At 54.1% G+C, this 57,671-nt stretch carries 53 protein-coding genes (2 of these 53 cut by a window edge); 34 read left to right on the forward strand and 19 right to left on the reverse strand.

Translation table 11 applies throughout. The features are described from left to right. Nucleotides 1-806, forward strand: the 3' portion of a protein-coding gene (locus OQ371_RS19225) for a spore photoproduct lyase family protein (RefSeq protein ID WP_265989907.1). It extends 292 nt beyond the left edge of the window; only the last 806 of its 1,098 coding nucleotides appear in the window; its start codon lies beyond the left edge, outside the window; its stop codon occupies nt 804-806. A 7-nt stretch (nt 807-813) separates the two neighbouring features. Here OQ371_RS19225 and OQ371_RS19230 read toward each other — a convergent pair whose 3' ends face one another. From OQ371_RS19230 to OQ371_RS19250, 5 genes are all read right to left on the reverse strand, one after another. Next, a complete protein-coding gene (locus OQ371_RS19230; protein WP_265989908.1) occupies nt 814-1,671 on the reverse strand; it encodes an FRG domain-containing protein in 858 nt (285 codons plus the stop codon). An 88-nt stretch (nt 1,672-1,759) separates the two neighbouring features. Then, entirely contained in the window at nt 1,760-2,443 is a 684-nt protein-coding gene (locus OQ371_RS19235) for an NUDIX hydrolase (protein ID WP_265989909.1), read from the reverse strand. 23 nt (nt 2,444-2,466) lie between these two features. Next, nucleotides 2,467-3,438: a TIGR03885 family FMN-dependent LLM class oxidoreductase gene (locus OQ371_RS19240; RefSeq protein ID WP_265989910.1), complete on the reverse strand. Its 972-nt coding sequence runs from the start codon at nt 3,436-3,438 to the stop codon at nt 2,467-2,469. 37 nt (nt 3,439-3,475) lie between these two features. Further along, a complete protein-coding gene (gene treZ / locus OQ371_RS19245; protein ID WP_265989911.1) occupies nt 3,476-5,371 on the reverse strand; it encodes a malto-oligosyltrehalose trehalohydrolase in 1,896 nt (631 codons plus the stop codon). Nucleotides 5,372-5,423: 52 nt separating this feature from the next. Next, nucleotides 5,424-6,143, reverse strand: coding sequence for a hypothetical protein (locus tag OQ371_RS19250; protein ID WP_265989912.1), 720 nt, complete (start codon nt 6,141-6,143; stop codon nt 5,424-5,426). 549 nt (nt 6,144-6,692) lie between these two features. Here OQ371_RS19250 and OQ371_RS19255 point away from each other — a divergent pair. The 22 genes from OQ371_RS19255 to OQ371_RS19360 all read left to right on the forward strand — a co-directional run bounded on the left by OQ371_RS19255 (nt 6,693) and on the right by OQ371_RS19360 (nt 33,561). Further along, the gene (locus tag OQ371_RS19255; RefSeq protein ID WP_265989914.1) at nt 6,693-7,319 is read left to right on the forward strand and encodes a TetR/AcrR family transcriptional regulator; all 627 of its coding nucleotides are present in this window, start codon (nt 6,693-6,695) and stop codon (nt 7,317-7,319) included. Between the two features lie 246 nt (nt 7,320-7,565). Beyond that, entirely contained in the window at nt 7,566-8,771 is a 1,206-nt protein-coding gene (gene spt, locus OQ371_RS19260; protein WP_265989916.1) for a serine palmitoyltransferase, read from the forward strand. Further along, entirely contained in the window at nt 8,768-9,889 is a 1,122-nt protein-coding gene (locus tag OQ371_RS19265) for a GNAT family N-acetyltransferase (RefSeq protein ID WP_265989918.1), read from the forward strand. Before spt ends, OQ371_RS19265 begins: the two co-directional genes overlap by 4 nt. After that, nucleotides 9,886-10,881 (forward strand): NAD-dependent epimerase/dehydratase family protein, encoded by a 996-nt coding sequence (locus tag OQ371_RS19270; RefSeq protein ID WP_265989920.1) that lies wholly within the window; start codon nt 9,886-9,888, stop codon nt 10,879-10,881. Before OQ371_RS19265 ends, OQ371_RS19270 begins: the two co-directional genes overlap by 4 nt. Nucleotides 10,882-10,942: 61 nt before the next feature. Then, a complete protein-coding gene (locus OQ371_RS19275) occupies nt 10,943-13,492 on the forward strand; it encodes a DUF5686 and carboxypeptidase-like regulatory domain-containing protein (protein ID WP_265989921.1) in 2,550 nt (849 codons plus the stop codon). Nucleotides 13,493-13,536: 44 nt separating this feature from the next. After that, a complete protein-coding gene (locus OQ371_RS19280) occupies nt 13,537-14,244 on the forward strand; it encodes an NTP transferase domain-containing protein (RefSeq protein WP_265989922.1) in 708 nt (235 codons plus the stop codon). A 26-nt stretch (nt 14,245-14,270) separates the two neighbouring features. Beyond that, a complete protein-coding gene (locus tag OQ371_RS19285) occupies nt 14,271-15,134 on the forward strand; it encodes an ATP-grasp domain-containing protein (RefSeq protein ID WP_265989923.1) in 864 nt (287 codons plus the stop codon). Further along, the gene (locus tag OQ371_RS19290) at nt 15,131-16,105 is read left to right on the forward strand and encodes a CDP-alcohol phosphatidyltransferase family protein (protein ID WP_265989924.1); all 975 of its coding nucleotides are present in this window, start codon (nt 15,131-15,133) and stop codon (nt 16,103-16,105) included. The genes OQ371_RS19285 and OQ371_RS19290 overlap by 4 nt, the downstream gene beginning before the upstream one ends. After that, entirely contained in the window at nt 16,086-17,111 is a 1,026-nt protein-coding gene (locus OQ371_RS19295) for a lysylphosphatidylglycerol synthase transmembrane domain-containing protein (protein WP_265989925.1), read from the forward strand. Before OQ371_RS19290 ends, OQ371_RS19295 begins: the two co-directional genes overlap by 20 nt. A 13-nt stretch (nt 17,112-17,124) precedes the next feature. Beyond that, nucleotides 17,125-17,871, forward strand: a complete 747-nt coding sequence (locus OQ371_RS19300) for an HAD family hydrolase (RefSeq protein ID WP_265989927.1) — start codon at nt 17,125-17,127, stop codon at nt 17,869-17,871. A gap of 34 nt (nt 17,872-17,905) precedes the next feature. Next, the gene (locus OQ371_RS19305) at nt 17,906-18,823 is read left to right on the forward strand and encodes a PfkB family carbohydrate kinase (RefSeq protein ID WP_265989928.1); all 918 of its coding nucleotides are present in this window, start codon (nt 17,906-17,908) and stop codon (nt 18,821-18,823) included. Between the two features lie 181 nt (nt 18,824-19,004). Next, a complete protein-coding gene (locus tag OQ371_RS19310) occupies nt 19,005-19,436 on the forward strand; it encodes a DUF4833 domain-containing protein (RefSeq protein ID WP_265989929.1) in 432 nt (143 codons plus the stop codon). A gap of 1 nt (nt 19,437) precedes the next feature. Beyond that, nucleotides 19,438-20,055, forward strand: coding sequence for a sterol desaturase family protein (locus tag OQ371_RS19315; RefSeq protein WP_265989931.1), 618 nt, complete (start codon nt 19,438-19,440; stop codon nt 20,053-20,055). A gap of 408 nt (nt 20,056-20,463) precedes the next feature. Further along, entirely contained in the window at nt 20,464-21,501 is a 1,038-nt protein-coding gene (locus OQ371_RS19320) for a LacI family DNA-binding transcriptional regulator (RefSeq protein ID WP_265989932.1), read from the forward strand. Between the two features lie 59 nt (nt 21,502-21,560). After that, entirely contained in the window at nt 21,561-22,802 is a 1,242-nt protein-coding gene (locus tag OQ371_RS19325; RefSeq protein WP_265989933.1) for a mandelate racemase/muconate lactonizing enzyme family protein, read from the forward strand. A 99-nt stretch (nt 22,803-22,901) separates the two neighbouring features. Next, nucleotides 22,902-26,039: a SusC/RagA family TonB-linked outer membrane protein gene (locus OQ371_RS19330; RefSeq protein WP_265989935.1), complete on the forward strand. Its 3,138-nt coding sequence runs from the start codon at nt 22,902-22,904 to the stop codon at nt 26,037-26,039. 28 nt (nt 26,040-26,067) lie between these two features. After that, nucleotides 26,068-27,615, forward strand: a complete 1,548-nt coding sequence (locus OQ371_RS19335; protein WP_265989936.1) for a SusD/RagB family nutrient-binding outer membrane lipoprotein — start codon at nt 26,068-26,070, stop codon at nt 27,613-27,615. 134 nt (nt 27,616-27,749) lie between these two features. Beyond that, nucleotides 27,750-28,982 (forward strand): galactonate dehydratase, encoded by a 1,233-nt coding sequence (dgoD, locus tag OQ371_RS19340; RefSeq protein WP_265989938.1) that lies wholly within the window; start codon nt 27,750-27,752, stop codon nt 28,980-28,982. 114 nt (nt 28,983-29,096) lie between these two features. Next, on the forward strand, nt 29,097-30,119 hold the full coding sequence (locus OQ371_RS19345; RefSeq protein WP_265989939.1) for a 2-dehydro-3-deoxygalactonokinase: 1,023 nt from the start codon (nt 29,097-29,099) through the stop codon (nt 30,117-30,119). Beyond that, the gene (locus OQ371_RS19350; RefSeq protein WP_265989940.1) at nt 30,106-30,750 is read left to right on the forward strand and encodes a bifunctional 4-hydroxy-2-oxoglutarate aldolase/2-dehydro-3-deoxy-phosphogluconate aldolase; all 645 of its coding nucleotides are present in this window, start codon (nt 30,106-30,108) and stop codon (nt 30,748-30,750) included. Before OQ371_RS19345 ends, OQ371_RS19350 begins: the two co-directional genes overlap by 14 nt. Before the next feature lie 40 nt (nt 30,751-30,790). After that, on the forward strand, nt 30,791-32,095 hold the full coding sequence (locus OQ371_RS19355; RefSeq protein WP_265989941.1) for an MFS transporter: 1,305 nt from the start codon (nt 30,791-30,793) through the stop codon (nt 32,093-32,095). 11 nt (nt 32,096-32,106) lie between these two features. Next, a complete protein-coding gene (locus OQ371_RS19360) occupies nt 32,107-33,561 on the forward strand; it encodes a sulfatase family protein (protein ID WP_265989943.1) in 1,455 nt (484 codons plus the stop codon). Nucleotides 33,562-33,613: 52 nt separating this feature from the next. Here OQ371_RS19360 and OQ371_RS19365 read toward each other — a convergent pair whose 3' ends face one another. The 3 genes from OQ371_RS19365 to OQ371_RS19375 all read right to left on the reverse strand — a co-directional run bounded on the left by OQ371_RS19365 (nt 33,614) and on the right by OQ371_RS19375 (nt 35,953). Continuing rightward, nucleotides 33,614-34,642: a M56 family metallopeptidase gene (locus OQ371_RS19365; RefSeq protein ID WP_265989945.1), complete on the reverse strand. Its 1,029-nt coding sequence runs from the start codon at nt 34,640-34,642 to the stop codon at nt 33,614-33,616. Nucleotides 34,643-34,953: 311 nt separating this feature from the next. Then, nucleotides 34,954-35,325 carry a BlaI/MecI/CopY family transcriptional regulator gene (locus tag OQ371_RS19370; protein ID WP_265994339.1) on the reverse strand — a complete coding sequence of 124 codons (372 nt, stop codon included), beginning with the start codon at nt 35,323-35,325 and terminating at the stop codon, nt 34,954-34,956. A gap of 160 nt (nt 35,326-35,485) precedes the next feature. Then, nucleotides 35,486-35,953, reverse strand: coding sequence for a nuclear transport factor 2 family protein (locus OQ371_RS19375; RefSeq protein ID WP_265989947.1), 468 nt, complete (start codon nt 35,951-35,953; stop codon nt 35,486-35,488). Between the two features lie 236 nt (nt 35,954-36,189). On the opposite strand from OQ371_RS19375, the gene OQ371_RS19380 reads away from it, so the two are divergent. Beyond that, entirely contained in the window at nt 36,190-36,471 is a 282-nt protein-coding gene (locus OQ371_RS19380; RefSeq protein ID WP_265989949.1) for a hypothetical protein, read from the forward strand. Nucleotides 36,472-36,551: 80 nt separating this feature from the next. Here the strand turns inward: OQ371_RS19380 and alaS are convergent, their stop codons facing one another. After that, nucleotides 36,552-39,206 (reverse strand): alanine--tRNA ligase, encoded by a 2,655-nt coding sequence (alaS, locus tag OQ371_RS19385; protein WP_265989951.1) that lies wholly within the window; start codon nt 39,204-39,206, stop codon nt 36,552-36,554. Nucleotides 39,207-39,311: 105 nt separating this feature from the next. Here alaS and OQ371_RS19390 point away from each other — a divergent pair, with 105 nt between their 5' ends. Further along, a complete protein-coding gene (locus OQ371_RS19390) occupies nt 39,312-39,641 on the forward strand; it encodes a MerR family transcriptional regulator (RefSeq protein WP_265989953.1) in 330 nt (109 codons plus the stop codon). Between the two features lie 159 nt (nt 39,642-39,800). Next, a complete protein-coding gene (gene dprA, locus OQ371_RS19395; RefSeq protein WP_265989954.1) occupies nt 39,801-40,907 on the forward strand; it encodes a DNA-processing protein DprA in 1,107 nt (368 codons plus the stop codon). A gap of 52 nt (nt 40,908-40,959) precedes the next feature. On the opposite strand, the gene OQ371_RS19400 is transcribed toward dprA, so the two are convergent. From OQ371_RS19400 to OQ371_RS19415, 4 genes are all read right to left on the reverse strand, one after another. Further along, nucleotides 40,960-42,540 carry a DUF4394 domain-containing protein gene (locus OQ371_RS19400; protein ID WP_265989955.1) on the reverse strand — a complete coding sequence of 527 codons (1,581 nt, stop codon included), beginning with the start codon at nt 42,538-42,540 and terminating at the stop codon, nt 40,960-40,962. Nucleotides 42,541-42,733: 193 nt separating this feature from the next. Then, nucleotides 42,734-44,209, reverse strand: coding sequence for a capsule assembly Wzi family protein (locus OQ371_RS19405; protein WP_265989957.1), 1,476 nt, complete (start codon nt 44,207-44,209; stop codon nt 42,734-42,736). 10 nt (nt 44,210-44,219) lie between these two features. After that, nucleotides 44,220-44,846, reverse strand: a complete 627-nt coding sequence (gene pyrE, locus OQ371_RS19410; protein WP_265989959.1) for an orotate phosphoribosyltransferase — start codon at nt 44,844-44,846, stop codon at nt 44,220-44,222. 92 nt (nt 44,847-44,938) lie between these two features. Further along, nucleotides 44,939-46,222 carry a hemolysin family protein gene (locus OQ371_RS19415; protein WP_265989961.1) on the reverse strand — a complete coding sequence of 428 codons (1,284 nt, stop codon included), beginning with the start codon at nt 46,220-46,222 and terminating at the stop codon, nt 44,939-44,941. 145 nt (nt 46,223-46,367) lie between these two features. On the opposite strand from OQ371_RS19415, the gene OQ371_RS19420 reads away from it, so the two are divergent. Continuing rightward, nucleotides 46,368-47,066, forward strand: coding sequence for an NUDIX hydrolase (locus tag OQ371_RS19420; protein WP_265989963.1), 699 nt, complete (start codon nt 46,368-46,370; stop codon nt 47,064-47,066). 59 nt (nt 47,067-47,125) lie between these two features. On the opposite strand, the gene coaD is transcribed toward OQ371_RS19420, so the two are convergent. From coaD to OQ371_RS19440, 4 genes are all read right to left on the reverse strand, one after another. After that, nucleotides 47,126-47,581: a pantetheine-phosphate adenylyltransferase gene (gene coaD, locus OQ371_RS19425; protein WP_265989964.1), complete on the reverse strand. Its 456-nt coding sequence runs from the start codon at nt 47,579-47,581 to the stop codon at nt 47,126-47,128. A 45-nt stretch (nt 47,582-47,626) separates the two neighbouring features. After that, nucleotides 47,627-48,499 (reverse strand): DUF3822 family protein, encoded by an 873-nt coding sequence (locus OQ371_RS19430; RefSeq protein ID WP_265989965.1) that lies wholly within the window; start codon nt 48,497-48,499, stop codon nt 47,627-47,629. 123 nt (nt 48,500-48,622) lie between these two features. Beyond that, nucleotides 48,623-49,111 (reverse strand): NUDIX domain-containing protein, encoded by a 489-nt coding sequence (locus tag OQ371_RS19435; protein WP_265989967.1) that lies wholly within the window; start codon nt 49,109-49,111, stop codon nt 48,623-48,625. Between the two features lie 126 nt (nt 49,112-49,237). Next, nucleotides 49,238-49,675: a CBS domain-containing protein gene (locus OQ371_RS19440; RefSeq protein ID WP_265989969.1), complete on the reverse strand. Its 438-nt coding sequence runs from the start codon at nt 49,673-49,675 to the stop codon at nt 49,238-49,240. Nucleotides 49,676-49,873: 198 nt separating this feature from the next. Between OQ371_RS19440 and OQ371_RS19445 the strand changes: the two genes are divergently transcribed. Genes OQ371_RS19445 through OQ371_RS19460 form a run of 4 tightly spaced genes read left to right on the forward strand, consistent with a single transcriptional unit; the run spans nt 49,874 to nt 52,283 of the window. Further along, nucleotides 49,874-50,263: a hypothetical protein gene (locus tag OQ371_RS19445; RefSeq protein WP_265989970.1), complete on the forward strand. Its 390-nt coding sequence runs from the start codon at nt 49,874-49,876 to the stop codon at nt 50,261-50,263. Nucleotides 50,264-50,303: 40 nt separating this feature from the next. Then, nucleotides 50,304-51,725: an ATP-dependent DNA helicase gene (locus tag OQ371_RS19450; protein ID WP_265989971.1), complete on the forward strand. Its 1,422-nt coding sequence runs from the start codon at nt 50,304-50,306 to the stop codon at nt 51,723-51,725. A gap of 4 nt (nt 51,726-51,729) precedes the next feature. After that, nucleotides 51,730-52,023: a hypothetical protein gene (locus OQ371_RS19455; protein WP_265989972.1), complete on the forward strand. Its 294-nt coding sequence runs from the start codon at nt 51,730-51,732 to the stop codon at nt 52,021-52,023. Continuing rightward, the gene (locus OQ371_RS19460; RefSeq protein WP_265989973.1) at nt 52,023-52,283 is read left to right on the forward strand and encodes a hypothetical protein; all 261 of its coding nucleotides are present in this window, start codon (nt 52,023-52,025) and stop codon (nt 52,281-52,283) included. The genes OQ371_RS19455 and OQ371_RS19460 overlap by 1 nt, the downstream gene beginning before the upstream one ends. Before the next feature lie 116 nt (nt 52,284-52,399). Here the strand turns inward: OQ371_RS19460 and ald are convergent, their stop codons facing one another. After that, nucleotides 52,400-53,536, reverse strand: coding sequence for an alanine dehydrogenase (ald, locus tag OQ371_RS19465; protein ID WP_265989974.1), 1,137 nt, complete (start codon nt 53,534-53,536; stop codon nt 52,400-52,402). Between the two features lie 170 nt (nt 53,537-53,706). Here ald and OQ371_RS19470 point away from each other — a divergent pair, with 170 nt between their 5' ends. Next, on the forward strand, nt 53,707-54,168 hold the full coding sequence (locus OQ371_RS19470) for an Lrp/AsnC family transcriptional regulator (RefSeq protein ID WP_265989975.1): 462 nt from the start codon (nt 53,707-53,709) through the stop codon (nt 54,166-54,168). Nucleotides 54,169-54,192: 24 nt separating this feature from the next. Here the strand turns inward: OQ371_RS19470 and OQ371_RS19475 are convergent, their stop codons facing one another. Beyond that, on the reverse strand, nt 54,193-55,197 hold the full coding sequence (locus OQ371_RS19475; protein ID WP_265989976.1) for a LacI family DNA-binding transcriptional regulator: 1,005 nt from the start codon (nt 55,195-55,197) through the stop codon (nt 54,193-54,195). A gap of 264 nt (nt 55,198-55,461) precedes the next feature. On the opposite strand from OQ371_RS19475, the gene OQ371_RS19480 reads away from it, so the two are divergent. Beyond that, nucleotides 55,462-56,586, forward strand: coding sequence for an amidohydrolase family protein (locus OQ371_RS19480; protein ID WP_265989977.1), 1,125 nt, complete (start codon nt 55,462-55,464; stop codon nt 56,584-56,586). Nucleotides 56,587-56,649: 63 nt separating this feature from the next. Further along, nucleotides 56,650-57,671 carry the 5' portion of an acyltransferase family protein gene (locus tag OQ371_RS19485; protein WP_265989978.1) on the forward strand. It continues 178 nt past the right edge of the window, so 1,022 of the gene's 1,200 nt are visible here — the first part of the coding sequence; its start codon is at nt 56,650-56,652; its stop codon lies beyond the right edge, outside the window.

Genomic DNA, 57,671 nt, shown 5'->3' on the forward strand with positions numbered 1-57,671 from the left:
TTCCGCCGTCCGCCGACTGGCAGATGAACCTCGCCGAGGGGTGTCCCGCCCATTGTCAGTACTGTTATCTGGCGGGCAGTTTGCAGGGGCCGCCGGTTACGCGCGTATTTGCCAACCTGCCCCAGTTGCTGGCCAATACCGCTTCGTACGAACAGCCCGGTAAAATCACCTCGTTTGAAGTGAGTTGCTATACGGATGTGATCGGGATTGAGCACCTGACGGGCAGTCTGGCCGAGTGCATTCGGTATTTTGGCAGTCGGCCCGACGCGCACCTGCGGTTTGTGAGCAAATACGATCAGGTGGAATCGCTGCTGGACCTGCCGCATAACCACCGGACGCGCGCCCGGATTAGTCTGAATGCCGACTTCATTGCCCGGCGGATGGAAGGGGGGACGGCTTCCGTGGATGCGCGGATGCAGGCGCTTCGGAAACTGGCCCTGCCGCGACCGCTGGGCGGGGGCGGTTACCCGGTTGGCGTGGTGCTGGCCCCGATCATGCCCATTACCAACTGGCGGGAACACTACACGGATTTGCTTGACCGGCTCGCGCAGGCGCTGGATTTCGACTGTGACCTGACCGTTGAGTTCATTACGCACCGCTTTACGCCGGGCAGCAAAACCGTTTTGCAGGAGTGGTACCCCAACACCAGCCTGGAAATGGAAGAGGCCGGGCGCGCCGAGAAACGCAACAAGTTTGGCGGCCTCAAGTACGTCTACCGGCCCGAAGACATGAAAGAACTCCGCTCGTTCTTCTACACCGAGTGGCGGAACCGGTTTCCCAACGCCCCCATTCTGTACTGGACATAAACCGTTCTTACGATGCATTGTGGGCGGGCTGGGTTTCCCGCTCCTGCCGGAAAGCCGCCTGGTGTTGGGGGTTCTGCGGGTCTAGCGTGGGGAAGTACTGACGACGGAGCCAGCTACTGAGCCCGTCCAGACCCGGGAACAACACCCGTTCGTTGATGTTGGCCTGATCGAGCTTGTCGCGAATTTCCCACTTGAGCGAATGGGGGATTACAATTTTACGGTAACAGTCCGGGTGGTTTTTCAGCCATTCGTCCAGGCTCAGCGTGGGCGAGGAGACCACCGAAAACAGGGCGTATTGGTTAACAATCCGTTCGTCCATGGAAGGCGGCTCAAAAAACAGGGCGTAGGCGGGTTCAGTGAGCTGATCGAACTCCCCAAGCGAGGTGACCGGACTCAGCATGTCAATCGTGAAAACATCGGCCCCCTCGGTGGTCAGGCTTTCGGCGAGTTGTTTCGGTAAATGGGCGTGGACTTTCTTGTAGTCCACGCACCACACCGCCCCGTCGCGGTCGTACTGGTCGATGCAGGCTGTCACGAAATGCAGGGCCACATACGGCGAAAAGGTCCAGTCCATGAGCCGGGTGGGCAGGCCGTGGTGCTGGGCAACCGATAACCAGTACCAGAACGAATCACTTTTATCCACAACCTGGTGGGCGTATTTCTTGAAATTCCGCAACAAATGTCCTTCCAGTTGGGCGTAATGATCACCCAGCCGCATCAGGGAGGTGTTCAGCGTATAGGAAGCATTCGACAAGCCCCGGAAGGCAAAAGGAGAACGGAATCGGTTTAGGGTCGGTGTCCAGGCATGCTCGTAAAGACAATCCATCAACTCATTCCAACTGCGGACGCTGGTATCACTCATCATCACTCGGTGCTTTTTCTGAGAAAACCCCGTACTAAAAAAAACGTTTGGATAGCAGGGGGAGCGTAAGCAAACGGTCCACCGTAAACGCTTAAAAAGGCAGCGTTTTCAGGGTGTCATAATCCCCCACGGCCCGCAGGTACAGCAGGTGCCCCAGCACACCGTGCAGGTTACTGACCAGGCCGTGGGCTTCGGCCAGGGGCGCAACGTGCAGCCGGGTCTGTTCCTGCTCCGACGCCTTGCCGGTCGATTGGCCGTGCAGCTCCCGAATGGCCCGGCTGTTCATCCGCCGTTCGCAGTAAAAGAAATAGAGCGCTTCGTCGCTGGTGGAGGTGGCCGAATACCACGGTTTGGGCCCGAGCGATTGAAGTTCTTCGGACGCAAATTCCAGACCGGTTTCCTCCTGCAATTCACGCAGAGCCACTTCCGGCGGAGTTTCCCCTTCGTCAATCATGCCGGCCGGATGTTCGTAGGTTTCCGAGCCATCGCAAACGCGCCGTTGCCGGACCATCAGCACAAACTTGTCTTCCGTTTCCTCGTCGATCAAAACCACCAGGACGGAAATGGCATCCCCCTTGATCATACACAAGGGAGAAAGTTTGGCACCATCGGGCGCCGTGGCATCCAGTTTCACCAGGCTATGCAGCACCTGTCCTTCGTTGCCGTGACGCGTGTAAACGTCCTGCACCTGGTTTAGCCGGATCTGATTGTGCTCCAGCTTTTGCTGCCAGGCTTTGAATTTAAACGAATCCTGAAAAGGTTCCTGTTTTTCCATGGGTCGGATTGTTGGTGGGAAGGTTAGTTGAAACTTTTAAGCAGATCCGGGAGAACTTTCGCGCCAAAATCCTCAATAAAGGGCTGCTGATTGCGGTTTACGTTGTGGAGCATGAGCCTTTCAAAGCCCATTTCGGCATCCTGCCGGATCCAGTCCAGGTGCTCGGCCGGATCCGCCGAAATCCGGACCATTTTATCGACTTCACTCAAATTGACATACTGGCCAGCCGCATCAAACTGTTCCGGCAAACGGAGTTCCGTCAGCATGTTGTTGGGGAAAATATTGGCCCGCCACTGCTCATACGCCCCTTGCCGCGCTTCATCAAGGGTGTTGGCGTACGACAACTGCACTTTGAGGTACATCGGTTTGCCCTCTCCACCGCCTTTGCGGAAGGCATCTACGACCCGCTGGAGTTCTTCCTTGGGCTGTGAGATGGTCAGCAAACCGTCGGCCCAGCCGCCGACCCATTCGGCCGTCTTGCTGGTAACGGCTGCGCCGATCAGCAACGGTTTGACCGTCGGTCGCGTGTAGAGTTTGGCGTCTTCCACCGTCACCAGTCCTTTGTGGGAAACGGTTTCGCCGTTCCACAGCGCCCGGATCACGTCCACGCACTCTTTCAGCCGGGCGTTGCGTTCGGTTTTGGAAGGCCATCGTTCGCCCGTGATGTGTTCGTTGAGGGCCTGTCCGGTTCCGACGGCAATCCAGAACCGTTCCGGAAACATTTCGGCCAGGGTAGCTGCGGCCTGGGCGATGATGGTCGGATGATACCGTTGGCCGGGGGCGTTGACTACTCCGAACGGTAAGGTTGTGGCCTGTAAAGCGGCACCCAGCCACGACCAGGCAAAGCCGCTTTCGCCCTGTTCGGAACTCCAGGGGTGAAAATGATCCGAGCAGGAACCCGCCGTAAATCCGGCCTGCTGAGCCAGTTGGACGTAGGAAAGCAGTGTACTGGGCGCAAATTGTTCGTGGGAGGCATGATAGCCGATCTTCAGCATAACGGTATGGATTCCTGACGTGGATCAGGCTTTTATTTTAAAATGTTGTTTGTTCTTGTTGTGACGAATTAGGCTGCCAATTGTTTGCCTGACCCAAAGACGTTGCGTAAATAACCAGGGATTCGGGTTGCAGGGTAATCGCAAAATCGCCCGATGCAGCTTCCGGAGCCGCCCCCGGCCCTTTCCAGAGCGGATCGGCGGAATCCAGCAGCTTAATCCAGGGTTCTGCCGACGCGGGGGTTGGAACGGATTGCGGCTGTTTGGAAAAATTCATCAGGCAGACCACTTGCTGATCCGGATGGCAGCGACGCAGTACCAGCGTTTGCTGATCTTCCCGAACGGTTACCTCCAGGTGCTGGCGGGACAACTGGCGCAGCGCCGGTTGCTGTTTGCGCAGCGCGATCAGCGTCTGGTAATACCGAAACATGGTCTGGTGGGGGTCCTGATGGAGCCGTTCCCACTGAAGTTTGGATTGCTGGAAGGTTTCTACGGCAAACGGATCGGGTACCTCCCCGTGGCCGTGAAAATCGGCAAACTCCGACTTGCGCCCCTGGCGCACGGCTTCCACCAGGTCTTTTTCCGTATGGCTGATGAAGTAAAGAAAGGGGTTGGATTCACTCCATTCCTCGCCCATAAACAACAGCGGCAGGTACGGACTGACCAGCACGGCGCCGGCCATCAGCTTCTGCATTTCGAAACTCACCAGCTGGCTCGTCCGCTCGCCCAGCATCCGGTTTCCTACCTGATCGTGATTCTGGGAAAAGACGATGAACTGCGAACCGGGGTTATTGCCCGCTGAAAGACCGAAAGCCCGTTTACGGTGGTTAGAGAACTGTCCATCATATACGTAAGCATCCTGGTAGGATTTGGCCAGGTGCTGAATGCCGTTAAAATCGCTGTAGTAACCCCGCGGTTCTTCCCCCGCCGTCACCCGCAGGGCGTGGTGAAACTCATCGACCCACTGGGCCTGCATCCCGTACCCACCCAAAGCCGGTGGATTGATGTAGCGCGGGTCGTTCAGGTCGGACTCAACCAGCAGGTGGTACGGCCGTCCGGTAGCGGTTTCCAGCTGATCGACATACTGCCTGATTTGCTGCAGGATGTGCACCGCACTGAAATCCTTGATGGCATGAACGGCGTCCAGCCGCAGCGCATCGATGTGGAAATCGCGAAACCACATCAGCACGTTCTCGATGAAGTACTGCCGGACCCCATCGCACCAGGCATCATCGAAATTCAGGGCGTTGCCCCAGGGCGTACAGTGTTTGGCCGTAAAGTAAGGCCCAAACCGGCTGAAGTAATTGCCTTCCGGCCCCATGTGGTTATAGACCACATCCAGCACCACCGCCAGCCCCTTCCGGTGGCAGGCATCGACCAGCCGCTGTAGGCCCCGCGGTCCGCCGTAGCTGTGCTGAACGGCATAGGGATAGACGCCGTCGTACCCCCAGTTGCGGTCACCGGGGAATTGGGCCACGGGCATGATTTCGATGGCCGTAACGCCCAGCTCCTTCAGATAATCGAGCTTTCCTTCCAGGGCGGCAAAAGTACCCTCCGGGGTAAACGTTCCCACGTGTAGCTCGTAAATCAGGTATTCCTCCAGTGGAACGTTGGTCCAGTTCTGATCTTTCCAGGTAAACTCCCGGAGGCACACGGCTTCCGAAGGCCCGTGAACGTCCTTGGGCTGGCCCACCGAAGCCGGGTCGGGGAAGGATTCCTCCTGATTCAGCAAAATCTTGTACAGGTCGCCGGGTTTGATCTGGTCGGTGGTGAGGGCCCAATACCCGTATTCCTGCGGTTCGAGCGGCAAGGTACGCGACGGGTTTTCCAGCATGACGGCCACTGAATCAGCCTTCGGTGCCCAAACCAGAACCCGGGCCATACCGTTCTGAAAGGTAATCCCAAGCGCACGTCTATGAATGTCTACTGTTTGCATAAAATTAACTAATAAAAGAGGCCGACCGGATTTTCGCCGGTCAATCACGGGTTTATTGAGGAGTGTAGGTTAGCTGTAAAACAAATCCTTGCGAGCCGTCCTGGTTGGACCGTTGCCAGCCGACGGCCAGCGGAAGGTGTTCGCCCAGGAAGACTTCAACGCCGACCGATAGCTGCCCCAGTTGGTGAGACCCCGACAGCCAGTCGGCCAGCAGGTGTACTTTATGGTACCAGAGTCCCGCGTCCACCCCGGCCTGAATACCCGAGTGGGGGCCATCGCCCAGGAAACGGGCATTGCCGTTGTAACCGCCCAGCGCCAGTTTGTAATGCTCCTGCACCAGCGAAGCGGCCAGATTGGCGTAAGCATAGTAAACAGCCTGGGAGCGCCCCGAGGAAAGATTCAAACCACCCTGCCCGCCGATCCCAATTTTAAAAATTTCGGAGAGCTGAAATGCCTTCTGAGCGTTGACCAGCAGGAGCGGAGCGTAAGGCATTGACGTGGTGGTGTCGTTCCGAAAAAACCGGGTGTTTTGCCGGGTGAAATCCAGGTTATACAGGTTCAGACCAACTTCCCAATCCTTGCTTAATCCGTACGAAACAGTCGTGGTTGAACGGATCATGTCCTGGATTTCGAGTTGTTCCTGCGCCAGGACCTTGCCTTCTTTGGTGATGTCGGACGATGGAACATTAAAAATAGTTTGTTGTGCCTGGGTTGTCGTGGCAAGGCCCAGGATCAGTGAACCAATCAAAGACAGTCGTACTTTCTTTCCCATTGAATCTGGATTTGGTGGTGCCGTGGCCCGTGTAGGGGCCAATCTGTGGCATGCGTTTCAACTGCTTAGTAGGAGCAGCGTTTGGTTAGTAAACCAACGTGGCGGGGTAAGGTTAGGAAAATGGCCTCTTGCGGTGAGGATTCGGTCTGATAATAATCAAAAAATGGGTTGCCGGTTCACTCGCCAGCCCGGCAGGTAACAAAGTCGGTAAGTACTTAACAATTCGGGAATAGAATTGAGGAAGTTTTTGTTCACTCCCCAAAGCTACGGGGTTCGCTGAGTAGTTATAGCCATCCGATAGAGTATTATACATCTGGCCTGCCAACCTGACAAATAGTACATTTCTTAGTGAAGCTGTCTAACGATAGCCGCTGCTCAGTCATTGAAGCCGTTTGTATAACTTGTATTTTTTTAGTGAATACCGTCCTATAAGCCCTGAAATCTAAAATTAATTTAGAATTTGTGGTGTTATTTCCACGGTTTAACTGCTTAGTTAAAATAGTTAGTTAATCGTTTGGAAATTCTATTTTTAGGTGACACATTTGCGTCATGACAAATAGAGTGAACGAAATAGGGACGGAGGAAAAAATCAAGCAAGCTGCGAAGGTCGTTTTTCTTGAGAAGGGCTTCGACGGTGCCACCATGAAGGACATCGCCACCGCTGCTGGCATGAACAGCGCCCTCACGCACTATTATTTCCGGAGTAAGGAAAAGCTGTTCTGGCTGGTTTTCGAAAGTCTGCTGAAACAGTGGATTGAAGGCATCCGAATTACCCTGGACAATCCGACGAGTACCTTGAAAGAAAAATTAGTTGAACTGATTGAGCGTCAGTTTAATTTCCACGCCCAGAATCCCGATATTATTTTGTTTCTGATGAACGAAGCGCAGCGGGACCCTGAAGGTCTGTTGCAGAAAATGTGTGTTTCGCCCGCCCTGCACGATTCCTGTTTTTTTCGCCAGGTGGAAGAAGCCATTCAACAGAAACAAATCCGACCCGTCAATCCGATGTTCCTGCTGTCGACGGTATTTTCGTCTATTAAGCAGTCGTTCGCCGGAAAAACGCTGTACATGCACGTGTTTAACCTGGACGAGGAAGGGTTTTTCGCTTTTACCCGGGAAAACAAGAATGTTTTTACAGATATGATTCTGACTTATCTGTTTAAACCGGATTGTTGACTGATCTTAAAAATTGGGTGCTTGACGGCGCGGATTCGCCGGTTCAGCTAAAATGGCAGGAAGAAACGGTGGACTTGCCTCTACCTTTCGTCCGTCGGATAAAGAATTTACATGCCGGTTTTGCAGGAATTAACCAATCTTAACCAATTGGGTATCTGAAAGAAAAGCCGTTGTATAAATTTATGAACATTAAGGACCCTTGCTATGTAAAGAAAAGAATGCCCCATTTCTGACACCAATGAATTCATGAGAAAAAAATTGCACACGAAGGTCGCTGCTTATACGGATGTCGCGGTGGCGAAAGCAAAAGGGATTTATCCATATTTCCGGCCCATTGAATCAGGACAGGATACCGAAGTAGTCATCGATGGAAAACGGGTTCTGATGTTTGGCTCCAACTCGTATCTGGGATTAACAAACCATCCGGCGGTGGTCGAAGCGGCCAAAAAAGCCACCGAAAAGTACGGTACGGGCTGCGCCGGATCCCGGTTTCTGAATGGAACGCTCGACATTCACGAAGAACTGGAACGCCGGCTGGCCGCCTTTACCGGCAAAGAAGCCGCGGCACTTTTCAGCACGGGCTATCAGGCCAATCTCGGCGCGCTTTCCTGCCTGACGGGCCGGCACGATTACCTGATTCTGGATGAAAGCAACCACGCATCGATCATCGACGGCAGTCGGTTGTCCTTCTCCAAAGTAATCAAGTATGCCCACAACGACATGGACGACCTCTGGAAGAAGCTGAGCCAGTTGCCCGAAGAAGGTATCAAGCTGATCGTGGCCGACGGAATCTTCAGCATGGAAGGCGACATTGTCAAACTGCCGCTGCTGAACCAGATTGCCGCCGAATTTGATGCGTCCGTGATGGTGGACGATGCGCACAGCCTGGGCGTGATCGGACAGCAGGGTGCCGGAACGGCTTCCCATTTCGGCCTGACCGACACGACCGACATCATCATGGGAACGTTCAGCAAATCGCTGGCTTCCCTGGGGGGGTTCATCGCCAGCGACGCCGAGACGATCAATTACCTTCGTCACCGCGCCCGTTCGCTGATCTTCAGCGCGAGCATGACCCCGGCTGCGGTCGCCAGCACCCTGGCGGCTCTGGAAATCATGCAGAACGAACCCGAGCACATCGAGCGGCTGTGGGCCAACACCCGGTATGCCAAAGAGCTGCTGGTGGAAAACAATTTCGATTTGGGGCCGAGCGAGAGTCCGATTCTGCCGGTATACATCCGGAACAACGAGCATACCTTCCTAATTACCAAAATGCTGCAGGATCAGGGCGTGTTTGTCAATCCGGTGGTTTCACCCGCCGTACCTCCGCAGGATTCGCTGATCCGGTTCTCCATCATGGCAACGCACACGTTCGCCCAGATTGAAGAAGCGGTTGATAAACTGACCCGGGCGTACCGGACGGTTAAACACATGCCGATTCAGGAAAGCGTATGAAGCGGGTTGTACCGGTCAGTTCGAAGAAGGAGCTAACGCTATTTATCGATTTTCCCCATAGTGTATATCGGGATGATAAAAACTATGTACCGGAAATTTTTATTGGGCAACGGGATCTGTTGACCCCGGGTAAGCACCCATTTTTCGAACACTCCACGCTGCAATTGTTTCTGGCGTATGAGGGCGATACCATCACCGGACGGATTGCGGCCATTCATAACCGGAACCACAATGCGTTCACGGGGGGAAACGACGGCTTTTTTGGTTTTTTTGATTGCATTGATGATCAACAAACCGCCGATTTATTACTGAATACTGCGTCGGATTGGCTGAAACAACAGGGACTTTCCCGGATGATTGGGCCGACCAATCCGACTACTAATGATGTCTGTGGCGTCCTGATCGACGGCTTTGACCGTCCGCCGTTGGCCATGATGCCCTATAACGCACCTTACTATGACAAACTTCTGCTAACCCACGGCCTTCGGAAAAAAACGGATTTGCTGGCCTACGAATTGAACGTGGCGACGGCCAACGAACGCTCGTTGAGACTGTTGGACACTTTACAGAACCGGCTGAAACGGAGCGGAATCACCATTCGGAAGGTCGATTTAAAGAATTTTAGCGCCGAAGTGCCCAAAATCCGGGAGGTCTACAACCGGGCCTGGGATAAAAACCTGGGATTTGTGCCGATGACCGACAGCGAATTCGATTATTTGGCGAAAGACCTCAAAATGATTCTGGATCCGAATTTCTGTCTGGTTGCCGAAAAAGACGATAAAGTCGTCGCCTTTATCCTCGGCATTCCGGACATCAACCAGATTTTGATTAAAAACAAGCGGGGTCGTTTGTTTCCGCTGGGGCTTTTCCGGCTGCTGACGCAACGGAAAAATATTACCCGCATCCGGGTGTTGACGCTGGGCGTGCTGGAAGGCTACCGCAAAATGGGCATCGAAGCCTGTCTGTATGCGTCGGTCATCAAGAACACCTACGGCACCAAGGTTACGGGCGGAGAATGTTCGTGGATGCTGGAAGACAACTATCTGATGAATCACGCCATCGAGCAGATCAACGGGGTGTTGTACAAACGGTATCGGTTATACGAGAACGAGTTATGAAAGAAAGGGTTTTGATTACGGGGGCTAGCGGGTTTATCGGGCATCATCTCATTCAGGCGGCTCAGGCAGCCGGTTTGGAGGTTCATGCCGCCGTCCGGCCCTCCAGTGATCTGGCCCACTTGAAGGAACTGAATCTGACCGTTGTTTATCCGGATTTCAGTTCAAAAGAAGCGTTGCAGCGTACGCTGGAAGAGGGAGCGTATCCCTACATCATCCATGCCGCGGGCGCTACCCGGGCTAAGGACCAGCAGACCTACAACCGGATCAATGCCGAGTATACGTTGCGGCTGGCCCAGGCGGCAAAAGCGGCAGCCAGACCTGTAAAACGGTTTGTGTTCATGAGCAGCCTGGCGGCCCTGGGTCCGATACCGTACGACGCACCGGGGCCCATTACCGAAACTACGCCACCTCAGCCGCTCACCAGTTACGGAAAAAGTAAGCTCCTGGCCGAGCAGTACTTATCCAGCGTTCAGGGATTGCCGATCACCGTTATCCGGCCCACGGCAGTCTACGGACCCCGCGAACGGGATCTGTTTATTTTGTTCAAAACCCTGCTCCAGCGACTCGATCTCTACATTGGGCGACGTCCGCAGCGGTTGAGTTTTGTGTATGCCAGGGATCTGGCGGAGGTAACTGTAGCGGCTTTGCTGCAAAACCACGATCAGAACCGAATTTATACTATATCGGACGGCGAAGCCTACAGCCGCTATGCGCTGGCCGACCTGTTTCAACAGGTGAGCGGTATCCGGGCTTTGCGGCTCCATCTGCCCGTTGGCCTGATGAAAGGGGTCGCGGGGGCGCTGGAGGCCGGGTACTCGTTTTCAAGTTCAACCCCGGTATTGAATCCGGAGAAATTACGGGAGCTAATGGCCCCCAACTGGTTCTGTAGCATCGAAGCCGCCCGCCGGGATCTGAACTACCAACCCCAATACGGGTTGCAGCAGGGACTCGACGAAACGCTGCGGTGGTACCGAGCCAACCAATGGCTTTAAAATGCAATGAATACACACCTGGAAGTGACTGGCCAAGGCCACTGCCGAAATCAGTACTAAAATGTTACGATCGATTCTAAAAAATGGAGCGTTTATTCTTGGTATCTTATTATTGATCAGTAGAATAGCCTCTGCCCAATCCACCCTGATCAAGGGTGTGATTACCGACGCCAAAACCGGCGAAACACTGCCCTTCGTCAGTGTCGTCGTGCCGGGAACCACCATCGGAACCGCGACCGATACCGAGGGACAATATAGCCTCAGCGTGCCTGCTGGTCAGAACCGCATCAAGTTCTCCTACGTGGGCTACCTGAGTCAGGAAAAAACCATCAAGCCGGGGCAAACCCAGGTCATCAACATCAAGCTGGTCGTCGATGCGACGCTGTTGAAGGAAGTGACCGTCAAGGCCAAAAGCCACTACCGCAACCGCGACAACCCGGCCGTGCAGCTCATCCGGCAAGTCATCGACCACAAGGAGCAGAACCAGATGGGCCACAATGCCTACGTCGAGTACCAGCAGTACGAGAAAATATCACTGGCCCTGAGTAACTTATCCGATCGATTTAAAAACCGACGCATCTTCCGCAATTACCAGTTTCTGTTTACCCAGGCTGATTCGACCGACGGCAAAAACCGGCTTCCGGCATTTCTGGAAGAGAAGGTATCGCAGGTTTACTACCGCAAAAGTCCCGAGGTAAAGAAGCAGCAGGTGAAAGCCCAGCGCCGGGCCGAGTTCGACCCCCGGTTTGTTGACAATAAAGGACTTAGCAAGTATTTTAACCGGCTTTACGAGAACATCAACATCTACGACAACAACATCTCGATTGCCACCAATCAGCTTTTGAGCCCCATTGCCAACAACGCTCCGACGTTTTACAAATTCTTTATCCGCGACACGGTGAAAACCCAGCAGCCCTGGCTGATTGAGCTGGGCTTCGTGCCCCGCAACAAAACCGATCTGCTGTTTGAGGGCCAGTTGTTTGTTACCCTGGATGGCAACTACGCGGTGCAGAACGCTTTTCTGACGGTTAACAAAGACATCAACCTGAATTATTTACAGGACCTGGAAGCCCGGCTGGAGTTTGAGAAAAGTCCCGACGGACGCTATCACCCCACCCAGACGACGCTGGCCATGGAGTTCTCCCTGGGACCCAACACGCCGGGCGTTTTTGGGCAGCGGGTGGTGCACTTTTCCGACTACCAAATCAATCAGAGCAGGCCGGATAGCGTATATGATGGTCCGTTAGAAGAAGTGGCCTACAATCCGGCCCTCAAGCCCAACGAAGCGGAGTGGAGCCAGCTACGGCCTATCCCCTTGGATAAAGCGGAAACCAAGATTTATCGCAACGTCGACACGCTGCAAACCATCCCGGCGTTCCGGCGAACAATGAGCTATGCCACCCTGTTGATTGCCGGTTTTAAGAACGTGGGACCCTTTGAAATCGGGCCGGTCAATACCTTTTACAGCTTCAACCCGGTCGAAGGATTTCGGCTGCGTTTCGGGGGGCGCACCACGACGGCACTCAGCAAACGCATGTTCGCCGAGACCTACGCGGCCTACGGCTTTAAAGATCAGAAGTGGAAGTATTTTCTGAGCGGCACTTACTCGATCAACAACCAGTCGGTTTACGCCTTTCCGCTGCACTACGTCCGGGCCAGCTTCCAGCGGGACACCAAAATTCCGGGGCAGGATCTGCAATTTGTGCAGGAAGACAATTTCCTGCTGTCGTTCAAGCGCGGGGAAAACAACCGCTGGCTCTACAACGATACCTACCGGGTGGAGTACATTCGGGAGTTTGAAAACCATTTTTCCTACAAACTCGGCTTTAACCAGCTAACGCAGCGGCCGGCCGGTATTCTGGAGTATACCAAATCGGTGCCGGAAGGGAACCTGAACACGAGCGAGGTGCTGCACAACACCGAACTGAATCTGGAGTTGCGGTATGCGCCGGGCGAGCAATTCTACCAGGGCAAGATTTACCGGGTGCCGATTGTGAACAAATACCCGATTTTTACGCTGCGCTACGGGGCGGGCCTGAAAGTGCTGGGGGGCCAATACCAGTACCACAACCTGTCGGCCAACGTAGAGAAACGGTTCTACCTGTCGCAGTTCGGATACCTGGATGCCACGGCCGAAGGTGGTTACATTTTGGGCAAAAACATCCCGTTTCCGCTCCTGACCATTCACCGGGCCAACCAGACTTACGCGTATCAGCTCAACTCGTACAACCTGATGAACTTCCTGGAGTTTGTCAGCGACCACTACGCCAGCGTGAACCTGCAATATTACCTGAACGGGTTTCTGTTCAACAAAGTACCGCTTTTGAAACACTTAAAGCTGCGGGAGGTTGTCAGCTTTAAGGCGCTGACGGGGGGACTGCGCGCGGAGAACGATCCGGCAAAAGTGTCCGATGTGTACCGCTTTCCGATCGATGAGCAGGGGCGCTCGATCAGCTACACGCTGAACAAAACGCCGTACATCGAAGGCAGCGTGGGCATTGCCAACATTTTCAAGCTGCTGCGGGTGGATCTGGTCAAGCGGTTTACGTACCTGAATCACCCCGGCGTCTCGGAGTGGGGCATCCGGGGGCGGTTCAAGTTTGATTTTTAACGGTCTGCCCGTGTCGGGCCGTAGACACCAACGAGAGAGAAACTATGAATTACGCGATAATTGCCGCCGGGGAGGGGTCGCGTTTAGCCCAGGAGGGCTTTACGCTACCCAAACCGATGGTCAGCCTGCACGGCGAGCGATTGATTGACCGGCTGATTGGCATTTTTAGCCAAAACCATCCGGACTCCATTCGGGTCATTATCAACGAACAGTCGGCCCCGCTGGAAGCCCATCTGTCGGTTCTCCGGGAGAAGGTTCCCGTCGAAATCGTCCGAAAATCCACCCCGAGTTCCCTCCACAGTTTTTACGAACTGTTGAAAACCGCTCCGGACGTGGAGGCATTGTGTCTGGCCACCACCGACACGGTATTCAAAGAAGAAGAATTCCGGGCCTTCATCGACGAATTTGAACGCCAGCCGCAGCTCGACGGGCTGATGGCCGTTACCACATTTGTCGATGATGAAAGCCCGCTGTTTATTTCCGCCGGACCCGACCGGATCATCACGGCATTTACCGACCAGAAGACGGACCAAACCGCTTTTGTGTCCGGCGGTATTTACTGCCTGCGCCGAAAGGCCCTGGATGCGGTGGCCGAGGTGATTGCCAGCGGCACCAGCCGGATGCGGAACTACCAGCGGTACTTGCTCGAAAGCCGCTTAACGATCAAAGCTTTTCCGTTTTCCAAGATTGTGGACGTCGATCACGTGCAGGACATCCGGACGGCGGAGCTTTTCTTAAGCGGAGTTAATTGATTCATCACCGAATTTTATCTGACACCTTGAAATTACTTGGAGTACACAGAAACCAGAAGTTTTCACCGAATCACATTGGAAATGATGATGCCATTTTTTCATTGACCGCTCAGGCCCTCGAAAAACAGGGCAACCAGATTCGCATTTGCAGTGAAGACGAATTTTTAAAGCTGGAAACGGTTTCGGAACCGTACATTTTCACGATGGCCCGGCAAAAGGCGGTGGTGCAGAAATTGCAGGCCGTTGAATCGGACGGAACCGTGGTGGTCAATTCGGGTTTTGGCATCGAAAACTGTTTCCGGATCAACATGCACAGGGCCCTGGAAGAGAACGGCATACCGGTACCGCGTAGCCTGGTTATCCCCACCTCCTCGGCAGACGGCGACCCGCTGGAGCGGTGGACTGAGCAGGGGTTCTGGATCAAGCGGGGTGATTTTCACGCCATCCACCGCGAAGACGTGACGTTTGTTCGGAGCCGTCAGGAAGGGCGCGAAATGCTGCGGGAATACGCCCGGCGCGACATTGCGGAAGTCCTGATTTCGGAGCACCTGGCCGGGGATCTGGTTAAGTTTTACGGCGTTCGCGGAACCGATTTTTTCTTCTGGTTTTACCCCTACGAACATAATCACCACAAGTATGTTGAATACGAAGCTATAAACGGCAAATCGCACCACCACGCATTCGACGAAACGGAACTGCAACGGGTAGCGACGGCTTCGGCAAAGGCGGTGGGCGTCGACATTTACGGCGGTGACGCCATCGTGACCAAAGACGGTTCTTTTTACATCATCGACCTGAACGACTGGCCCAGTTTTGCCCCCTGCCGCCAGGAAGCCGCCGACGCGATTGCCGCCCTATTGTATCAGAAATTTACCCAACCCGTGTTATGAGTACGTTGAGCAAGAATCCCGCGGGACCGGACACCGTGGAGCCCGCGAACACCGCGTTCCAGAACTCCCTGAAGTCGTCCGATACCGAGGAACAAATTGATATCTGGTTTTACCGCCCCATTGGCTACCAGATTGCCCGGTTTTGCGCCTGGGTGGACATCACGCCAAACGCGGTAACCATCGTCAGCATCTTTTTCGGGGTGGCCGCTGGTATCTTATTCTATTACCAGTCGCTAACCATCAACGTCATCGGGATGCTGTCGCTGGTGTTTGCCAATATGCTTGACAGTACCGACGGGCAGCTCGCCCGGATGACCAACAACAAAAGTCGGCTGGGCCGGATTCTGGACGGGGTTGCCGGTGATTTCTGGTTTATTTCCATCCACGTGGCCATCTGTCTGCGGAGCATGAACGAAGGCTGGTCGGCGCTGATCTGGGTGCCGGGGGTGCTGGCCGGACTATCGCACATCGTGCAGTCGGCGATGGCGGATTATTACCGGAACGTTCACCTGTTTTTTATCAAAGGCACCTCGGGCAGCGAACTCGACAACAGCCGCGATTTGCAGAAGGAATACGACCAGCTTTCGTGGAGCAGAAATTTCGGAATGAAGCTGGTGGCCCGCAACTACCTTAATTATACCAAATTACAGGAACGGTTTTCGCCCAACTTGCAGAAGCTGCTGGCCGTCATCCGGCAGAAATTCCCGAACGGGTTGCCGCCGAAGCTAGTGGCCGATTTCCGGGCGCAGAACAAGCCGCTGATGAAATACACCAACATCGTCCAGTTCAACACGCGGGTGTTGTTTTTGTTTCTCTGGCTGTTCATCGACCAGGCCTGGATTTATTTTCTCTTCGATATTTTCGTGCTGAACCCCATTCTGATTTATATGTGCGTGAAGCAGGAGGGCGTCAGCCGCCATTTTTACCAGCAGATTCAAACGTCTCCCGAGAATGAGTACAAAACTCTATAAGGCCTTATTTTTTGCCATCGGGGTCGTGACGCTGGTTTACATGATGTACGTCATGGGATTTGCGGCCATCTGGCAGAGCATCACCCAAACCGGCGTCTGGTTTTTGCCGGTAGTGGGCAGCTGGCTCGTCATTTACGTGCTGAACGCGCTGGCGTTCTACGCCGTTATTCAGGAGCCGCAGGTGCCCGAAACGCACAGGCCGTTCGGCCAGGTGCTGCGCATTACCATTGCCGGTTACGCCATCAATTACATCACGCCGTTTGTCGCGCTGGGCGGGGAGCCGTACCGGATTATGGAGTTGAAACCCGCGCTGGGCGTTCGGAAAGCCAGTTCGTCGGTAATTCTGTACAGCCTGATGCACATGTTTTCGCACATCATTTTCTGGCTGGTTTCCATTGTGCTGATCGTGGCGTTTCTGCCGCTGACCGACCTGATGCTCTGGGGCTGCGGAATCTTGCTAGTGGTCGGTCTGGCGCTAGGTTACTGGTTTATCCGGGTTTATAAAAAAGGATTTACGGTTAGTACAGTTCGGTTACTGGAAAAACTGCCGCTGGTCGGCAGGAAGGCGCGGGCGTTGAGCCAGGAGAAAGCCGAAACGCTGCTGGAAATCGACCACCAGATTCGGATTCTGTACGCCGACCGCAAACCGCGCTTTTACGCGTCGCTGCTGCTCGAATTTGTGGGCCGGGTGGTGGGCTGTCTGGAGATTTATTTCGTTGCCCGGGCGCTGAACCTGAACATGTCGGTGGTCGAATCGCTGATTGTCAGTTCCGGATCGTCGCTGTTTGCCAACCTGATTTTCTTTTTCCCCATGCAGCTCGGTACGCGCGAAGGCGGTCTGGCGCTGGCCCTGCGGTGGATCGGCTTTCCGGCAGCCAGTGGCGTTTTCATCGGCGTGGTCATGCGCATCCGGGAGTTTGTCTGGATCCTGATTGGGCTGGCCTTGCTGCGGGTGGCGCGTTCCAAACCCGTACCCCAGCCCGCCGAGCTGATTACCAACGAATAACCCACTGAGAATCATGATAAAAGGATTGTTGTTTGATTACGGCGGCACCATCGACACCAACGGCCTGCATTGGGGCGGGGTGCTGTGGGCGCGGTATCAGAAATACGGTGTACCGGTCGATCAGGCCACGTTCAACAAAGCCTACGCATTTGGCGAACGGGCGCTGGCCATCCATCCGATCGTTAAACCGAATCATACGTTTTACGAGGTGCTGGCGCTGAAAACCGAACAGCAATTCAAGTTTCTGGCCGAAGCCGGTTTTGAACTCGATCAAAGCGCCATTCAAGCCATTGCGGGTGACTGCAACGAATTTGCCCGGCAAACCGTCGCGGAAGCGACCCCTATTTTACGGACCCTGGCCGAACAGTATCCGCTGGTGATGGTTTCTAATTTTTACGGGAATCTGAACACGGTTCTGGAAGAATTTGGCATTCGTTCGTGTTTCAAAACCGTCATTGAGTCCGCCGTCGTGGGCGTTCGCAAACCCGATCCGGCCATTTACCAGCTGGGACTGGATTACCTGCAACTCCCCGCCCAGAACACGGTGGTGATTGGTGATTCCTATACGAAAGACATTCGGCCGGCCAGTCAACTGGGTTGCCGCACCCTCTGGCTCAACGTAGCCGGTTGGGAAGATACCCCACAGTCGGGCGAAACCGCTTCGGAAGCGGACGCCGAGATGACCGATTTTGCCCAACTGCCCGAGCAACTGTCCCGGTTAACGGCAAAGGCGGCTCAGATAATTTCTGATTACCAGTAAGTTATTGCATTGTGCGACACTAACCTTAAAGATCATGTACGATATCTGCACGATTGGACACATTACCCTCGATAAAGTGGTTACCGGCCAATCGGTCAACTACATGCCGGGCGGAACCTCCTTCTATTTTTCCAAAGCGCTTCGGCAATTTGAGGTGAATTACAAGCTGGTAACGGCCCTGGCCGAAAAAGAACGCCATATTGTTGATACCATTCGCCAGGACGGCATTGACGTTAGTGCCTTACCCAGCGAACACACGGTGTTTTTTGAAAACATCTACAGCCTCGATCAGGATTACCGCGAACAGAATGTTCACCACCAGGCGGCTTCGTTTGAGGTGGAGGGTATGCCCGCCATCGACGCCCAAATTTACCACCTGGGGCCGCTGCTCTCGGACGACATTTCGGTGAAACTGCTGAAGGCGTTGGCGCAGAAAGGATTGGTTTCGCTGGATATTCAGGGGTACCTGCGGTACGTGAGCAACAAAAAAGTCTTGTACCGCGACTGGATCGACAAACACGAAGCCCTGCCGCACGTATCGATCCTGAAGGCCAACGAGCACGAAATGGAAGTGATTACCGGCAAGGAAGACCCCCACGAAGGGGCGAAATACCTGGCCGATCTGGGCGTCCGGGAGGTGATCATCACGCTGGGCAGCAAAGGATCGATTGTTTATACAGAGGGTCAGTTTCACACCATTCCGGCGTTTGAACCGTCGGCGGTGGTGGATGCAACGGGCTGCGGAGATACCTACATGGCGGGGTATCTGTTCAAAAAGGTGAAAGGAGCTACGGTGCAGGAATCCGGCGAGTTTGGGGCCGCGATGGCGACGCTCAAGATTGAATCGTCCGGGCCATTTTCCGGAACGGCCGGGACCGTGGAGGACGTGTTGAAAAACCGCCGGACTGGCAAACTCAAAAACAAAAAGACGTCAACGGTGTCTACCTTCTAATCGAAGAACACACTAGAATCAACAAACGATGAAAAGCGCGGGTATTCTCTTTCTGGCACTGACTTTCTGGCTGACAATGTTTCATAGCTCTGCGGTTAGGGCTCAGAAAGACGATCCCCGTCCCCGTACACCGTTGATGAGCCCGGATGCGTTTCCCGTTCCGAAGAAAACAGCTGGTTTCATGTTTTATATTCAGCGGGATCCGAACACCAACACCATTTGCTACGAAGTGAATCTGGATAAAGAAGGGAAACCTGAAAAAAATAACCCGATTCACGGGTACTGGATTCGGTATCCCGAAGGAGGTCAGCGGAAAGATCTGAACTTTATTCAGCGAAAATTTGCCTACGGTATTAATTCCAAGTCAATTGGAAACGATGCGTACGAATTACGGTCGGTCGCGTACAACAAGATACCCTTGTATCTACGGAAAGATCCCGATAATCAATATCATGTTTACGTTGATATTGATAAAAAAGAATGCATTTTAAATCGTATTTTTATTCGCATTGACGGTGGAACCTTCTGGCACCCCAACGTACTTTATATTGAGTTGAAGGGTGTCAATCCGGCTACGGGTAAAACCGTCATCCAACGGATTAAACCTTCCTGACATGGCTAAAAATTATGTCTCCAATTCCCAGGAATCGACCCGAATGTTTAATAATGATCTCCTGGAAATGTTTTCTAAAGTTTATTTCTGGGTCCCGCTACTCATTTACATTCCCCTGATTCTCTTTTTAACGTACCAGGGCTTATGGGTTGCCGGGCTTCCCATCTGGCTGTTTATGGGGCTCTTTGCGGCTGGTCTTTTTGTCTGGACCCTGACCGAATACGTGCTGCACCGGTATATTTTTCACTATGAACCCCAGAACGAAATCGGCAAGCGGCTGCATTTTATTTTTCACGGTGTACACCACGATTACCCAAACGATGCCAAACGGTTGGTGATGCCACCATCGGCCAGTATTCCGCTGGCGGCCCTGTTTTATTTCCTGTTCGAATGGCTGCTCCCCGCTACGTATAACTACGGTTTTTTTACGGGCTTTATCAGTGGTTATCTGGTGTATGACATGACGCATTACGCCATCCACCACTACAACTTCAAAAGTTCGTTTATGAAGAACATAAAAAAGCACCACATGCTGCATCATTACTCCGACCCGGAACACGGGTATGGCGTTAGTTCGGACCTCTGGGACCGTGTTTTTCAATCCGGTTTTAAAAAATAAACCGCTTTCCGTTTTACAGGCATCCGGTGATGGAATACACTTATTTAGGCGATCGAATGACCGATCCCCAATTGAAAGGGAAAGGCTGCAACGCCGTCCGGCGTGCCGATGGGAAATGCATTCGGGGCAAAACCGGGAGTATGCTGGTCCGGTTTGAGAATGGCACTCAACACGTTGTGATTGGGCGCCTGTTGAGGAAAACCAGTAACCCGGTTAAATAATCTGTTTCCTTTCCTGCTAGACCGGTTAAGCCCACGCTTTCAGGCGTGGGCTTAATCATTTTTAGTCCAGTCCGGAGGGGCAAGTGAGCTTTACAATTGAAATAATAAAAATAAATAAAAAAAATATACCATTTTGTTTTTTGTTTAATCGATTAAACATACATTTGGCGCAGCCGCTTTGCCCGCTATGAATAAAAAGAAAGTTTCCCTGAAGGATATTGCCGAGAAAGCGCAGGTTTCCACTGCGCTGGTGTCGTACGTCCTGAACGGGAAAGAAAAGGAAAGCCGTGTCGGGCAGGAGATTGCGGCTAAAATCAAAGAGATTGCGCGTGAGCTGAACTACGAGCCGAATTACCTGGCAAAAAGTTTGCGCAGCGGCAAAACTCAAACGATCGGGTTGATTATTGCCGATATCTCCAATCCGTTTTTTGCCAACATTGCCCGGATTGTAGAAGACGAAGCTAAAAAATACGGCTATACCGTCATTATTGGCAGTTCGGACGAGCAGGCTGAAAAATCCTGGGACCTGATCAACGTGTTTCTGAACCGGCAGGTGGACGGTTTTGTCATTGTCTCCTCCGAAAACACGGAAGAGCAGATTCAGTACCTGATGGATAAAAATGTGGCTTTCGTGTTGCTGGACCGGCATTTTCCCGACCTGCCAACCGATTTTGTTTCACTCGACAGTTACAAGGCCGCTTTTGATGCCGGGATGCACCTGATGGAACAGGGGTATCAGCGAGTGGGGTTGATCGCGTACAAATCCGGGCTTTTCCACATGAAGGAACGCATCCGGGGGTACCGGGAGTCGCTGGAAGCGGGCCGGGTTGCTTTTCGGCCGGAGTGGCTGCGGGAAGTGGGTTTCAACACCATCGAGGAGGAAATCAAAGCGGGCATTGACGACATGCTGGCTTCCGACCGGCGCGTTGATGCTCTGATTTTTGCAACGTACCGGCTGGCCATTGCCGGATTGAAATACATCAATTCACTGGGATTAAAGGTTCCGGATGACCTGGCCATTGTCAGTTTCGGGCAGGCGGAAGCCTTTGACCTTTACTATTGCCCGATTACGTACGTGCTGCAACCCATGGAGGAATTGGGAAAAACCGCAGTAGAAATTCTCGTCCGCAAACTGAAAAATCCGGATTTGGAGCCGCAGCAGATTTTGATGCAGGCTCAGGTGATGGCGCGCAATTCGTCCCGACTCAAAGTTCCGGTAGTCTGATAGTCTTTCAATTTATACTATTGCTTAATCGTTTAACCGTATTCCTTTACCCTTACTGTATGGTACGAAGAAACTTCCTGAAATCAGCCGTGCTGGGTTCCGGTGCATTGTTAACCGGTTTTCCGCTGTTGAGCGAAGCCGCCGTTCCCAAACTAAAAATCACCAAAATTCGGTACTACGCGGCTCCCGGTTACAACAAGCCCTTGTTTAACCAGGCGCGTGGCATTGTCGAAATCGAAACCGACGGCGGTATCATCGGCATTGGCGAAGGCGGTTCCAAGGACATGATTGAACAATGCGCCCAGATGATGATTGGCGAGAATCCGTTCCGCATCGAACACATCTGGCAGAACCTCTACCGCGGCATGTTCTACCCGCCGGGCCGGGAAAAACTGCACGCGCAGGGAGCACTCGATATGGCGCTCTGGGACATCAAAGGCAAGGCGCTGGGCGTGCCGGTGTATGAACTGCTGGGGGGCGCTACCCGCGAATACGTGGAGTGCTACGCCACCGGCTTCCGGGCGTCGAAGGCCAAAACCGAAGAGGAACGCGCCCAGGATTGCATCAAGGCCGGTTTGCGGTCGTACCGCATTGGACCCACCGGCGGCAACGGGGCCGAACCGTTTGATTTTTACGAGAACGCCAAAAAAACCATCGAATTCTGCAAGCGCATTGATGCCGCCGTCGGGGGAGGTGGCAAATGGGCCATTGACTTGCACACCCGTTTTGACACTACCGAAGGCGTGAAGATCTGCAAGGCGCTCGAATCGCTGGAACCGTATTTTGTGGAAGACATCGTGCGGTCCGAAAACCCGGATGTTTACAAGACCGTCCGGCAGATGACCACCGTGCCCATTGCGGTGGGAGAGCAGTTTGGCGACCGCTGGGACAGCAACAATTTCATTGAACAGCACCTGATCGACTACACCCGGTTTACGCTTCCCAACACCGGCGGTATTTCCGAATTCAAAAAACTGGCGGCTCTGTGTGAGACGCATTACGTGGGCATGATTCCGCACTTCACGGGACCACTGGCGACGGCCACGCTGGTGCACGTCCTCGGATCGAGCAGTCCGACCCGCGCGCTGATGGAACTGGGCGGGGGCGAACCCGAACGGCCACCGTACTTCAACGACGACTTTGTCCGGTTCAACAACGGCAAGCTCTACCTCAATCCCGAACCTGGTCTCGGGGTTAAATTTGACCCGAAGAAAGCGACATTTGTGCTGGAAGTCACCTCCAACACAAAATTCCCGCACCCGATCCTGAAAGCGCCCGATGGCTCTATCCACAACTGGTAGCCTAATAAATAATGAATTAAGAATTATGAGTTAAAAAACGCGTCAGCTCACTCATACCTATTAATTCATAACTCTTAATTCACTTCCTAAACCATACCCATGAAAAAACCTGTAAAACTCCTGATTCTGCTCCTGTTACTGGGGCCGGGTTACGGCTTCGCCCAGACGACCAACCGGGTGACTGGCAAAGTAACCGGTTCGGACAGCAAACCGCTGCCCGGTGTAAACGTGCTCATCAGTGGCTCCTCGCAGGGAACGGTGGCCGATGCCGAGGGAAATTACGCGATCAGCGCCCCGGCCAATGCGTCGCTCGTGTTCTCGTATATCAGCTACGTGAGCCAGACGGTGCCGGTCAATGGACGATCGGTGATTAATGTTCAGTTGGTGGAAGACACCAAAAGTCTGAATGAAGTGGTAGTGACGGCCCTCGGCATCAAGCGGGAATCGAAAACGCTGGGATACGCCACCGCCACGGTCAACGCCGACCAGATTTCGACCAACCGCAGCCCGAACCTGATGACGAGTTTGCAGGGAAAAATGGCGGGCGTCAACATTTCAACCATGTCGACCGGGCCGGGGGGCAGCTCCAAAATCCGGATTCGGGGGCAGTCGTCGTTCAGTGGGCAGAACAACCCGCTGATCGTCATCAACGGCGTGCCGGTTGATAACTCGAATTATGCGCTGGGCGGCAATTTCGGGAATCGGTCGGCCAACAGTTCCGATGGGGGCGACGGCCTTTCGAGCATCAACCCGGACGACATCGAAACGATGACGGTTCTGAAAGGGGCCACGGCGGCCGCCCTCTACGGTTCGCGGGCCAAAGACGGCGTGGTGATGATCACAACCAAAAGCCGGGGAGCGGGCAAAGGCTTCGGGGTGGAATACAACACCAACTTTACGACCGAAACCCCGCTGGACTTTACGGATTTTCAGTACGAATACGGGCAGGGCGAAGGCGGTGTCCGACCCACCACGCCGTTTCCGACCTCGGGCGTCTGGAGCTTCGGGGAGAAGTTTCAGCCGGGCATGACGCAGGTGCTGTTCGATGGTGACACGTATCCGTATGAACCGGTGCGCAACCGGGTCCGGAAGTTCTACAACGTCGGAACCAACTTCACCAATACCGTAACGGTTTCCAACAACGGCGAAAACGGCGGCTTCAGCCTGTCGTTTGCCAATACCGACAACAAGGCCATTACGCCCAACTCGGATTTTAACCGCAAAACCATCAACCTCGGTTTTTCGCAGAACATCAACAAAAACCTGGTCGCGTCCGGCAACATCAACTACTCCAACGAGTACAACCGCAACCCGACGCAGCTCAACACCCAGGATTTTGCCACGCCGACGGTGGTGATGACGCTGGCCAACTCCATGCCGTTCGAAGCGCTGAAAGAACACCAGGTGATGCCCAACGGCGATGAGTTTGTGTTTTCACGGTTTCTGGTGCGCAACAACCCGTATTACTCGGTCAACTACCACTTTGAGAACATCAAGCGCGACCGGCTTTTCGGCAACGTGGCCCTGAAATACCAGTTCACCAAATGGCTGTATTTGCAGGGGCGGCTTGCGCAGGATCTCTACACCCGCAACCAGGACTACAACATTCCGAATGGCTACGCGCCCATTGCCAAAGCGCCCGCCGGTTACGTCAATGGATCGTATACGCAGGATGTGCGCAAGTTTGTGGAACGGAACTACGACTTTATTCTGGGCGGCAACCACACCTTCGGCAACATCGGCGTGGATGTGACCTTGGGTGGTAATCAGCGGTTTGTCAGGATGGACTACAACAGCGTGACGGTTCAGGATTTTGTGCAGCCCGGTTTGTATACCGTCATGAACGGCCGCGTGAAAAACCCGCTCTACAGCCTGTCGGAGCGGAAAATCAACTCGCTGTACGCGGCTGCCACGATTTCCTACAAGGAGTTTCTCTACCTGAATGCCACGGCCCGCAACGACTGGTTTTCCACGCTATCGCCCGAAAACCGCAGCATTCTCTACCCGTCGGTAACCGGAAGTTTCGTCTTCTCGCAAGCCTTCAACACCCTGCCGACCTGGCTGACCTTCGGGAAAATCCGGGCGGCCTACGCGGAGGTGGGCGACGACAACGTCAGCCCGTATTCCAACGCCCTGTTTTACGCCGTCAACAACAACAACTTCCCGACGCCCACGGGGCAGCTCGTGCCGGTGGGCGGCATCAACGCGTCGTCGGTACCCAACCGCAACCTGCGCCCCCTACGCGTGTCGGAAGCCGAGGTGGGCGCGGAGCTGAAGTTTTTCAACAACCGGCTAGGGCTGGATTTTACGTATTACCGCAAGATCACGAAGGACCAGATTCTGGCGACCCAGATTTCGGACGCGTCTTCGTACACTAATAAGCTCATCAACGTGGGCAAGAGCATGAACAAAGGCATCGAGGTTTTGCTGACCGGAACGCCCGTTCAAACGGCGGCTTTTCAGTGGGATGTGAGCGCCAACCTGGCCTACAACACCTCGGAAGTCTTGACGCTGGGGTTGTCGCCGGCCGATACGATGATTACCGTCGGCGGTTCGGGCGGCAGCACGCTCCGGCAGGTGGTCGGCAAGCCGATCGGTCAGCTGTTTACCTTCAACTACCTCCGCGATGAGCAGGGGCGGCAGGTGTTTGACAAAGGAAGCGGGCGGCCCCTGCGCAACAACACGCCGGTGAATGTGGGGAACGCCCTGCCGAAATATTTTGGCGGTATTACGAACACCTTCTCCTATAAAGGTATTACGCTGACCACGCTGATTGATTTCAAGTTAGGCTTCAAAATGATCGGCGGGCAGAACATGAACTACCTGCGGCACGGTCTGCACAAGAAGACGCTGGTGGGCCGGGAACAAGGCTACGTGGTGGGCGTGGGCGTGAACCCCGACGGCGAAATCAACACCACCCGCTCGCCGATTCAGCCGTTTTACGAAACCCCGAACGTACTCGGTATTTACGAAGATTTTATCTACAACGCCGGTTTCTGGAAACTGCGGCAGATCACAATTGGCTACGATTTTACAAAGCTGCTGCCCCCGAACTTCTTCATCAAGGGCCTGCGGCTGAACGCGGTGGCCAACAACGTAGCGGTGTTGAAAAAATGGACCGAAAACATGGACCCCGAAATGGTCAACAACGCGTCGGACAACGCCACCGGACTGGACTTCTGGCCGAGTTTGCCGCCCACCCGGAGCCTGGGTTTCAACCTGAATATCAAGTTTTAAGCCGTTGAACGCAAAGACCTTTTCAGCCATGAAAACGAAAACCAACTACCTGTTCGGCCTGCTGACCTCGCTTTGTCTGCTCACCGGCTGCGATGATAAGTTTGACGAAATCAACACCAACAAAGTCGATCCGACCACGCTGGCCCCGTCGTTTGTGATGAACAAAGCCATCATTGACGCAACCTACCTCGACGGGTTTGGCACGCTGCAAATGCTGTGTTACGAATTCGGCATTGTCCAGCAGATCATTACGCCCTACGGCAGTTCGCTGGCCGGGGCCAATTACAACCAGAACAACGTGAGCAACACCCCGCTCGTCTGGCAGAATTTCTACCGGAACGTCCTGAAACAAATCGTTGATGTGGTGGACAAAACCAAAGACGACCCCAACCGCACCAACCTGTACAACATGGCCCGGATCTGGAAAGCCTATTCGTTCATGATTCTGACCGATACCTACGGCGATATTCCTTATACCGAAGCGGCCAAAGGGTACATCAGCGAAATCACCTCGCCCAAGTACGATTCCCAGCAGGCCATCTACGCGGATCTTCTGAAGGAGCTGGACGAAGCGTCGGCGGGGCTGGATGCCACAAAAACCGTTGAATCGACCGACATTCTGTACGGCGGCAACATCGCCAAGTGGAAACGGTTTGGCTACTCGCTGATGCTGCGGGCGGGAATGCGATTGACCAAGGTGGACCCCGCAACCGCCAGAACCTACGTGACCAAAGCCGTGACCGGGGGCGTCATGCAATCCAACGACGACAACGCCGTCATGCGCCACACGGCGTTGTACAACAACTGGATCGCCAACCACTTACAGGCTCGTGAGAAAACAAACTTTTACCTGGCTGCTCCGTTTGTCAACTACCTGAAAGCCAACAATGACCCGCGTCTGCGCTCAATTGCGGTGCGGTACGTGGGCGCAAAAGGCGGTCCGGAGCAGGTAGCTGCCCGGGCTTCCACCGATCCGAGTGTGCAGGTTGGGATGCCGATGGGCTACGATAACGTGACGGTTTCCACCCCGGCGGTGCTGGCGCAGTACGGTGTTGCCAGCCTCTGGGATTTTTCGCAGGTCAACCTGAACACGGTTTTGAAGCTCGACGCGCCGGAGTTTCACGTCACCCACGCCCAGACGCAGTTGCTGCTGGCCGAAGCGGCTCAGCGGGGCTGGACTACGGGCACTGTCGCCGATTATTTCACCAAAGGCGTGCGGGCCAACCTGGAACAAATGGCGGCTTACGACCCTTCGGCCGCCATTCCTGAAGCGGCTATTCAGGCGTACCTGACGGCCCACCCCCTCGACCCGGCGAAAGCACTGGAGCAGATCAACACGCAATACTGGGTGGCTTCCTTCCTGAACGGTCCCGAGCTGTTTGCCAACTTCCGCCGGAGCGGCTTTCCGGCCCTGACGAAAAACCCGTATCCGGCGTCGGAAATCACGGAGGATTTTATCCGGCGAATGCCGTACCCGGACAGCGAAACGGTTGTCAATCAGCAAAATGTCAACGAAGCCATCACGCGCCAGGGGGGCAACACCTTAAGCACCCGCGTTTGGTGGGATAAGAAGTAAACGAATTTTGTAAAAGCTGTTTTGCAGCGTTGAGCGGAGTAAAAGGAGGTAAGCGGAGCCTCGGCGTACCTCTGTTTTTCTCCGCTCAACGCTGCGAAACAACTCCATTTTAACCGCCTAAACCTACACAAGAAATGAAATCAAGTGTTTCCCGGCGCACGGCCATCCAATCGGTTCTGGGCGTGGTCGGCACCGCCATGACGGCTTTACCCGAATCGTCGTACGCCCAAAACCCCGGGCCGTTTCGGGATTACAGCAAAGTGAAAATTACCAAACTGGAAACCTTCCTGGTTAAACCCCGCTGGATTTTCCTGAAAATTCACACCGACGTGGGCGTGGTGGGCCTGGGCGAACCGCTGCTCGAAGGGCGGGCGCTCACCATCCAGACCGCCATCAAGGAAGTCGAGCCGTATCTGATCGGGAAAGATCCGCGGGCCATCGTTCACCACTGGCAGGCCATCTACCGGCACGCGTTTTACCGGGGCGGCCCTATTCTGACGAGTGCCCTGAGCGGCATCGACCACGCCCTCTGGGACATCAAAGGCAAACTGCTCAACGTGCCGGTATACGAACTGTTGGGTGGACCCACCCGCGACCGCGTCCGGATCTACGGCCGGGCGGCCAACGCCGAAGACATGAAGAAGCGCAAGGCCGAGGGCTATACCGTGATCAAAACCGGTGTTGCCAAGAAGAATCCGGCCAATATTGTCGAAAATCCGAAATTCATTCAGTACGCCATCGATAACTTTGCTTCGCTACGGGAAGCGGGCGGCCCGGATATGGACATAGCCATCGACTTTCACGGTGCCATTCCCCCGCAGACGTCCAAGTTGTTAATCAAAGAGCTGGAACCGTATAAACCAATGTTTGTGGAGGAACCCGTGCAGGCTCAGAACGTGGATGTGCTGGCCGATATTGCCCGCGGAACCCACCTGCCGATTGCAACCGGGGAGCGGATTTTTACCAAGTGGGGATTCCGCGAAATTCTGGAAAAACGGGCCGCCAGCATCATTCAGCCGGACCTTTGCCACGCGGGCGGCATCACGGAGGGGCGCATCATTGCGGGCATGGCCGAAGCCTATTACGTACCGATTGCCCCGCATAACCCGATGGGGCCAATTTCGCTGGCTGTGGGGCTCCACCTGGCCGCCAGTGTGCCCAACTTTCTGGTGCAGGAGCAGGTGTCGCTGGGGGAAGGGTACCTCAAAAAACCGTTCAAGCTGGAAAAGGATGGAACGGTGTTGATTCCGACGGGACCGGGGCTGGGCATCGAACTGGACGACGCGCAGATGAAGGATAAAATTGGCCACGACTGGAAAAATCCGGAGACCTATAACGCCCTGGATGGCTCGGTAGTCGACTGGTGATCAACCATGCAGTTAACGGCGGGCCGTTTGCGGACTTTCGGCTGGTGGGCCAGCAAAACCGCAGCCGTCTACTCTGGAAACGGCCTGCCGTTGACCGAAAACCTAACTAATTAAATGATCAATTATTTACTATGCTGCGATTGGGGTACATCCTCGTTTCGATTGCGACTGATCGACGGTGCAACGTATGAACTGCTGGAGGAAGTGACTGGCCAGCAGGGAATTGCCACGGTTTTTGACGCCTGGAAAAATACCGGCGAAAAGAACGGTGTCTCGAAGGAGCAATTTTTTCGGGAACACCTGAAGCGGCAAATCGAGGGGCTAGCCGGTAAAGCCGCCCAGTCTCTGGACCAGATTCCGGTGACGGTTTCGGGCATGGCTTCGTCCTCCATCGGGATGGAAGAAATACCGTATGCAACCCTGCCGTTTGCAATGGATGGCAGCCGGGCCAGCGTCCGGCACTTTGAAGCCGACGAAACGTTTCCGCACGAACTGCTGCTGATTTCGGGCGTACAAAGTCAGGAAGACGTGATGCGCGGGGAAGAAACGCAGCTAATTGGGTTGGCGGCCCTGCTCGATCAGGAAGGCCAGCGCCCCAGTGATGCTATTTTTATTTTCCCCGGCACCCATTCCAAGCACATGTACGTACGGGGAGGGCAACTCCTTAATTTTGAAACCTACATGACCGGCGAGGTATTCAAACTGATGGCGACCCACAGCATCCTGAAAGATTCCGTGGATTTACGCAGTCTGAGCGATTTTTCGGCGGGCAATCTGGCCGCTTTCCGGGCGGGCGTACAGGAGGCCGATTCCGCGCTGCTAAACCGCCTGTTTACGGTTCGGACCAATCAGTTATTCAAAAAAATAAACAAGCAGCAGAACGCTTTTTACCTGAGCGGTTTGCTGATTGGTGCCGAGTTAAAACCGTTGCGGGCGAAAGAAAACTGGCAATTGGTTTTGTGCAGCGGCACGAATTTATTTCCGTTTTATCAACAGGCTATTACTGATTTAAAGCTGGTGGATCGCACAACGTTTATTCCGGCGGAAGTCATCGATCAGGCTGCGGTAGTGGGCCAGGTTATCCTTTTTCAGAATCAACATTCAAACGTATCGGTCTATCGAAATGAGTCAGACTAAATTTTCGTGGGCGTTATTTACCAAAACGCCCATTATTGGAATTGTCCGGAATCTGGCGGTGCAGGAGGTTGTCAACGTGCTGCCAGTCTACCGGGACGCCGGACTGAGCACCCTGGAGATTACGATGAACACGCCCGGCGCCGAAGAACTGATCCGGCACGCCCGGGAGCAGGAGCCAAACGGGCTGAATATTGGAGCCGGAACGGTTTGCACCAAACGGGATCTGGAACGCGCGCTGTTGGCGGGTGCGCAGTTTATTGTCACCCCCATCCTGGACGAAACCGTTATCAAAACCTGCGTGGAGGCTCAGATTCCCATCTTTCCCGGGGCTTTTACCCCTTCGGAGATCTACAAAGCCTGGTCGTGGGGGGCGCCGATGATCAAGGTGTTTCCGGCGGCTTCGCTGGGACCGTCGTACCTCAAAGAAGTCAAGGCCCCGCTGAACCAGATTAAGCTGGTGCCGACCGGCGGGGTGGGCCTAGCCAATATGGCCGACTTCCTGAAAGCCGGTGCCGACGGACTCGGTATTGGCGGGCAGTTGTTTGATAAAGACCTAATTAAAAACCAGCGTTGGGGCGATTTGAAAAATCATTTTCGGTCGTTTGTGGACGGATTAAACCTTAACCCGTAACCTGTACGGTTTCTCGCTTTCTCACCTAACCCTTCACCTTGTGTCAACCATTAAATTTACGTATTACCGCTGGCTGATTGTCGCCCTGGTCTTTATTGCAACAACCATTAATTACCTCGACCGACAGATTATTGGCCTTCTGAAACCCATTCTGGAAAAAGAATTTAACTGGACGGAAACGGATTACGCCCAGATTGTTATGGCCTTTACGGCCGCTTACGCCGTTGGGCTGGCGTTGTCGGGCTGGGTAATCGACAAAACCGGTACCAAATGGGGCTATACGATCACCATTGTTTTCTGGAGCGTGGCCGGCATGCTGCACGCCGTGGCCCGGAGCGCGTTTGGGTTTGCGTTGGCCCGGCTGGGGCTCGGTCTGGGCGAAGCCGGTAATTTCCCGGCGGCCGTTAAAACCGTGGCGGAGTGGTTTCCCAGGAAAGAACGGGCGCTGGCTACCGGTATTTTCAATTCCGGAACCAGCGTCGGCGTGGTTGTGGCCCTGATGCTGGTTCCCTGGATTCTGAACCGTTACGGCTGGCAGGAAGTGTTCTGGATCACGGGGGCGCTGGGTTTTATCTGGCTGGTTTTCTGGCTGATTTTCTACGACGTTCCGGCCCGGCAAAAGCGGCTTTCCGCCGAAGAATACAACCTGATTACCAGCGGCCAGGATCAGGCAGCGAGCGGAATCGAAAACCAGATTTCGATCAATTGGTTTAAACTGTTCACGCTGCCGCAAACTTGGGCGTTCGTCGTCGGGAAGGCATTTATCGACCCGATTTTCTGGTTTTTCCTGTTCTGGCTGCCCTCGTATTTCTCATCAACCTACCAGCTCGATCTGAAGAAGCCGAGTCTGGAACTACTGATCATTTACACCGCCACCACCGTGGGCAGCATCGGCGGAGGGTATGTATCGTCTGCCCTGATCAAACGCGGCTGGCCGACCCTGAAAGCCCGGAAAACCGTTCTGCTGGTGTTTGCTTTCCTGGAAATTTCGATCATTCTGGCGCAGTTTGCCACCAACGTCTGGATGGTGGTAGCGCTGATTAGTCTGGCCGTTGCGGTACACCAGGCGTGGGCCACCAACGTGTTTACGATTGCTTCCGACCTGTTTCCCAGGCAGACGGTCAGCTCCGTGGTGGGCATTGGCGGGATGGCCGGGGCCGTTGGCGGAATTTTTTTTCCGATGCTTGTGGGGTATCTGCTGGATTCTTACAAGGCTGCTGGTAATTTAGCGGGCGGCTACAACCTGCTTTTCACGATTTGCGGATTCACTTATCTAACCGTCTGGGCAATGATTCATTTGCTGACCCGCCATTCCAAAGCCGTTGAGCTGAACCAGTTGATTTAACCCGCTTTACCATGATAGGCAAACTACCTTTCTTCAAACTTCTTTTTGTTCTCCTCCTTCTTTCCGGAATCGGTTTAGGGCTCAGCGCGTGGGTGAGCGAGCCGAAGGCCAGTCCGCCGAATGTTGTTTTGTTTTTTATCGACGATTTGGGCTACGGCGACTTATCCTGCAACGGCGCTTTAGGCTACACCACGCCCAACCTCGACCGGATGGCGGCCGAAGGAACCCGATTTACGAGTTTTCTGGCGGCTCAGGCGGTTTGCAGTGCTTCACGGGCGGCTTTGCTGACCGGTTGTTACCCCAACCGGGTTGGAATTTTCGGGGCGCTGGGACCCGGTTCGCCCGTGGGTTTGAATCCCGAAGAAGAGACGATTGCGGAATTGCTGAAAGAAAAAGGCTACGCCACCGGCATTTTTGGAAAATGGCACCTGGGAAGCCAGCAGGAGTTTTTGCCCTTGCAACAGGGATTTGACGAATACTACGGAGTGCCATACTCGCACGATATGTGGCCGCTGCACCCGAACCAGGCCAAGGCAAATTACCCGCCCCTGCATCTGATTGAAGGCAACACACCCGGAAAAGAAGTTAAAACGCTGGAAGATGCCAGTGAATTAACGCCGAGCATTACGGAAAGGGCCCTCGGTTTTATTCGCAACCACAAAAAGCAGCCGTTCTTTCTGTACGTGCCGCATCCGCTGCCGCACGTTCCGCTGGCGGCTTCGAGCCGCTTCCGGGGCAAGAGCTCGGCGGGGTTGCTGGGCGATGTGATGATGGAACTGGACTGGTCGGTGGGCCAGATCATGCGGGAGCTGAAGCAGCAGGGGCTGGATAAAAACACCCTCGTTATTTTCACGAGCGACAACGGCCCGTGGTTGAATTACGGCGAACATGCCGGTTCGGCGGGCGGTTTCCGGGAAGGCAAGGGAACGTCGTTTGAGGGCGGTCACCGCGTGCCCTGCATCATTCGCTGGCCGGGCGTGGTTCCGGCGGGTCGGGTTTGCAACAAACTGCTGACGACCCTGGAAATTCTGCCAACGGTGGCCAAGATCTGCGGGGCGCGTCTGCCGAAAAAAACCATCGACGGGGTCGATATGGTGGCCCTCCTGAAGGGTGACGAAACCGCCACACCCCGCGATCATTTTTATTATTACTACCGCCAGAATAGCCTGGAAGCCGTTCGGAAAGGCGACTGGAAGTTGGTTTTTGCGCATCCGGGCCGCACTTATGAAGGATTTTTACCGGGCAAGGGGGGGCAACCCGGACCCACCACGGAAACCCACGAGTTTCCGGTGGCCTTGTACGACCTCCGGCGGGACCCCGGCGAACGGTATGATGTGCGCGAGCAGAATCCCGAAGTTGTAGCGGCCCTTGAAAAACTAGCCGAAGAAGCCCGGGCCGATCTGGGTGACGATCTCCAGAAGCGGGAAGGTAAAAATGTGCGCCCGGTGGGAAAGGTAACGAAATAAAAGAGGACCATAAAAAAGCCCGTAGCATGTGCTACGGGCTTTTTTATGGCAATTAATTCTTAATGGGCCGATCAATGATCATGATGGGCGATTTTTCGTAGTCTTTTAAATACGCTGCGTAGTATTCGTTCGTCATTAGCTCGAACTGGTAGTGATGTTCGCCAAACCGACGGGCATTTTTATGAACGTAACTTCCCCAGAAAGAAGCAATATCGGTTGGCGAGTATTTGTTTAATTGTTCGTTTTTTATTCGCTTGCCATTCAGCCAGATTCCAAATATATTCGGATTTTTCCACTCCTCAAATTGCAGTTCGGTTGGCGATTTTTTCGGATCCGGAGGAATAATTTTGACCAGTTTTTTTTCCTCCTGCGTTAACTCTGAATACTTTTTAGGCTTCCTGCCCTCCTTGGGATACCCCCACCCGAAAAGAACAGGCACGTCTTTATACAGCTCTTCCTTGGATTGATCGGGCTGTAAATAAGCTTTAACCGACGGCTTGGTAAATTTCGGTTTATTCACCTGGGCCGCCGTTTTTGCGCTGAAAACAAACGCTAAGATGGGGGATAGCGCCAGGACGCTTAATTGAATTATGCGCGCTTTTGTTCTGGAAGTTTTTTTCGTCATCATAAGAAACCGCTGTTTGGTAATTTGAAACGTTAAACTACTGGTTAATAACGCGGGAGGAAGACCGGAAACCTTGCTCAGGATCAGTTGCTGGTAACGAGAAACCTGTTGGTGGTGCTTGTTGACCGCATCGTCCGCCAAAAATTCGTGATTTAGTTGAATGGCCTTTCTGAGCCAGATAATTAGCGGGTTAAACCACATAAAAACCAGGAGAAGCTCAACCAGCAGCAGATCGAACGAGTGTTTTTGACGCACGTGGGCAAGTTCGTGGGTAAGTAGTTCCGGTTCTAAATTGGGGTTCTGAAAGGCTTTTTGATCGACAAAGATGTAATGCAAGAACGTGTACGGCAGGTTCGGACCTAAACCAGAAACCAGCGTGGCACCTTCAAGTGGTCGTTTCGGACTGTGTTTAATTCTTTTGATCAATACCGCCAGATTTCGCAAAAAACGGCCCATCAAAACCGCCGAAACGACGCTGTAAAAGACCGCAAGAAAGGAGGTGATCGAAGCGCTGGTTTCAACCGGCAGGGCGCTGAAATTGCGGGCGAAACCTGAATAGATGCTCTTGAATCTGATGGGGTCGGGTTGAGAAACAGGAGGGGCATTGATAAAGATATCGTACGCAATAAGCGGAACCAGTAGGGAAAAGAGCAGGGCCGACAGCAGGTAGAACCGGTTGAATACCGGCATTTTTTCCCTTTCGAGAAATAGCTTGTAGATCCCAAACAGGATCATCAGGCAGAAGCTGGACTTTAGAAGATAAACCATCATTTTTTCTTCTTTTGAATTTCGGTGTCGATAATCCCGCGGAGTGTTTCCAGTTCTTTTTCTGATAAACTGGTTTGGGTCGTGAAAAAAGAAGCGAACTGGGCAACCGAGTTGTTGAAAAAGTTTTTAATCAGCCCGTTGACGTGCGTTGAAAAATAGTCTTCCTTGCTCACAAGTGGATGATACTCTCTCGAATTACCGTATTCTTTATATCCAATAAATCCTTTTTCAATGATGCGCTTCAGCAAAGTGGCGACCGTCGTAGGGGCTGGTTTTGGCTCCGGATAGGCATTTAACAGATCGCGCATAAAAGCCGTCTTCATTTCCCATAAATAATTCATAAGTACCTCCTCGGCTTCGGATAACTTCATCATAAATACCGTAAATTCTACAGTTATAGATTTTGTACTACAAATGTAGAATATAAGTTTAAAAAAACAAGCGTAGAGAAAAAGTTAAATCGTAAAGTTGGTTTTTCGAGACGGCACATTAGACCCGGTATGAGTTCCGGGCCTTGTCGAAAAGCCGTAATTAAAAAGGGTTCTGGAGGATGAAGCCATTCCAGTCGAGCGCGGATTGGTAGGAGTATTCGCGCCAGTTGCCGATCAGTCCGTCGCGGATCCGGATGCTGACCATGCCGTGCGTTGTGGAGCCGTAGTTCAGGGAAAATTCCCCGGAGCCGGTCTGGGTCTGCTCGTCGAAGGCCAGGTGGTGCCAGACCATCTGCGTAACTTTCGGGCGGCCTTTCCAGCCCCCGAAAAACTCAAAAATCCGGTCGCGGCCCCGGTAAATCTGCTTGTTCGGCGGTTCGGAATAAATGGCGTCCAGCGCAAAGCAGTCGGCCGCTTTACGACCGTTGTTTTCGTTTAATCCGGCGGCAATGGTCTGCATCAATCGCAGGAACTCCGCCCGGGTAATCGGTTTTTGACGGGATGATTGGGCGGTTGACGTAAAGAGTACTCCGAAAAAGAAAAAAGCAAGCAGGAAAATTTGTCTCATATTTCAGGCAATGGGGGCGCTCCTTTGCTCAACGACCAGCCGGCTGAATCATTGTTGGCGGCTCAACGGTTCCCGTAAATTTCTGCCCGTCAATCCGGCATAGCAGAGCGATAATAGCCACTGCGCCGGGTCAGTCGGAATTTTCTTGACGGCTACGCTGACCTGCACGGCATTGACCAACCGGACCGGCAACTTTTACGAATCCTGCTGGTTATATAAAGAAAATCACACCTTGTATGGAAAGAATGTTCATTGTACGCGCCGTTGGAGTTGATGAATTCGGCGTAGAAACGCCCACCACGATTCCCATGAAGTTGGCCGAAGAGCCGGAAGCTGAACTGATCGTTGAGGATCTGGACACCCAGTATCCACACCTGAAACACCGGGTGGTTGAAATTGAAGAACTCAAAACACCCGGGCAGGTGGAGGATTGGCAGAACTCGTATCTGGGAACGGTATTCGGATCGGAACACCAGGAGGGAGATCAGGACGGGAAAAGCAATACCCCCGCTATTTGACCCTGAATGGGATAGAGTTGGTTTATAGTGACCTCGGAGTCACCACCGTCAGTCACTATAAACCCGACCTCAAACGCTTTTTATTGCAGCAATTCCCGGCCTTTGGCCAGCGCCCGGTCGAGGCCGCTGGCATCCGAGCCGCCCGCCGTGGCAAAGAACGGTTGGCCACCGCCACCGCCCCGGATTTCTTTCGCCAGTTCTTTCACCAGGTTTCCGGCATGGAGGTTCTTGTCCTTAATCAATTCCTCCGGCAGCATCACGGCCAGTTGCGGTTTGCCGTTGATGTCGGAACCCAGCACCACCGCGAGCTTGTCCACTTTGGCTTTCAGATCGTAGGCCAGTTGTTTCAGCGCATCGGCCGATGGCACTTCCACGCGTTCGATGATCACAAAATGGCCGTTGCTGGCGTGAACTTTGGTCAGCAGATCGGTCTTCACCTGCTGCAATTTCTCGGCTTCCAGTGCTTCAATTTTCTTTTGCAGCTGGCCGCGTTCGTCCAGCAGGCTCTGCACGGCTTTCAGCACGTCTTTCGGTGCTTTCAGCAATTCCTTCAACTGGTCGAGTGTGGCCTGCTGTTCGTTCAGGAGCGCCAGGGCCCGCTCAGCCGTAACGGCTTCAATCCGGCGAACGCCCGTTGAAACTGAACCTTCCGACGTAAACTTGAAAAGGCCAATCTGCCCCGTCGCCGGAACGTGCGTACCCCCGCAAAGCTCAACCGAGTAGCCGGGATCAAACGTGATGACCCGGACAAAATCGCCGTATTTTTCACCGAACAAGGCCATGGCGCCCAGTCCTTTGGCTTCTTCGATGGGGACGTTACGGCGTTCGTCGAGCGGAATGTTCTCCCGGATTTTCTCGTTGACAATCCGCTCCACTTCCGCCAGTTCCTCGTCGGTTACTTTGGTAAAGTGGGAAAAATCAAACCGCAGCGCATCCGGACCGACGTACGAGCCTTTCTGCGCCACGTGTTTGCCCAGTACATCCCGCAGGGCCGCGTGCAGCAGGTGAGTGGCCGAGTGGTTATCGGAAATGGCGGTGCGCCGGTCGGCATCCACTTTCGCCAGAACGTTCGCGTGATTATCCAGCACATCTTCCAGGTCCTTGTCGTTGGAAACGTGGATGATCAGGTCGTTTTCTTTCCTGGTATCCGCAATGCGCACTAGGACTTTTTCGTCGCCAACGTGCACTTCCAGCACGCCAGTGTCGCCAATCTGGCCCCCCGATTCGGCGTAGAACGGGGTCCGATCCAGCACGATCTGGTACTGAGTGCCCTGTTTGTTCTGCACTTTCCGGTATTTGGCAATCCGCGCTTCGGCCTGCACCTGATCGTAGCCCAGGAATTCAACACCGTCGATGTCGTGGAGTTCGGTCCAGTCGCCGGTGGAGGAAGACGCATCTTTCCGCGACCGCTCTTTCTGCTGCTGAAGGGCTTTCTGGAAACCGGCTTCATCAATTGAAAAGCCTTTTTCGCGGGCAATCAATGCCGTTAAGTCCACCGGGAAACCGAAGGTGTCGTTGAGTTCAAAAACCGTTTCCCCGTCGATGGTTTGCTGGCCTTTTTCGGTCAGTTCCGCCGTAATTTTGTCCAGCAGTTTCAGGCCGTTTTCCAGTGTGCGCAGGAAAGCTGCTTCTTCTTCGCGAATGACCGTGGCCACAAAATCGCGCTGGGCGTTCAGTTCCGGGAAGACATCGGCAAACTGCATTGCCAGCGTCGGCACGAGTTTGGTCAGGAACGGTTCGGTAAAGCCGAGGTACGAATAGCCGTAGCGAACGGCCCGGCGCAGAATCCGGCGGATGACGTAACCCGCCCGCGCATTTGAGGGAATCAGGCCGTCGGCAATGGCGAACGAAACCGCCCGGATGTGGTCGGCAATCACGCGCATGGCCACGTCCGGATATTCGCGCTGTGAACCTTTATAGGTGATACCCGACAGCTCTTCGATCACCCGGATCGTGTGCGTAAATACGTCGGTGTCGTAGTTGGAGAGTTTGCTCTGGATGGCCATGCAAAGCCGTTCGAAACCCATCCCGGTATCGACGTGCCGGGCGGGCAGCGGTTCCAGCGAACCGTCGGCCTTGCGGTTAAACTGCATAAAGACGAGGTTCCAGATTTCGACCACCTGCGGGTGATCGGCGTTGACCAGTTCCTTGCCGGGTTTCTGATCGATGTCGGCCTGCGGGCGCAGATCGACGTGAATTTCGGAGCACGGACCGCACGGACCCGTATCGCCCATTTCCCAGAAGTTGTCTTTTTTATTGCCGAGAATGATGCGGTCTTCGCCCACGATCGGTTTCCACAAATCCCAGGCTTCCTGGTCGAAGGGAACGTTGTCTTTCTCGTCGCCCTGAAAAACCGACACATACAGACGGTCTTTCGGCAGTTTATACACGTCCGTCAGCAGTTCCCAGGCCCAGGTAATGGCTTCCTTCTTGAAATAATCGCCAAACGACCAGTTGCCGAGCATCTCGAACATCGTGTGGTGGTAGGTGTCGAAACCCACATCCTCGAGGTCGTTGTGCTTGCCCGAAACCCGCAGGCATTTCTGCGTATCGGCCACGCGCTTGGCCGGAGGGGTTCCGTTGCCCAGGAAAAAATCTTTAAATTGGGCCATTCCCGAGTTGTTGAACATCAGCGTGGGGTCGTTTTTGGCAACCAGGGGCGCGGAGGGCACAATCAGGTGGTCTTTACTGCGAAAGAAGTCTAGAAAATGCTGGCGAATTTCGGAAGAAGTCATGGTACCTTTGGGGCCGTCTGTACCAATCGGACGACGACGGATTGAATTGTTTTGCAAATTTACGGAAAACTTGTGTTTCTTCCGGGCAGATCGGAAGTTTGTTCTATGGAGGAGTTAACCAAACGGTACTATGGCATCCGGGAAGTGGCCGACATGCTGGATGTGAACATTTCGAAACTGCGGTTTTACGAAAAGGAATTCCCTTCGCTCAAACCCCGGAAAAACCGCGCCGGTGACCGAATTTATACCAAAGATGACATCGAACACCTGCGGGAAATTCTGGAGCTGGTGGAAGAAAAAAAACTGACGCTGGAGGGCGCCCGCCAGCACCTGAAAAGCCGTAATTCCCGCCAGACGGAGATCAAGCAAATGATCAGCCGGTTGCGGGAAATCCGCAAGTTCCTGGTCGAAACGCGGGATCAACTGGAAGGCTAACGAAGAAGTTGCGTTTGCCCGCTCCAGTTGGCTTATCAGCAAAGGCCGGTTTTCGAACTCCGACCCGGCTGGACCAAAGCCGGAACACACAAATTTTATAGGTCTCTCCGTTACTCCGGCACCCGGTCCGCGTCTTGATAGAAACCAGTTGCTTACCGAGTGAATCTCCCTGAATTATTCTATCAGTCGGCGTTAACGTCCGTGCCCGGCGTGGGTGGCGTTCTGATTCGTCAGTTAATGAGTTATTGCGGCTCGGCGTCAGAAGTATTTCGGTCGTCGGTGGCCCGGCTTGTCAAAATACCCGGAATTGGAGATGTGACGGCGCGGGCGATCCTGCATCCCGAGGTGTTGCGGGAGACCGAACGGGTGCAGCAGCGGTGCGAAAAACTGGGCGTTCAGCAACTCTTCTACACGGATTCTCAGTATCCGGCCCGGCTCAAAGCGCTCTACGATGCCCCGCCGATGCTGTACTGGCAGGGGCCCGCCGATCTGAACACCGACCGAACCATTGGCATCGTGGGAACCCGTCAGGCCACGGACTACGGTCGCCGGATCACCGAAGAACTGGTTCAGAACCTGCAATCTTACCGCCCGATCGTTATCAGCGGTTTAGCATACGGAATTGACATTGTGGCCCACCGCGCCAGTCTGGTCAGTGGTCTGCCCACCATCGGTGTCATGGCCAGCGGTCTGGATATAATCTACCCGCACGTTCACGCGAAAACGGGGCAGGAAATGCTCCGGATGGGCGGCCTGCTGACCGAAAATCGGCCGGGAGTGAAGCCCGATCCCCGGTTGTTTCCGGCCCGCAACCGGATTATCGCGGGTCTGAGCGACGTGGTGATCGTGGTGGAAGCTGCGGCCAAAGGGGGTGCCCTGATCACCGCCGAGTACGCCAACAATTACCACCGGGAGGTGTTTGCCGTGCCGGGTCATCTGAATCAGACGTTCTCGCAGGGGTGCAACAAATTGATTCGGGAGAACAAAGCCCAGATTTACACCAGGCCGGAGGATATTGTGGAAGCGCTGAACTGGGATCAGACGGCTGGTAAAACCGCGCCAGCAGAAAAAACGCTGCTGGCGCTGGAGTTTACCGAAGAAGAAAGTCAGATTTTGGCGCTTTTCCGGCAACAGGCCGATTGGCACATCGACGAACTCAGTTGGCGCAGTCAGGTTCCGGTTAGTAAACTGTCGTCGCTGCTGCTGAATCTGGAGTTCAAAGGAATTATCCGAAGTCTACCGGGAAAGAAATTTCAGTTGAATTAGTCCGTACCGGCAAACCGGCGGGTGTTTCCGTCGAGTCTGCCGGTACGTCAGGTTAAAAACCTAAGCCAATCGCAAAACCGCGCACCGTAGTCGGGAATTGACCCATGTTGGTCAGTGCTCCGCTGTTGAGGTCGATGTGGTAGAGGTTGGTGGTTGTCCCGCTCGTCAGCAGGGCATAGCCTTTGTTGCTGCGCCCTCCAATATCGAAACCGTTTGTAGCCGTAATGGTGATGCCCAGCGGACTCCCCCCGACCACCGTTCCGGCGTTGGGCGGAATCTGGCGGTACAAACGGTTGGAGTAATCGTCGAGATCGTACAGTACCGTGGTGGTCGCGCCCTGGTAATTGTTCGTGTACGCAGCCGCCCGCACCGACGGTTTATCGACGGCATTCGGCCCGTAGTTGAGGGTGCCATCCACCGCCACTTCGCCCGTAACGGGGTTGATGCGCAGGTTTTGTCCGGAATTGCTGATGACCCGGATGCGGTCAACGGTCGGGTTAAAATCAAAACCGTAATCGCTGCCAGTCAGGGTCGGGGTAAAAGCACCCATGCCAATGACGTTAGCCTGAGCGTTGGTGGTTCCGGCCGGATAGGTGATCGCGTAAATACGGCTGGAGTTGCCCAGAGCGTACAACTGCCCCGTAGCCGGGCGCATGTCGATGCCGCGGATGGTTTCGCCCGGTTGCAAACCGGTGATGGTCCGGAGGGTCGGGTTGATGTCCCAGGGATTGAAGATCAGCAGGTTGTTGCCACTGACAGCGTACGCAACGGGATCGGTCGGAATGGCCAGGCCAAGGTACGACTTGGTGCCCAAATCGCTTAGTTTCTGGAGGTTTCCATTGGTCAGGTTGACGTGGCCCAACTCCGACTGATCGCCCACCCGGTAGACGAGCAACGCGTGCTTATTGTCGGACGAAATATCAAAACCGGCGGTGCTGGCGATGTCTTTGCCCAGCGGCCCTACTTCCACCAGCGTACCGTTGTTGGGCGGGTTCTGGAGGTACAGGCGGTCGGAAGCCGGATCGACGTCGTACAGCGCGGTGCTGCTGGAAACGCCCCGGCTGTTGGTGTAGGCAACTGCCGAGATGGCCGGGTTGGTGCCGCCGTTAATTGCCCCATCCTGGCCCCCGGGCTGAAGCAGGCCGGTGTTCGGGTTCAGGCGCAGGTTCAGACCGGTGCTGGTTACAACCCGAATCAGATCGACAGTGGGGTTGAAATCAAACCCGACGGCGTCGCTGTTCAGTCCGGGGCTGAATGGCTCACTGCTCACTGCCCGGGCGGTGCCAAATTCCTGGTCGATAACGTAAATGCGGCTGCTGCTGCCCAGACCGTAGAGCTGGCCGGTAGCGGGCCGGAAGTCGATGGCCAGAATTTTTTCGCCCGGCTGTAACCCCGTGATTTCGGTATCCGACAAATTGCCCATCGGGTTGGCGATGCTCTTCTTGTTCAAATGGTTGTCGTCCGTCAGAACAAAAAACTGAAGTTCCGTTGCACTTTCCCGCGCCCCGCTGTGTCGCTTAGCCGCTGATTGGAGGGGCTCCTCCGGGTTGGTACATGCGTTTAGGCCCACCAGGAGGGCAACCGCCCACGCGCCCGCGGCCGTACGGAACCGATTGTTCGCAATCGTAGTCATGTTTCAAAATAGTTTGAATGGTTGAATAGATAGGATTCAACAGGTTTACGAACGAAGTGGGGCCTTTAGATTTGCAGAAAACAAAAATCCTAGGGTGCGGAACCGATGAAAAAATGCAATAACTTACTAATTAGTAAGTTAAGTAGTGTTGGTTCAACAAAAAATAAACGGGAATGCAGGAGAAGGGGATTTCTTACCAGTTCTTTTTAATGGACAAGAATCCGCCGGTCTGCCTTGGGTAAAGCTCGCCCTGATCGTAGGCCAGGCTCACCGCCAGCGTGGTATGGTTCAGGTGGGAAAAGGAGTACTGAGCGGAGAGAAGCGCGGAAAACTGCTCGAAGGGCGGAGAATAAGGCTCATTGAAGGTGCCATAATTGCGGCTGAACGACGCCCGGGCGCTAAGCTGAACCTGGTGAGCAGCGGCTTCCAGCCCCAGATACCAGACATTGACACGGTTATTGGGGAAAAAACCACCTCCAATGTACTCGCGGACCCGGGCGGTATAGTCGGCGCGGGGGGCAATGAAGGGCGTGCCGATGGTGCGGCTGAAGTACGACCAGCCTTCCCGGTATTGGCCGTGGTTGAAATAATTGTCGGCACCCTGATACTGCGCGGTCTGGTCGAATACCGGGCCGCTCTGGTTGGTGGTCGACAGCCATTCCACGACGGCAGCTTTCCAGCGGAACCGGCGGGCTGGCCCGACCGTCCGATTGCGCACCCGCAGGCCCCACAAACCGTCCGGAAAATTAATCAGGACCACCCCGCTGGCATCCTCGTACAGATGCTGGTAGTAGAACAGCGTATTCAGGCGGGGGCTGATCCACTCAACAGCGTAGTCGATGGAGCCGATATGGTTGCCCACACGGTTTTCGCCATCAAATGTCGTCTGCTGGTTGTTGACCAGGTCTTTGGGGTAGCGTCCCAGTACGAGGGAAACGTAGTCCTGAAAGGAGGAGGGCAACCGGCCGTAGACCGCAAACGGACTGCTGAGCAGGTAATCGGCATACCCCCCCCACTGCACCTGGTGATTCAGCCCGGCGTAGATTTTGAAGGGCCAGTGCGGTTTCCCGAACCGGCCATAAATGTATTTCTGGTGAAAAAGAGCTCCCTGGATGTACGGCGCGTTGAACCAGCCGTGGGCGTACCCCACCCGGAACGCCAGAATTTTTTTCAGAAAGCCGCCAATCGGTACGAAGTTGGGCGTTTGCAGTTGCACCTTCGGGATGGGCAGCGCGTTTCCCGACCAAATTACAAAGCCGGAACTGAGCGTGGAGTCGCCAATGCCGTACAGTTCGCGACGGCGGCCCGCCCAGAGCTCAACCTGTCCATAGCGGACTTTGGCGTATAATTCGGGAAGCCAGAACTGCTTCGTAGCGCCCGCGTTGACCACGCCGTATGCCCCGGCGCCCCAGTCAAAACGGCGTTGCCGGGTGGCATTCGAATCCGTCTGGTACTCGCGCCGGATCCCGCCCCGCAGGGTGGCAAACGGCCCTTGCAGCGGTACAATGCCGTACTGGTTGGCCCGGAGCCAGAAGGGGAGCTGGTCGGCCGACGAAGCCATGCCGCCAAGTTCCAGGTCCGCCGTAACGGCTCCCAGGCTAGTCGCCGTTTGGGCCCAGCCGGTAGCCATCCCCAGCCATGCCCATACCAGAATGCAAAGCCGTTTCATCGGCTTGCGGCTATTGGTTCCATTCCGACGGATTTTGGCGCCATGCAGCCAATGAACTCATCGCTTCCGCGGCAATGTAGTCCAGTTTCTGGGCTTGATTCAGGAGCGTTTCGTAATCACTCAGGCACACCAGTTTCACGTCTTTGTCGGCGAAATTTTGTGCCGCAAGTGGGAAGCCGTACGTAAAAATGGCTGCCATGCCCAGCACTTCGGTGCCGGATTGCCGCAGCACATCCACCACTTTCAGCGAGCTGCCCCCCGTCGAAATGAGGTCTTCCAGCACGACCACGCGCTGACCGGCTTCCAGACGGCCTTCGATCTGGTTGCCCATGCCGTGTTTTTTGGGTTCGGGGCGCACGTAGAGAAACGGCAGGTTCAGGGCATCGGCGACCAGGGCCCCCTGCGCAATCCCGGCCGTAGCCACGCCCGCAATGGCGGTGACGTCGGGGAATTGATTCCGGATGGCGTTGGCTAATTCCGAACGGATGTAAGACCGTACTTCCGGGTAGGAGAGGGTAACCCGGTTGTCGCAATAAATGGGTGATTTCCAGCCCGAACTCCAGGTAAACGGTTCTTCCGGCCGTAACCGAACCGCCTTGACTTCTAACAACAATCGGGCAACTTGTTCTGCAACCATGTAATAGAATGATGAATTAGGTGGGACGAATGATGAACGAATCGCTGCCGGTCTAATGACCCTGCATTGACCCTCGTTCATCGTAGTAAGCTTTATTCTTCCGCCCGTTTCGTAACCAGAATTTTGTCGATGCGGCTCTTGTCCATGTCCACAATTTCAAACTGGTAATCCTGCCACGAGAAGGTTTCGCCGGTTTTCGGAATGTCTTTGATAATTTGCAGGGCGAATCCACCCAGGGTATCGAAACCGGTGAGCTCGCGCCGGTTTTGCAGGACAATGTCGAAATAATCGAGGAAATCGTCAAACGGTATCTGGGCATCGATCAGGTAGCTGCCGTCACCCCGTTCAACAATCTCAAACTCGAATTCGTTGGTGTCCGAAATATCACCCACCAGCGCGTCAACGATGTCGTTGAGCGTCACCATGCCCAGCACTCCGCCGTATTCGTCGACAATGACACCCACGTACTGCCGTTTTTCCCGAAACCGTTCGAGCACCTGGTAGGCCATGTTGCTTTCCGGAATGTACAGAATGTCGCGCTTGATTTCTTCCAGCCGGGTGAGCTGATCGTCCAGGTCTTTGCCCAGAAAATCCTTGCTGTTGATCAGTCCGATCATTTCATCGACGCTACCCCGGCAGAGCGGGTAGTGCGAGTGCCGGTGTTCGATGATCGACTGCCGGTTTTCTTCTACGGTGGCTTCCACATCGAGAAAAACCATTTCCTGCCGGTTGGTCATCAGCGAAGTAATTCGGCGGTCGCCGAGTTGAAATACGTTCTGGACAATCTCCTGCTCAATTTCTTCAATCACCCCGCCGGAGGTTCCTTCCTGAATCAAGCTTTTTATTTCTTCTTCCGTGACCGCACTGGCATTCGGTTTGATGTTAAGAATCTTGATGATGAGATCGCTCGAAAAGGCCAGCAGGCTGATGAAGGGAGCGGTTAGTTTGGAGAGCACGTTCATGGGCCGCACCACGAATTTGGCAATGCCTTCGGGGTTCGACAGACCGATGCGTTTGGGAACCAGCTCGCCCAGCACCAGCGACAGGTAGGTAATCAGGACCACGGTTACGGTCACGGCAATGCTGTTGGCGTACGGTTGGAGGAGCGGGAATTGGGTAACGAACGCCGAAATTTGTCCCGTCAGGCTGTCACCACTGAAAATACCGGTAAGAATACCGATCAGGGTGATGCCAATTTGAACGGTGGCCAGAAAACGGTTGGGAGATTCCGCCAGCTTCAGGGCTTCTTCGGCCCGGCGGTCGCCGTTGCGGGCGTCGGTTTCGAGTCGGGCTTTTCGGGAGGAAACCAGCGCGATCTCCGATAGAGAGAAAACACCGTTGAGAATGACTAAAAAGAGTATTATTGCAAGTTCCACACGGGGAAAAGTTGGCGTCTTGCAAAAATAGTAGTTTTAGTTTCTCTTCAAAGATGAATGGTTTATCTAAATTTGTTTACCAATAACCGAATACCGGTACGTCGACGGTTCGACGGAATTGTTCACACAGTTGCTTAACGACCTCATGACCATTTTTATTGACGATCGACCCATTCATTTGAAGGGTGCCAAGCAGGCCGCTAAGCTGCAGGGTGAGGCAGTAGCCAACCAATTGGAGTATGATCGCATCATCGACGCTCGACTCGATGGCTTGAAATTGAACGCTCTGAAAGGGCATTTGCTGGTGCTGAACGCAACGCCCGGCACCGTGGAGAAACTGGTCAGCTTGCTCAACAACTACAATGTCAGCGAATTAAATTCCGTGACGCTGGTGGCCGTGGAAAAAAAAGCGGTGGAAGAAAAATTCAAGAGTTTGTACAAGGTGGTAAAAGCAGCCGGGGGCGTGGTGTTTAAGGGCGACAAAATGCTGCTGATTTTCCGGCGCGGCAAGTGGGATTTACCGAAAGGCAAACTCGACGACGGCGAGTCGTCGCGGGTGGCGGCTGTGCGGGAGGTTGAGGAGGAAACCGGGGTGAAAGCCGCCCTGGAAAACCGGATCTGCACCACCTGGCACACCTATACGCTCAACGGCAGCCGCATTCTGAAGCGGACCAAATGGTATCAGATGGCCTGCCTCGACGATTCCGGGATGACCCCCCAGGTAGACGAAGACATTGAACAAATCGCGTGGATGGACGCCAAGAAAACGGCGTTGGCCATGACCAATTCATTCAGCTCGATCCGCTTTGTGATTGACTCAGTCAACGAGAAGGTAAACGAATAGGAATGATGCGTTATGAATGATGAAACGTAGCGTAATTCATCGTTCATAACGCGTTATGCTCATGAAAGCCGATAGGGCAGAAACTCATCGATTTTTTTACCGTACCGGTGCAGTTCCCGGATGATGCTCGAACTGATGGGGGCCAGGTGGGGGGATGTAATCAGAAAGACGGTTTCAACGTCTTCGTATACATACCGGTTGACCTGCGAAATGCTGTTTTCGTACTCAAAATCCGTCGTGTTGCGTAGCCCCCGCAGCAGAAAACGAGCGCCCAGCTCCCGGGCGACATTGGCCGTCAGATCATCGTAACTCACCACCCGCACGGCCGGATAATCCGCAAACGTTTTCTCGATTAATTCGGCCATTACGTCCAGCGGAAAATACCGTTGTTTGTTGGCGTTGCGACCAATGCCGATAACGACTTCATCAAACAGCTTCAGCCCGCGCAAAACGATATCTTCGTGGCCTTTTGTAAACGGGTCGAACGAGCCGGGGAAAAGCGCAATTCGTTTCATAAAAGTTTGGAGAATAGCGAGAAATGCCGTTGGAATGGTCCTTCGTCAGTCGATGAGGGCGGTGCCGAACAGGCTGAAATAACGGTGGTCGGGAATCTCGTCGAAAGCCGGGGTTAGGACCAGTTCCGACGGATGGGTTCCAAACTGAATTTGCGGAAAGAACTGCTCCAGCGCCGTGTACATCTCCGCGAACGGGGTGATTTCACCAAACAAAACCAGCTTCAACTCCTTCGGGTCGGTTTTCAGCTCGTTGACCACGTACAGAATGTAGTACACCAGATCGGTCGAATTTTTGTAAGCGAACCGGTTGCAGAACATAAACTGCCCCCCTTTCCGGAAAATAACCGTAACGGTTTCAGCCTCAAAGTTCAACGACAGTTTGTGGGAAGAATCCAGCACGGAATCCTTCAGGGCCGTAGCCTGAATCAGGGCGCTCGACTGGTGAATCACGGTGGTTTGCTGCAACGGGTAGGTGGCCGCCAGCCAGTCGGTCAGGGCGTTGTCGATGCTGAACACGGCGTGAAACTCTTCTTTCCGGTGGGCATAAGCCAGCGCATGTTCCGTCAGCGAAAGCGGATTGCCGCGCATCAGTTGCAGGTACTGAGCCGCGTATTCTTTCCGAAACAGGTGCGATGGAATCAGCGTAAACGAAGGGGAATTGACCGCAATGGTAATCGTTTTCCAGTAAGCCGACTGAAGAACCGGGTGGTTGTGGTAAATCGCCTGCAACGACGGCAACAACGGGTTTTCGGTCAAAAGCGTCGGAAACGTGTAATCTTCCAGCCAGAAGCACCGGTGGGTTCCGGGTTCGACGACACAGAACCGAAAACGCTCTTTGCTCATCTCCAGACAAAGCTGAAATGAGTCGGTCTGCGTAACGTCAAAAGAATCTTCCCGAAGGGCTACGGTTGGGGTCACGGCGGCTAACGTATCGGTATGCACAAAAAAAGTAAATGATAAAAATGAACGCAGAGGAGACGGGTTTCCCAGCAGGAATCCGCTTCCTCTGCTAAAACTACAAAAATACCGAACAGGCTTCCGCTATTGTTTCAAATATCCTTTTAAGTGGAAAACATCTTCCATCGACCGGCATTGCTGAAACATCCGGTGCACTTCGCTTTCGGGGTAACGTTTGATTTCGTCAAACGTCAGCAGCCGAACTTCCGTGATGATCTGGTGGTCGGCCGCCATTTCCGGATCGAAACCCTGGCGAAGCTGCCCCCCGATGATCCGGACGTCAAAAAACAATTCCATGGCATGCAGGGGATCCTGCATGAACTCGTTGACAAACTGCAACTCACCTACTTCAATGTCGAGGCCGGTTTCTTCGTGAAATTCCCGGATGAGGGCTTCATAGGCGGTTTCGCCAAACTGCGGCCCCCCGCCCGGCGGACACCAGAAGGTGTCGGTGGGACCAATGCCCCGATGACGAACCATCAGCAGTTTTCCGTCGATCAGGCAAAGTCCACAAACCCGCAGCCGCAGCCGGTTGCCGTAGAGCCGCTTTACTTCTTCGCGTGCAATATCCAATGTTTGTTAATTTCTGGTCGTTTTTGCACTGCAAATATAGGGAAGAGTTCAGAGTGATGAGCGAAGAATTGCGAGTTAAAAGCAGAAGCCCGCCAACGCATCACCCACCACTCCCGCTTCCTGGGCTCAATACGGGCTTCCTGAGATGTAATTTTCCAGGGAGTCGATGTGCGCTTTCTGGTTGCGGATGATGGCGCTCACCACGTCATTGATGGAAATGATTCCGGTGAGCTCCCCCCCGTCGACTACGGGCAGGTGCCGGATGTGCTTGTCTGACATTAAGACCATGGCGTCTTCGAGTTGGTGCTGGCTGGAAATGGTTATCAGGTTGGAAGTCATCACTTCCCGGATCAGTGTGTCCTTCGACGCCCGGCCTTGCAGAATCCCCTTGCGGGCGTAATCGCGTTCGGAAAAAATCCCGGACAGCTGCTCGCCGTCGATCACCAGCACCGCACCGATGTTTTTAGAAGCCATGGTTTCCAGCGCTTCATAAACCGTCGAGTCGGACGAAACGGAATAGATGGTGTTGATGGTTTTTCCTTGCAAAATCTGACGGATGTTCATGATCAATCGAAGGGGTTTGGTTAGATGGAACAGGAACAAAGTAGAAAATTAATAGGCTATAAGCAAGTTTGTTTTGTGTATCAGGGTTGTTTTGTGCGTAAATTCTTGGAAAAGTCAAATAAAATAAACTGTGTTCAGCCGCGGTGCTCCGGTTGTTTTTGATGAGGCATTCTGATAAGTTTGAAAAAACTACGTCCGATGCAAAAAGCCGCTTCCTACGCTGGCCGAATTCTCCCGGGACTCTTCCTCCTGGCCAATCTGTTTCTCTCGTGCCGACGGTCACCGGTGGGCGACGTGCAGCAGGTGACCAACGCGTTGGTGGGGGCCTGGCAAAAAATCAGCCCCGCACCCTGCAGCCAGGGGTATCCAAACGTCATTGAGTTTACCGCCAACGGTGTTTACCAAACGCAGTCGGAGGAAACGGCAGTGCCGCAGGTCTGGGATACCGGTACGTACGAAGTCGATCGCCAACTCGTTAAAATTGCGAATGCCCGGGAAGTGGCCAGAACGTACCGGTTTGTAATCAAGAACGAAATGGTAACGTTTGAAGACGATCAGGGCTGTAAGTTTCCCTACCGACGACTGTGAATCCGTTGAAAAAACGGGCGTTTTACCGTATATTCGTCCAATGAATGAAACACTCACGCCGGCGCAGTTGCTGGCGAAACGCTTCCCTTTCAAGCCCACGTCCGGACAGCAGCACTTCTTCGAGCAGATGAACCAGTTCATAATCCGCTCGGAACACGAACATTACCGTGATTGCTTCCTGCTGAAAGGGTACGCCGGTACGGGAAAAACCACCCTGATCAGTACGCTGATTAAAGTGCTGCCCAAGTTTGGTTTCAAGTCGGTTCTGCTGGCGCCAACGGGCCGGGCGGCCAAAGTCATGGCCAACTACTCGAAGCGGATGGCCCAGACCATTCACCGGAAAATTTACCGCCAGATTGCCGACGCCAATTCGGGCAACCTGGTTTTCCAGCGGCAGAAAAATTACCACGAAGACACCATCTTTATCGTCGATGAGGCCTCGATGATCAGCGACGATGCCGAAATCGGCATGAACGGTTTGCTGGCCGATCTGGTGGATTTTGTCTTCGAAAACCCCGGCAACCGGTTGATGCTGGTGGGCGACGTGGCCCAGTTGCCGCCCGTTGGCAAGGAGGTAAGCCCGGCGCTGGACAAAGGCTACCTGGAACGGCACTTCGACATGGTAGTGGTAGAGCAGGAACTGCTGGAAGTCATGCGGCAGGACGAACGCTCGGGCATTCTGCTGAACGCGACCAACCTGCGGGACGTGTTGCAGGAACCGCAACCGCACATCAGCCTGAACGTTCGCAAATACAGCGATATTTACAAGATGACCGGTGAGCGGCTGGAAGACGGGATTCGGTATTGTTACGATAAATACGGCCGCGAAAATACCATCATCATTACGCGGTCCAACAAGATGGCGGTGCAGTACAACCAGTACATTCGCCGGGCGATCAACCAGTGCGAGGAAGAACTCGATGCGGGCGACATGCTGATGATCGTCAAAAACAACTATTCCGTGCTCGACGACGACTCGCCCGCGGGCTTTCTGGCCAACGGCGATTTTGTGGAGGTGCTGAAAATCCGCAAACGCGAAGAAGTGCACGGGTTGAAATTCGCCACCGTCACGCTGCGGCTGGTCGATCTGGAGGAGCAGCCCGAGTTTGAAAGCAAAATCATTCTGGATACGCTTTACTCTCCGCAGCCTTCGCTGGGGCGGGACGAAAACCGTCAGCTGTACGAGAGCGTACAGAAAGATTACTTCTACATCAAAACCAAGAAGGAGCGCAACGAAGCCATCCGGCGCGACCCGTACCTGAACGCCCTGCAGGTGAAATTTGCCTACGCCCTGACCTGCCACAAGGCGCAGGGGGGGCAGTGGCCCGCCGTTTTTGTCGATCAGGGCTACCTGCCGGACGGGCAGGTGAATCAGGATTTTGTCCGCTGGCTCTACACGGCCATCACCCGGGCCACCGACGAAGCCTTTCTGATGAATTTCATGCCCCAGTTTTTCCAATAAAACCATGACGCTACAGGAATTTACGAGCAGCTTAACCGGCCCCCGTCCTCCGTTCGGACTACACCCCATTGCCGAAGCACTCTGGCACGACGGCAAGGGCGACTGGGAACAGGCCCACAACATTGCCCAGAGCCGCGAGGGTACCCGCGACTACGACCGGCTGCACGCGTACCTGCACCGCAAGGAAGGCGACAAGTGGAACGCGGGCTACTGGTACCGCCGGACCGGAGCTGCCGTTTTCACCGGAACGCTGGAGGAAGAGTGGCAGGAACTGACTGAGACGTTCCTGAAAAAATAATGACGCTGACCAGACTGTTGGAGCTGATCACGCCGTTCACGATCGTCACCGGCATGGGCGTAGTGATGGTGGGATACGGACTGGCCAATCTCGAGCGGGAAAACATCGTTCTGAATTTATTTTTTGGCATTCCGCTGACGCTGGTGGCAGCCGGGGCGCATTTTCTGGTTCGGCAGGTTTTAAACCGGAATACGCTGTACATCTGGCTGCTCGAAGCCGTGCTGGTGGTGCTGTTCGGGGGCGCGTTTTACCTGATGTAGGCCACAAAAAAAGACGCGACTCATACCGGCCGCGTCTTTGTTATTTTTATTCCTAAACCCTTAAAAAATTGTTGATGAAGTAAGATCTATAAAGTTGATGAAGTGTAATCCGTTTCTTACGCAATTTCTTCTTCTTCCCGACGCAGCAGTTCGTTGACGTCTTCCAGCGGCAGACCAAACGCTTCGGCGACACCCTGGTACACCACTTTGCCATCCACCACGTTGAGGCCGCGTTTCAGCTCCTCGTTTTCCCGGCAGGCTCGCTGCCAGCCTTTGTTGGCCAGTTGCAACGCGTACGAAAGTGTCGCGTTCGTCAGGGCCACGGTTGACGTATAAGGAACAGCGCCCGGCATGTTGGCCACGCAATAGTGCACCACGTTGTCGATCACGTAGGTCGGGTTTTCGTGGGTTGTGGGCGTACAGGTCTCGATACAACCGCCCTGATCAACCGCTACATCGACCAATACCGTTCCGGCGCGCATCAGTTTCAGCATTTCGCGGGTGATGAGGTGAGGCGCCTTGGCACCCGGGATCAGCACCGCGCCGATGATCAGATCCGACTGCTTAACGGCTTCGCGAATGTTGTATTCGTTCGACATCAGGGTGTCCACGTTCTCGGGCATAATGTCCGACAAATACCGTAGCCGCGCCAGGCTGATGTCCATGATCGTGACGTGCGCGCCCAGGCCGGCGGCCATTTTAGCCGCCTGCGCTCCGACGATTCCGCCACCCAGAACCAGGACGTGCGCCGGTTTTACCCCCGGAACACCGCCCAGCAGGATACCGCGTCCTTTCTGTGGTTTTTCCAGGTATTTCGCGCCTTCCTGAACGGCCATCCGGCCCGCTACTTCCGACATTGGAATCAGCAGCGGCAGGCTGCGATCAGCTTTCTCAACGGTTTCGTACGCCAGACAAACGGCTTTCCGCTCGATCATGGCGTGCGTCAGTTCTTCCGAAGAAGCAAAGTGGAAATACGTGAACAGCAATTGGTCTTCCTTAATCAGGTCGTATTCGGAAGCAATCGGCTCTTTTACCTTAATGATCATTTCCGCGATGCCGTACACCTCCTCAATGGTCGGCAGCATGATGGCGCCCGCTTCAATGTATTCTTCATCTTCAAACCCGCTTCCCACACCAGCATTCACTTGAACGTATACGGTATGACCGTACCGCCGAAATTCCGAAACTCCGGCTGGCGTAAGCGCAACCCGATTTTCATTGTTTTTAATTTCCTTGGGAACACCGATAACCATGGTACTAAGGGATTGTTGTTGATGAATAAGACCACACAAAGGTATCAATCACCAAACAGATTTCTGATTCCTTAACTCATTTTAGGAAATAGTGTTTATTTTTCGTAGTATAGAAGGAAAAAATTTGGCCGCCCCCACCCGTAACGACCCCGTAAAGAAAAAATTCCGTCATGGCTTCGGTAGACAACATCGATCGGCAAATCATTGCCCTTTTGCAGGAAAATGCCCAACTCACCATTCAGGAGATTGGTCAGAAGATAAATCTCTCCAAATCCCCCGTGCACGAGCGCATCAAACGGCTCGAGCGGGAAGGGATCATTGAGAAATACGTCACCTTGCTGAACAAAAAAAAGCTGGGAAACCTGCTGGTGGTGTTCTGCCACGTTACCCTTGATAAACAAACCCGCGAAACCTTCGTAGTGTTTGACCAAACCATCGCACAACTACCGGAAGTGATGGAGTGCAACCTGGTGTCGGGCACCTTCGATTACCTGCTGAAGATCGTCGTACGCGACATGGAAGCCTACAACCGCTTCTACCAGGAACGGCTTTCGGTCATTCCCGGCATTCTGAACATCAGCAGTTTTTTTGTGATGTCGGAAGTGAAAAACACGACCGTTATACCGGTTTGACCTCCGCAACGGCCCGCACGAAATTTACTGCCTTACGATCAGCTTGTGCGGAATGACGACTTCCTCCCGCGTAAAGTGCTGGGGGTCCTCGATGGCGGCAATCAGGAGTTGAATGGCTTTGGTGCCCATGTCGTGCGGAAACTGCTCGATGGAGGCAATGGGCGGGTGTTCGAGGTAGGAACAGAACGGAAGATTGGAGAAACTGCCGAAATAAATATCCTGGTTGATCGCCAGACCCCGCTGACGGCAGACCTGCATGGCATCCAGGGCCACGTAATCGTTGAAGGCCAGCACGGCCTGCGGAGGCTCGGGCAGGTCGAGCAGTTCGCTCATTTTTCGGGCGGTATCCTCCTTGCTCAGGTTGACGCTGCGGACGTACGCCCGGTTGATGGGGATGCCGTGCCGGTTCATGACGGTGACGTAGCCTTTCAGCCGCTCGTCGGTGGCCTGCAGGGTGCCGGGGCCGTTGAGCAGGGCAATCCGCGAAAGGCCAAGGGAAATCAGGTATTCGACGGCTTCGATGGCCCCCGCGGTAACGTCCACGTACACGCAGCTATTGGGAAGGTTTCGGGCAACCCGGTCGAAAAAAACGATGGGAATGCCGTGCTTGTTAACCTCCAGAAAGTGGCTGTTGTTCTGGGTTTCCGACGCCAGCGAAACAATAATGCCGTCCACACCGTGTTTGACCAGATTTCCCACCACCAGCCGCTCCCGTTCGTAATCGTTGCGCGACTGCATTACCACCACGCTGTAACCCTTGCTGATGGCCACATCCTCAATGGCCGAGATGGCCGTCGAGAAAAACTGCTCCGTCAAAAAGGGCAGCACCACGCCGATGTTGTGCGTTCGTCGGCGCTTCAGGTTGATGGCGGTGGGGTTCGGAACGTAATCCAGTCGTTTGGCCAGTTCGTGCACCCGTTCCCGCGTACGAAGTCCGATGCTGGGATGATTTTGCAAAGCCCGGGATACCGTTGAAACCGTAACGCCCAGTTGCCTGGCAATCTCTTTCATGGTGGTAGGATGAACCATACGATCGTTGGATGTGGTTGGGTTATGTGGATTTGGCCCTAAAAATAAAGAATCTGTTGGATTCGACTAAAAACCACGCAATCGGTTGCGTAGGCTTACACAATCGATTGTTTAGCTGCCCGATGGGTTTGTTGTCCAATATAAAATTTTGATCATTTACTGATAAGTATAATTTTGTTTTGGCTCTGGTGGGATATGCAGTACAATGTTTATCGAAAAGAGTCGGCTATTCTGATAACCCCCAAACCTTTTATTCTGTTAACGATGATTTTCTCTCTAATCCGAAAAAGCACACTCTATTTTTTCGTAAGCGGTCTGATGGGATGGCTGTTTCTGGGGCCCCGGTCCGCGGTAGCGCAGGGCGTAGAGAATCTTCGGTTAACGGATTACCGGCCGCAGTCGATCTACCGGATTCCGAAAACCACCGTCACCAAAGCCAAATTTCCGGTGATCGACGTGCATTCGCATGATTTTTTAACAAATTCCGGGGGGGATCTGGCGCAATGGGTGAAGACGATGGATGGGCACGGCATCAAAAAGACCATCGTCCTGACGATGTCGACGGGTGCCCGATTCGACTCGCTGGTGGCCAAGTATAAAGCCTATCCGGACCGGTTCGACCTCTGGTGCGGGTTTGATTTTACGGGCTACGACAAAGACCCGAAATGGACCGACCACGCCATCAAAGAACTGGAACGGTGCCAGAAAATGGGAGCGAAGGGCATCGGGGAAGTGGGCGACAAGGGCCTGGGGCTGTTTTACGACCGTCCGACCAAAGCGTACGGGATGCACATCGACGATCCGCGCATGAAACCACTCCTGAAGCGCTGCGGAGAACTCGGGATGCCCATCAACATCCACGTGGCCGAATCGTACTGGATGTACCAGAAAGTCGATTCAACCAACGACGGGTTGATCAATGCCGCCAAATGGCACGTTTATCTGAACCAGCCCGATATTCTGAACCACGGGCAGATGATCAAAACGCTTGAAAATGCGGTGCGCGACAACCCCGGCACCACGTTTATTGCCTGCCATCTGGCCAATTGCGATTACGACCTGACGATTCTGGGCAAGATGCTCGATACGTACCCGAACCTGTACGCCGACATCTCGGCCCGCTACGGTGAAACGGCTACGATTCCGCGCTACATGAAGAAATTTTACGAACGGTATCAGGACCGGCTGCTGTACGGCACCGACATGGCCATCACCGACCACATGTACCAGACCACGTTCCGGATTCTGGAAACTGCCGACGAGCATTTTTACGAAATCGACGAATACCATTACCACTGGCCGCTGCACGGTTTTGACCTGAGCGATCAGGTGCTTAAAAAGCTGTATTCCGAAAACGCCGAGAAGCTCCTGTATCGGAAGAAGCGCTGATTTCTAACAGCTTCTTTCTCAAACGCGTACTTCCTTCCTGACCTATTTTAACCCGACAATCAGATGATTGCCCAACCCGTCGTGCGCGAAAAAAAAGCCGAGCGCTACCTGTCCCTGGACGTTTTTCGGGGCGTTGTCATGGTTTTTTTGCTGACCGAAACCACGCTCGAACTGCCCCGGATGGCGGCATTTTACCCCGACAGCGCTTTCTGGAATTTCATCAGCTACCAGACGTCGCACGAAATCTGGATTGGCTGCCGGGCCTGGGATCTGATTCAGCCGTCGTTTATGCTGATGGTGGGTGTGGCCGTGCCGTTTTCCATCGCCAGCCGGCTCGCCAAGGGAGCCACCCCGGCCGATCTCTGGCGACACACGTGGCGTCGAACCGTGATTCTGATTTTGCTGGGCATTTTCCTGCGGTCGATGGGCGCGGAGCAGACCAATTTCACCTTTGAGGATGTCATTACGCAAATCGGGTTGGGATACCCACTTCTGTTCTGGCTGGCGTTTCGCCCGGAGCGGGTGCAGTGGGCGGCCCTGGCGGTAATTCTCATCGGTTATTGGGCCTTGTTTGCGTTCTGGCCAACCACCGACGCGTATTTGCTGCAACCAAACGGCCAGGTTGAAGGCCAGCCGTACCAGCCGCTGACGGGTTTCTTCGCCCACTGGAACATCCAAGCCAATCCGGCGGCTTATTTCGACCGGTGGTTTCTAAACCTTTTTCCCCGCGAAAACCCGTTTGTGATCAATGCGGGCGGCTACCAGACGCTGAGCTTCATTCCGTCGCTGGGCACCATGCTGCTGGGCTTGCTGGCCGGTGAGCGGCTGCGGCAGGAGAACCCGGTGCCGACTAAAATCCGGACGCTGGTCGTTTGGGGAATCGCCGGTATAGCACTCGCTTGGCTTTTGCACCTTGCCGGTATTTGCCCAATTGTCAAGCGCATCTGGACACCCACCTGGACGCTTCTCAGCGCTGGACTGGTGTTTCTGATGCTGGCCTTTTGGGTCTGGGCGGTCGAGGTCCGGGGCTGGCGCCGGGGCACGGTCTGGCTGGTGGCCGTCGGGGCTAATTCGATGGCGGCTTA

Origin of the sequence: Larkinella insperata, from assembly GCF_026248825.1 — a bacterium.
Taxonomy (GTDB): Bacteria; Bacteroidota; Bacteroidia; order Cytophagales; family Spirosomataceae; genus Larkinella; species Larkinella insperata.

What these genes read in the sequence shown, in the direction of transcription:
- OQ371_RS19420 (WP_265989963.1), top strand. Translation starts at nt 46,368, where the DNA reads ATGACCATTTTTATTGACGATCGACCCATTCATTTGAAGGGTGCCAAG.
- OQ371_RS19460 (WP_265989973.1), top strand. Translation starts at nt 52,023, where the DNA reads ATGACGCTGACCAGACTGTTGGAGCTGATCACGCCGTTCACGATCGTC.
- OQ371_RS19290 (WP_265989924.1), top strand. Translation starts at nt 15,131, where the DNA reads ATGAGTACGTTGAGCAAGAATCCCGCGGGACCGGACACCGTGGAGCCC.
- dgoD (WP_265989938.1), top strand. Translation starts at nt 27,750, where the DNA reads ATGAAATCAAGTGTTTCCCGGCGCACGGCCATCCAATCGGTTCTGGGC.
- OQ371_RS19325 (WP_265989933.1), top strand. Translation starts at nt 21,561, where the DNA reads ATGGTACGAAGAAACTTCCTGAAATCAGCCGTGCTGGGTTCCGGTGCA.
- alaS (WP_265989951.1), bottom strand. Translation starts at nt 39,206, where the DNA reads ATGACTTCTTCCGAAATTCGCCAGCATTTTCTAGACTTCTTTCGCAGT.
- OQ371_RS19350 (WP_265989940.1), top strand. Translation starts at nt 30,106, where the DNA reads ATGAGTCAGACTAAATTTTCGTGGGCGTTATTTACCAAAACGCCCATT.
- OQ371_RS19450 (WP_265989971.1), top strand. Translation starts at nt 50,304, where the DNA reads ATGAATGAAACACTCACGCCGGCGCAGTTGCTGGCGAAACGCTTCCCT.
- OQ371_RS19265 (WP_265989918.1), top strand. Translation starts at nt 8,768, where the DNA reads ATGAAGCGGGTTGTACCGGTCAGTTCGAAGAAGGAGCTAACGCTATTT.
- OQ371_RS19400 (WP_265989955.1), bottom strand. Translation starts at nt 42,540, where the DNA reads ATGACTACGATTGCGAACAATCGGTTCCGTACGGCCGCGGGCGCGTGG.
- OQ371_RS19445 (WP_265989970.1), top strand. Translation starts at nt 49,874, where the DNA reads ATGCAAAAAGCCGCTTCCTACGCTGGCCGAATTCTCCCGGGACTCTTC.
- OQ371_RS19370 (WP_265994339.1), bottom strand. Translation starts at nt 35,325, where the DNA reads ATGAAGTTATCCGAAGCCGAGGAGGTACTTATGAATTATTTATGGGAA.
- ald (WP_265989974.1), bottom strand. Translation starts at nt 53,536, where the DNA reads ATGGTTATCGGTGTTCCCAAGGAAATTAAAAACAATGAAAATCGGGTT.
- OQ371_RS19305 (WP_265989928.1), top strand. Translation starts at nt 17,906, where the DNA reads ATGTACGATATCTGCACGATTGGACACATTACCCTCGATAAAGTGGTT.
- coaD (WP_265989964.1), bottom strand. Translation starts at nt 47,581, where the DNA reads ATGAAACGAATTGCGCTTTTCCCCGGCTCGTTCGACCCGTTTACAAAA.
- OQ371_RS19440 (WP_265989969.1), bottom strand. Translation starts at nt 49,675, where the DNA reads ATGAACATCCGTCAGATTTTGCAAGGAAAAACCATCAACACCATCTAT.
- OQ371_RS19405 (WP_265989957.1), bottom strand. Translation starts at nt 44,209, where the DNA reads ATGAAACGGCTTTGCATTCTGGTATGGGCATGGCTGGGGATGGCTACC.
- OQ371_RS19315 (WP_265989931.1), top strand. Translation starts at nt 19,438, where the DNA reads ATGGCTAAAAATTATGTCTCCAATTCCCAGGAATCGACCCGAATGTTT.
- OQ371_RS19470 (WP_265989975.1), top strand. Translation starts at nt 53,707, where the DNA reads ATGGCTTCGGTAGACAACATCGATCGGCAAATCATTGCCCTTTTGCAG.
- OQ371_RS19275 (WP_265989921.1), top strand. Translation starts at nt 10,943, where the DNA reads ATGTTACGATCGATTCTAAAAAATGGAGCGTTTATTCTTGGTATCTTA.
- OQ371_RS19230 (WP_265989908.1), bottom strand. Translation starts at nt 1,671, where the DNA reads ATGATGAGTGATACCAGCGTCCGCAGTTGGAATGAGTTGATGGATTGT.
- OQ371_RS19455 (WP_265989972.1), top strand. Translation starts at nt 51,730, where the DNA reads ATGACGCTACAGGAATTTACGAGCAGCTTAACCGGCCCCCGTCCTCCG.
- OQ371_RS19360 (WP_265989943.1), top strand. Translation starts at nt 32,107, where the DNA reads ATGATAGGCAAACTACCTTTCTTCAAACTTCTTTTTGTTCTCCTCCTT.
- OQ371_RS19345 (WP_265989939.1), top strand. Translation starts at nt 29,097, where the DNA reads ATGATCAATTATTTACTATGCTGCGATTGGGGTACATCCTCGTTTCGA.
- OQ371_RS19320 (WP_265989932.1), top strand. Translation starts at nt 20,464, where the DNA reads ATGAATAAAAAGAAAGTTTCCCTGAAGGATATTGCCGAGAAAGCGCAG.
- OQ371_RS19270 (WP_265989920.1), top strand. Translation starts at nt 9,886, where the DNA reads ATGAAAGAAAGGGTTTTGATTACGGGGGCTAGCGGGTTTATCGGGCAT.
- treZ (WP_265989911.1), bottom strand. Translation starts at nt 5,371, where the DNA reads ATGCAAACAGTAGACATTCATAGACGTGCGCTTGGGATTACCTTTCAG.
- OQ371_RS19330 (WP_265989935.1), top strand. Translation starts at nt 22,902, where the DNA reads ATGAAAAAACCTGTAAAACTCCTGATTCTGCTCCTGTTACTGGGGCCG.
- OQ371_RS19295 (WP_265989925.1), top strand. Translation starts at nt 16,086, where the DNA reads ATGAGTACAAAACTCTATAAGGCCTTATTTTTTGCCATCGGGGTCGTG.
- OQ371_RS19475 (WP_265989976.1), bottom strand. Translation starts at nt 55,197, where the DNA reads ATGGTTCATCCTACCACCATGAAAGAGATTGCCAGGCAACTGGGCGTT.
- OQ371_RS19235 (WP_265989909.1), bottom strand. Translation starts at nt 2,443, where the DNA reads ATGGAAAAACAGGAACCTTTTCAGGATTCGTTTAAATTCAAAGCCTGG.
- OQ371_RS19300 (WP_265989927.1), top strand. Translation starts at nt 17,125, where the DNA reads ATGATAAAAGGATTGTTGTTTGATTACGGCGGCACCATCGACACCAAC.
- OQ371_RS19380 (WP_265989949.1), top strand. Translation starts at nt 36,190, where the DNA reads ATGGAAAGAATGTTCATTGTACGCGCCGTTGGAGTTGATGAATTCGGC.
- OQ371_RS19280 (WP_265989922.1), top strand. Translation starts at nt 13,537, where the DNA reads ATGAATTACGCGATAATTGCCGCCGGGGAGGGGTCGCGTTTAGCCCAG.
- OQ371_RS19335 (WP_265989936.1), top strand. Translation starts at nt 26,068, where the DNA reads ATGAAAACGAAAACCAACTACCTGTTCGGCCTGCTGACCTCGCTTTGT.
- pyrE (WP_265989959.1), bottom strand. Translation starts at nt 44,846, where the DNA reads ATGGTTGCAGAACAAGTTGCCCGATTGTTGTTAGAAGTCAAGGCGGTT.
- OQ371_RS19255 (WP_265989914.1), top strand. Translation starts at nt 6,693, where the DNA reads ATGACAAATAGAGTGAACGAAATAGGGACGGAGGAAAAAATCAAGCAA.
- OQ371_RS19375 (WP_265989947.1), bottom strand. Translation starts at nt 35,953, where the DNA reads ATGAGACAAATTTTCCTGCTTGCTTTTTTCTTTTTCGGAGTACTCTTT.
- spt (WP_265989916.1), top strand. Translation starts at nt 7,566, where the DNA reads ATGAGAAAAAAATTGCACACGAAGGTCGCTGCTTATACGGATGTCGCG.
- OQ371_RS19480 (WP_265989977.1), top strand. Translation starts at nt 55,462, where the DNA reads ATGATTTTCTCTCTAATCCGAAAAAGCACACTCTATTTTTTCGTAAGC.
- OQ371_RS19390 (WP_265989953.1), top strand. Translation starts at nt 39,312, where the DNA reads ATGGAGGAGTTAACCAAACGGTACTATGGCATCCGGGAAGTGGCCGAC.
- OQ371_RS19240 (WP_265989910.1), bottom strand. Translation starts at nt 3,438, where the DNA reads ATGCTGAAGATCGGCTATCATGCCTCCCACGAACAATTTGCGCCCAGT.
- OQ371_RS19250 (WP_265989912.1), bottom strand. Translation starts at nt 6,143, where the DNA reads ATGGGAAAGAAAGTACGACTGTCTTTGATTGGTTCACTGATCCTGGGC.
- OQ371_RS19310 (WP_265989929.1), top strand. Translation starts at nt 19,005, where the DNA reads ATGTTTTATATTCAGCGGGATCCGAACACCAACACCATTTGCTACGAA.
- OQ371_RS19365 (WP_265989945.1), bottom strand. Translation starts at nt 34,642, where the DNA reads ATGGGCCGTTTTTTGCGAAATCTGGCGGTATTGATCAAAAGAATTAAA.